This window comes from Peribacillus sp. FSL K6-5616 (assembly GCF_038008245.1).
Taxonomy (GTDB): domain Bacteria; phylum Bacillota; class Bacilli; order Bacillales; family DSM-1321; genus Peribacillus; species Peribacillus frigoritolerans.
The window spans coordinates 2,583,857-2,641,527 of record NZ_JBBOYT010000001.1 but is presented as its reverse complement, the minus strand read 5'-3'; the positions used below and the strand labels follow the sequence as shown (position 1 = coordinate 2,641,527).

The window sequence follows — 57,671 nt, the reverse complement described above, 5'->3', positions numbered from 1 at the left end:
GGGTTATACCCCAATAGCGGCAGCAGTAATGACCAAAAACGTGATGGAACCCATAATGAAAGGCTCGAAGTCAATTATAGGAGGTCATACTTTAAGTGCGAATCCATTATCGTGTGCGGTATCTTTGGCGGTTTTAGAATATGTCGAAAGGAATGAACTTGTCGAAAAATCAGCCGACAGGGGGAATTACCTGATTAGGGGTCTGAAAAAGTTGGCGGGGAAGTATTCCTTTATCGGTGATATACGCGGGAGAGGTTTATTGATTGGCATCGAATTTGTCCTGGATAAAGCAACGAAGGCCCCATTTCCGAAGGACGCAGATGTGACCAATCAAATCATTGAATTGGGAATGAGGAACGGAATTCTTCTTTATCCCGCAGCTGCAGGCCTTGACGGTGTAACCGGGGCAGCGCTCATCATCTCCCCGCCGCTAACGATATCGGAAGAGGAGTGTGCTGAATTGTTAATGAGGGTCGATATAACCTTTGGACAATTTAATGATTCGATAGGTAAACGATCATCACAACAAGGAAGTGAGTCATAGTGGTGGAAAATACATTCCAGAAGATTTGTCGTTTGGAAGATGTCCGCCATCACTTTAAAGATAAACAGTCCATCCTATTTGGGGGATTCGGTGGCATAGGGACGCCTCCGGGATTGATCAATATGATTTTGGAATCAGGTATTAAGGATTTAACCTTGATTGGGAACGATACAGGTTTCCCAGATATCGGAATCGGAAAACTGGTCACCCAGCGCCGAGCGAAAAAAGTCATCGTTTCCCATATCGGTTCCAATCCCAATGCAGGACTATTAATGAACAATGGTGAACTCGAAGTGGAGTTCTGTCCGCAAGGGACACTTGTCGAACGCATCCGGGCCGGAGGGATGGGACTCGGCGGAATATTGACCGATATTGGAATGGAAGCCGATATCGTCAGGGAAGGCAAGCAAACCGTAAAGCTAGGTAAGAAAAATTATCTGGTGGAATCGGCATTAACTGCAGATATCGCCATTGTTTACGCAGAAATGGCAGATCCTTATGGAAATCTTCTATTCGATAAAAGTGCCAGGAATACGAATCCAATCGTTGCTACGGCCGGACAGATCACTATAGTCGAAGTCAGGCAAATCGTTCCGCTGGGCACTTTGGATCCAGAGAACATCATTGTACCGGGTGCCTTTGTGGATTATATCATTCCATCAAAAGGAGTCGATTGGAAATGGGTTTGGGAACAGGGGATAGAAACAGAATAGCGAAACGGGCAGCAGCAGAAATAAGCGATGGGATGCTGGTCAATTTGGGAATTGGCATTCCATCACTTGTACCGAATCATCTTTGGGATGATCATAAAGTTATGTTTCATGCAGAAAATGGCCTTGTGGGAATGGGCAGTACTCCTGAAACGGGGAAGGAAGATGCGCATCTTTGCAATGCTGGGGGATTGCCGATCACCATTAGAGCCGGGGCTTCTTACTGCGACAGTACTGTTGCATTTGGAATGATACGTCGCGGCAGGGTGGATATCACGATTCTAGGCGCCCTTCAAGTAAGTCAAGCGGGGGATCTCGCTAATTGGATTGTTCCGGGAAAGCGGGTACCAGGCATGGGCGGTGCAATGGAACTGGCTGCAAAGGCAAAAAAGGTCATTGTCTTGATGGAACATAACGATAAAGCGGGCATGTCTAAATTAGTCAAAACATGTACGTTGCCGTTAACAGCCCCAAAATGCGTACATATGATCATCACCGAATTAGGCGTGTTTTCCGTAACTTCGGAGGGCCTCCTATTAACTGATGTATTTGATACGTCCAGCATTGAGGAAATCAGGAATCGGACCGAAGCCTCGTTTACCGTCTCTGAAAACATCCACAAATTAAAAGAATGAGAGAGGAGAATGGATATGTATGAGGAAAAAATAAGAACATGGCTGAATGATCATCGGATGAATGGGGTTCAGCTTTTGCAAAAACTGGTTCAGGAACCGAGCAAAAGGGGCCAAGAAGGAAGTGCACAAGCAATAGTGGTCGAGAAGTGCAGACAACTTGGTCTGGAAATAGACCTTTGGGAAATCGGGGATGAACAATTAAGAAAACATCCCCATTTTTATTGCGACCGCAGGGATTTTAAAGGAAATCCGAACCTTGTGGCCATTAAAAGAGGAACAGGCAAGGGAAAATCCCTTATTTTAAACGGACATATTGATGTAGTTCCTGAAGGAGATCATGCAGCTTGGCACGATGAACCCTATAGCGGCAAGTTGATGGACGGGAAAGTTTTCGGGCGGGGAACGACGGATATGAAAGGCGGCAATGTATCTTTATTGCTGGCCATTGAAGCGATCGTCGAATCTGGAATCCAGTTGAAGGGGGATTTGATATTTCAGAGTGTGATTGAAGAGGAAAGCGGTGGTGCCGGCACACTTGCGGCAGTCATACGCGGGTATAAAGCTGATGGTGCAATCATTCCGGAACCTACAAATATGAAACTATTCCCATTACAGCAAGGTTCGATGTGGTTTCGACTGAGAATAAAAGGCAAGTCTGCACATGGAGGCACTAGGTATGAAGGAGTCAGTGCAATTGATAAAGCGGTTGTTGTAATGAAAGAAATCAAGATGCTTGAACAAGAACGGAATGAATCACTCCGTCATTCACTCTATAAAAATGTCCCTATCCCCATTCCAATCAATATTGGTAGCATTCAAAGCGGGAATTGGCCTTCTTCCGTGCCGGATACAGCCGTCCTGGAAGGAAGATTCGGCATCGCCCCTACAGAAACCATGGAAGAGGCACAAAAATCGCTGAAGGAGCGAATAGATGCTTTAAACGAGAGTGATGGATGGTTCAAAGAAAGACCTATTGAATTAGAATGGTTTGGGGCCAGATGGCTGCCTGGCAATCTCGAAATCAATCACCCGCTCATGAAGACAATTGGCACATGCTATGAAAAAGTGGTCGGGGAAGAACCGCTTGTCGAAGCTTCCCCATGGGCGACGGATGGAGGGTTTCTTTCATCGGTTGGTTCTACCCCCGTCGTTGTGTTTGGACCAGGGGAAACGAAGATGGCCCATGATTCGAACGAATATATAGAGGTGGATAAAATGATGGAAGTTGCGGAAATCATCGCATTGACCATTATTGAATGGTGTGGGGTGGACCAGGAATAATCATTTTTCCCAAGGTCTGATCCCAGGAAGGGTCAGGCCTTTCGCAACAATTTTCGAAGATGTGAAAGGAGCGGGACAAATGGAGGCTGGAATCATCGAAAAAAGAATTCAAAAGCCAATGTGCACCATACATATTACGATCGATCATTTTAATAAGCGAATAAGGGTTGATGATTATCTAGGGCACTTCCAAGAATGCGTGGAGGAATCTTTGAAGGTGGCTAAAAGCATATCAGCAGAAAAAATCATCTTCAAGTCCCGCAAGGAAAACGTTATGGCATTGCTTGCTCAGGGCTTTCTATATGAAGGAAGCATCGATAAATTCTTTTTGGGAAGCGATTGTTTCTTCCTTGTTAAATATAACAGGAATGAAAGGCGCAACAGTGCTGAATGGGAAAGGGAAGATCAAATCCTTACCGATGTTCAGAGGCTGCCGATTAAATCCGGGCTGGATGAACCGCCGTCAGCCTATCAAGGACGTAAAGCTGAAGTGGCAGATGCACTTCAGCTGGCCCAACTGTATGGGAAGGTTTTCGAAGTGTATCCCACACCGATGAATGATCCGTTATATGTGAAAAAGTGCATGGAAATGGGAACGGTTTTTTATATTTATGTCCATGAAGAGAGGATCGTCAGTGCTGCTTCCGCAGAAATTAATTCCTTTTACCATAATGCAGAAATCACTGATTGTGCGACATTGCCGGAACATCGGCAGTACGGCTTGATGAAACACTTGATTTCCGCGCTTGAAGACTATCTTATTTCACACGGCATTTATTGTATCTATTCGATTGCCCGGTCGCTCTCGTTCGGCATGAATGCTGCATTGCATCAGCATGGATACTCGTACCGCGGACGTTTGGGCAATAATTGTTATATCTTTGATAAACTGGAAGATATGAATCTTTGGGTGAAAAACTTTAGTTAGATGCTCATTTTTAGGCGGTTCATGACAAGTTTTTGGCATTTCCCCATATACATCTAGCAAGAAGGTATTGAGGAGGGATAGCTTGCCTAGTGAATTTTTTAATACAAGTGAAGTGTTGGAAGCGATATTAGAAACCATTGATGAAGGCATTCATGTGATAGATCCAAAAGGACAGACCATCTTTTATAACGGAGTGGCCGCCAATCTTGATGGGATGAAAAGAAGTGAAGTGCTCGGGAAACCGTTGCTTGAAGCGTTCCCTTCTTTGAATCACAAATCATCGACGTTACTCCGGGTCATTAAATCTGAAAAACCAATCTATAACTATAGTCAATCGTATGTAAATGCTCATGGGCGTATCATTGAGACGCTAAATACTACTCTACCCATTTATGTAGATGGGTTTATGATAGGTGCAATAGAAATCGCAAAGGATTATTCAAGCTTGAAGCAATTATCGGAAAGGTTAGCTGATCTGGAAAGCTCGCTCAAGACAATCAAAAGTCCTCAAAGGAAAACGACTGGGAACGGCGGATTGTATTCTTTCACTGAAATCCTGACAAGTGATAAGGGGTTTAAAGGTTTGATATCCCAAGGTAAAAAGGCTGCCCGCTCCACCTCATCGGTATTGGTTTATGGGGAAAGCGGTGTAGGAAAAGAGCTTTTTGTTCAAAGCATCCACCAGGAATCGAGCCGCAGTAAAGAACCTTTCATCGCGCAAAATTGTGCGGCCCTACCAGAAAGTTTATTGGAATCGCTTCTATTCGGTACGGCAAAAGGAAGCTACACTGGTGCTGTGGAGCGACAGGGATTGTTTGAATTGGCCAACGGCGGTACCTTGTTTTTGGATGAATTGCAATCAATGCCGATTGACTTGCAGGCAAAGCTTCTGCGCGTGCTTGAAGATGGGTTCATCAGGAGGATTGGTGGCACAAAAAGTGTACAGGTGAATGTCAGGATCATGGCAGCGATGAATATTGATCCGAAAAAGGCCGTATCGGAAAACAGGCTAAGGCCGGATTTATTTTACCGATTGAACGTATTGAGCTACGAGCTGCCTCCGCTAAGGGAGCGGATTGATGATATAGAGCTTCTTTCTGAACATTTCATATCAATATTTAACAGTAAATTAGGACTGTCCATAAAAGGCATGGATGAGAAGACAAAGGATTTTTTTCGGAAATATCACTGGCCTGGAAATGTAAGGGAACTTAAACATACGATAGAATTCATGATGAACCATACGGAAAATGATGTTATGAATCTTGAAGATTTGCCCCAGTTTTTAAAGAAGCGCAACCCATCCGAAAAAATACTTCCGCTTCGTGAGGCCATGATTGAGATGGAAACAAAATTGATTACCGAGGCCCTTCTTCAAACGAACGGTAACGTTTTCCAAGCATCGAAGCTATTGCAAATTCCAAGACAGACCTTGCAATATAAAATAAAAAAACATATTTGATGGAAAAAATCCGGATGCAGCATGCAGTCCGGTTTTTTTTGGGGGCATTCGAATTTTAGGGTCATTTTGGCACCCTTCTTGCATTTAATACTACTATCATAACTCAGGAGGTATAACCATGTTATTTGACTTATATAAGCCAGATCGCAATTGGAAAGATATAGAGCTATGGAAAGATGTAACCGAAGAACAATGGAACAACTGGCTGTGGCAGCTTACAAATACGATCCGAACAGTTGATGATTTGAAAAAAGTGATAAACCTGACTCCGGATGAAGAGGAAGGTGTGAGGATTTCCACAAAAACCATTCCATTGAATATCACCCCATACTATGCTTCGTTAATGAATAAAGATGACCCAAGGTGTCCAATCAGGATGCAATCGGTCCCAATCTCGGAAGAAATGCATAAAACCAAATATGACATGGAAGACCCCCTGCATGAGGATGAGGACTCCCCTGTACCGGGATTGACCCATAGATATCCGGATCGCGTTCTTTTTTTGGTGACGAATCAATGTTCCATGTACTGCCGTTATTGTACGCGAAGACGTTTTTCAGGCCAAATTGGCATGGGCGTGCCCAAAAAACAATTGGACGCTGCAATCGGTTATATCCGTGACACACCGGCAGTTCGGGATGTCCTTATTTCCGGCGGGGACGGATTATTGATCAATGACACGATCCTTGAATATATCCTCAAAAACTTAAGGGAAATTCCTCATGTTGAAATAATCAGGATTGGTACACGGGCACCGGTTGTTTTTCCTCAAAGAATCACTGAAAATTTATGTGCCATTTTAAAAAAATATCACCCGGTTTGGCTGAATACTCATTTCAATACCTCGATAGAAATTACCGAAGAGTCAAAGAAAGCATGTGAGATGCTTGCCGATGCGGGTGTACCTGTAGGCAACCAGGCAGTTATTTTAGCAGGGATAAATGACAGTGTCGCAATCATGAAAAAGTTGATGCATGATCTTGTTAAGATCCGTGTCCGCCCTTACTATATCTATCAGTGCGACCTCTCGGAAGGGATCGGTCATTTCAGGGCACCCATTTCAAAAGGAATTGAAATCATCGAAGGGCTCCGGGGCCATACATCCGGGTATGCTGTACCTGCCTTCGTCGTCGATGCTCCAGGAGGGGGAGGGAAAATCACCCTGCAGCCGAATTATATCCTTTCACAATCTCCAACAAAAACGGTGCTGCGCAATTTTGAAGGTGTGATAACCACATATCCTGAACCTGAGCAATATACACCAGGACTTGCAGATGATTATTTCAAAGGGGTATATCCTGATATGGTAGAAAAACAGTCAGATATAGGTGTATCCGGTTTAATGAACGACAAGCAATTCAATTTAGTGCCTGAAGGGCTGAAGCGAATGAACCGACGGGAAAATTACGTGACCAACCCAGAGCATGCTTCATTGAAAAACAAACGTGAAAAGCGAGATTTGTTAAAAGAAAAGAAATTCCAGGCACAGCAAAAAAAGAGCAATCCTAAGGGGGATGAATAGCATGGAGTTGTGTCCATGGTGTGAGAAAGGGAAGCTTGCATCAGTAAAGGGGACTGTGTATTGGGAACTGCCGGATGGTACGAGGGCGGTTGAAATTACGGAAACCCCTTCATCTCATTGTGAAAGTTGTGATGCCTTTTTTCAAAGTGATGAAATAGTAAAGGAAATTGAAGATCAATTATTTTTAATTGATTCGAAAAAGCTTGAAAAACAAACGAAGTACAGTGAGCTAATGAACATGAAAAGGCTGTTGAAACGTAATTACTTTGACTTTTAGCGGCAGGTGTATTACTTTTCCATAAATGAATTAATCCCCTCATTTTAGACAGAACAGTGTAAACCACTATTTCTATCCTAGGTGAAGGGGATTTTCCATTTCAGAAAATGATGGCCAGCGTTTAAATTGGCTAATGAGTTTTTGAAGAAATTCCGCCAGCCTTCAAGCAGCATGTTAGGACATGCGCCACGTGTTTTATTATGGGAATGGGGTTTATTGGACGAAGAGTAGGATAAATAATATTGAAGCACTTCGCTTTCCTCGGATCATATAAAAAAATCTTAAAAGGATGTAATCAATATGGAATGAGTACGATATGTTAGTGTAGCTTCGTAATTTAACGTATGCATTTTGTGTTGAAAAATCGCGGTTTTCATAAAATGAGGAAGAAAAAACCAAATTGTTTTTTAAAAAAGTGGACGGAAGCGAAAGTTTCCGATATATTAAAGCAGAAATCATAGTTATTTTAGGGGGGGGCTCGACATCATGAGACCATTTTATTTATATTTAATGAAATTTCGACAACCAAAGGAAATTGATGCAATCACTAAATTTGCCAATTATGCCTATGAGGATCATGGCTTCCCAAAACAATCGACTGATTATAATGAACTGAGCAGTTATTTAGAATTGAATGCAGACTATCTCGAAAGTATGTCAGTATTCGATCAAGCGTGGGAACAGTATGTCCAAATAGAAGAAGGGCTCATATTGGGAGATCAGGAATAGGGAGGATCGGAAGGATGTTAAAAAGCCTTCAAACCCGAATTTTGCTTTATTCTTTACTTATTGCAAGTGTTCCTCTTCTGATTTTGGGAATCATATCCTATGGATCACAACGCTCCCTTCTGGAGAAGGAAGCAAAAAATGCCCTGAATGCAGGTTCACTGAATATTGTAAATGAAACATACAGCTATTTGAACGAACGGATCAGTGATGTGAAGTTAATGAGTGCAAATTCTGCAATCATCAATCCTGGCCACTCAAAAGAAGAGAAGTCAGATGAACTAAAAAAGTTTATCGATGCAAAAGGAAATTATTACGGAGTTTTGCATTTGGATATGGAAGGCAATGTCATTGCAGATACATCCAATAAAATGATCGGGGATAACCTCGCGAAGAGAATATGGTTCAAAGAGGCAATAGAAGGTCATGAATTCCTTTCAGACGTATATAAAACCCGGGCTTTCTCAGAACCGATTATAGCTCTGAGTGCTCCGGTATATGATAATTCAGGGGAAATGATCGGAGTCGTATCCACAGCTTTCCGATTGGAAGGGCTTTGGGAGATGATGGAGAAAAAGGCTAATGAAATTAGCGATAAATACCCAGTCAACTTTTACATGATCAACCAAGAAGGCATCATGATTTCGAAAAAAGACCCACATGGCATGATGCAGGATTCTGCCCTGAGAGAAATGGGATTAACGAAAGATAAGCTGATGGGAGCATCGTTAACGGATGAATTATACAGTGAAGAGAATGGGGAAAAAATATATTCCATCAAGCCTGTCCATACGGTAGCACAAACAGAGAATAAATGGTTTGTTGTTGTGGGTGCTGATAAGAAGCAGGTGTTTCAGCCTTTGAATGACCTATTGACACGGTACCTGACCATCTACAGCATCGTTTTTGTTTCTATCATTCTGGCTGTTTATTTACTAACAAAGACCCTCGTTCGGCCAGTTCAAGAACTTGTCGAAGCGACAGAGGATTTCATAGGAGGAAAGGAATTCATCATTTCCGATAAAAGAAGCTTCGAGGAAATGGAAAAATTGAACCTTGCCTTTCTAAGAATGATGGAAACGATAGAAGATCGTGAGAAGGAAATCGTCCGTACGGAAAAATTGAAATATGTAGGCCAGCTAGCTGCCGGTGTCGCCCATGAAATCAGGAACCCATTGACGACAATAAAGGGTTTTTTTCAACTATTGAAGAGCCAGGATCATGATAAATCATTGATAGAAAAATATAGCGATGTCATGCTTCATGAAGTGGATCGGGTCAATGTATTTGTGACACAACTTCTTGATTTGGCAAAACCGCATCAACTGGAATGGGAGAAAATCGATTTAAAGGATTTCCTTGATGAAATTATAGATACCTATACTTCCTCAATTCCGAGTTCTCATGTAAGAATAATTAATGGTATGACACAATCCGTCATTGTTTATTCAGACAGGAACCGGTTAAGGCAGGTTCTCTTGAATGTCTTGAATAATGCATGTGAAGCCATCGAAGCAAGGGGGCAGATTGAACTGCATCACAATTCCATCTCCCAATATATAAGATTAGTGATCAGCGATGATGGAAAAGGCATCAGTCCCGAGAATTTAAAAAATATCGGTATGCCCTTTTATACCACCAAACCGGATGGAAACGGATTAGGTGTGGCGACATGCATCCAGATAATGGAGGAATTAAAAGGGAAATTCCAAATTGAGAGCGTCCGCGACGAAGGAACGAAAGTGACGCTCACAATCCCCACTACGAACCGTCTCATTAAATGAGGCGGTTTTTGGTTGTAGTGCCCTTAAATAAATGGGCATGTTAATTAGCTAAATGAGCAAAATGCCCGCTTATTTCCATTAACCTCCATGTTTGTTTGTGCATATAATTTACTAATCAAACGATAAGGACCATATTGGGGGATGTCTCTTATGGGCAAAAAAAAACAGCCGAAATTTAAATTAGGCGATACAGTCGTAATAACAATGTATGGGACAGTCGGGAATATAACCGATGTGAAATTTCTCGATGGTGCTTATGTGTATGAAGTGAACTATAGTGAAGGTCTTTATATCGAAAAAACATTGCAATCGATAAATGAATATGAAGGAGAAATCCTTTATCCGAAAGAACAAATCGATATTGAATATAAATTTTTATTAGGTGACTTGGTCCAAGTGGATGGATATGAACAGGATTATTTCAAGATTATCGGCTATCGAACGGAAATTTGGCGCTATAAGGAAAATGCCTGGGAGGATGTAATCTATGAGTTATCAAGAATCTCTGATGGTGAATGGCTTGAAGCGCATGAAGAAGAACTGACTTTGATTGCCGATGCTAAACGTGCAGATGGAATCATTAAAAAGTTGGGTCTGCTCCTTCCTCAAAAGAAAAATGAGCTTGCTATCATTGCTAAACAAAACAACCCTGGTAAAGGTGAGCGAGAAATGACAATGACAAAAGATGAAAAAAAGGAAATGATTGATGGCCTGTTGGATTTATATAATGATTATTGTAAGCTCTACGAACATTTTGGCGATGATGAATATCGTCACATCATGAAGATCGCCCTCGCTAAAATAGAAAAGGCGGCAGAGGAAATTTATCCAGATCATAAAAAGAAGCAAACGAAGTGAAAGGCATCTATAAAGGGCAAATTCCAGATTCCCTATAGAAGTATCCATTCTAATTGAACACGAATGGAACTTGATAACGATAGACCCTTCATATGTTTTTCCATTAAGGGATGCCTTACTGGTATATTTGTCTCTACACATTCATAGACCTTTAAATAAGGGGGCGATGATTTGCGAGAAATTGAGGTTTTTATTGATACAGAAGAGATAGCGGAATTCTTTTTTCAAGAATTGATAAGACGGGGCTATCTTCCAACAGAAGCTGAAGTTGAAGATCTTGCTGACATCACATTCGAATATCTTCTTGAAAAATGCATAATTGATGAAGAAGTCGATGAGTAGCTGTCATAAGACGGTTAGCAGCTTCCTTTCCCTTAATTTTATTAACCATTAAAAAAAGACGGCGGACCTCCGCCGTTTTGTTTGCGATTTAGGAAGGGTGCCAAAAGTCGTTTCGTGATTTCCAGTTTTTCAAATTCCAGATAAGGTTCGATTTTCCTAACTTGTAGTTGATATGGTATAGTAGTTTTTGAATATCATTTCAACCACAAGTTAAGGAGGACATAGTCGTATGAGCGTACATATTGGTGCAAAAGAGAATGAAATTGCGGAAACGGTCTTACTTCCTGGGGACCCGTTGCGTGCAAAATATATTGCTGAAACATTTTTAGAGGATGCTAAACTTTATAACGAAGTTCGTAACATGTTTGGATATACAGGGACATATAAAGGAAAACGAATTTCTGTACAAGGTACAGGCATGGGTGTCCCATCCATTTCGATTTACGTGAATGAATTGATGAATAGCTATAATGTCCAGAAGTTGATTCGTGTGGGAACTGCAGGAGCGATTCAAAAAGATGTAAAAGTCAGGGATGTGATCCTTGCAATGAGCGCTTCCACCGATTCCCAAATGAACCGTATGACTTTCGGCGGGGTGGACTTTGCCCCGACCGCGGATTTCGAATTACTTAGAAAAGCTTATGACGCCGGCACGGCAAAGGGCTTGCAATTGAAGGTCGGTAATGTATTTACGGCCGATCAGTTTTATAACGATAATAGTGAATTGGAAAAATGGGCAAAATACCAAATACTTGCGATAGAAATGGAGTCAGCGGCCCTTTACACGCTTGCTGCTAAATTTGGACGCCAAGCTTTATCTGTATTGACCATTTCCGATCACATTTTAACTGGTGAGGAAACGTCGGCGGATGAGCGCCAGTCAACCTTTAACGAAATGGTTGAAGTGGCATTGGAAGCAGCTATCCAGGACTGATAATTGGATGTAAATGACAGGCGGGTGACCAGGAATAAGTGATGCTGTATAATGGCAGGTTGGATACAGGCTCATTTGTTCCAGGTATCCGCATTTTTGTAATATCAGGAGATGCCTGTTGTCCTTGGAGCATTCTCCATGATTTGAAGTTTATTAAAAAATACATATGGCTATAAGTTGTTATTTTTGATAACTATTATTTTTCGATTGGCATGAAAGCTGATAAAATAGGAATGAAATCGTTTATATCGTCATGAAGAATGAAAGTGGTGAGGCTTCAGTGGAAGAAGAAAATCAAAAACAGCCAAAAGAGGCAGGGAAATTCATTAAAATAAAGAAGTTTACGTTCATTATGGGGATTTTCTTAGTCATATTTCTAACTGCAGGGATTACTACAATAGCCTTGACCTTTGGAGATGAAAAAGTAGAGTCATTAGCACCGGATAAGCATGCGGAATTTGAAAAGCTGTATTCTACATACGATAAGATAAAAGATGACTATTATGAAGAGGTTGATGAAGAAAAACTTGTTGACGGCGCAATTAATGGAATGATCAAATCATTGGATGATCCCTATTCTGCTTATATGGATAAAAAGGAAGCATCGAGTTTCCATGAGAGCATCTCTTCATCTTTTGAAGGAATCGGTGCTGAGATTCAGGAGCAGGATGGACAAATCATGGTCGTCTCACCGATAAAAGGGTCCCCAGCAGAAAAAGCAGGGGTAAAACCGAATGATATCATATTAAGTGTGGACGGTAAAAGTGTTGAAGGACTCAGCTCTTCTGAAGCTGTCCTGAAAATCAGGGGCGAAAAGGGAACGAAAGTGGATCTTTCCATCTCAAGAGCTGGTGAGTCGGAACCGATTGAGCTCACCATTAAACGGGACACAATTCCGATTGAAACGGTATATGCGGAAATGCTTGATGATGGAGTTGCAAAAATTCAAGTGACCAGTTTTTCCGAACATACAGTTCAAGAGTTGAAAACGGCGCTTGAGGAAATGTCGAAGAAGGATATGAAGGGTCTCGTATTGGATTTGCGGGGAAACCCAGGAGGACTTCTTGATCAAGCAATAGAAATGGCAAGCCTGTTCATACCTAATGGGAAAGTGGTCCTTCAAGTTGAGGATCGCAGCGGGAAAAAAGATGTCTATAAATCGGAGAATGATGGAGAACTGAAAATCCCGGTAGTCGTGTTGATTGATGATGGAAGTGCCAGTGCTTCTGAAATCGTTGCAGCGGCTGTCAGTGAGTCTGCGGACATTCCATTGATCGGTGTCAAGTCATTTGGGAAAGGGACAGTTCAGACTGCCGAAGACTTTGAAGATGGATCTAACTTCAAATATACGGCAGCTAAATGGTTGACTCCTGAAGGCAATTGGATTCATAAAAAAGGGATCAAGCCGGATATTACTGTGAAGCTTCCTGATTATGCCAGCCTTCCGTACATTTCGCCTGACAAGGAATTGAAAGCATCCGATTCTTCGAGTGAAGTGAAAGCGGCTGAAGAGATGCTGAAGGAAGCAGGCCATGATCCGGGTAAGATAGATGGATTCTTTGATGAAGCAACCACGAATGCGGTAACAGCATTCCAAAGGGAACAAAAAATTAAAGAAACCGGCACCATTAAGGATGATACTACCGTGAAATTGATGCAGGTCATCCAGGAGAAAATCCTTAAGAACGACACACAAGTGAAAAAGGCAGTGGAAGTATTAAAGAAAGAAATCAATAAATGATTTTGACCGAAAAGCCTGTCAGCGAATATCGTTGGCAGGCTTTTTTGTCGTTTCATGCATAGGATTCCAAAATTAGGCAGAGAATAGGGGTAATTTTCCGATGAGGTGAGGTAATGAAAGAAAAGGTATGGTTCATATATCTATTGGTCTTGATTCTGGCAGGCTGCACCTATGCGCCTTTACCCAAACAAAATGGAAATGAAGGTACGGAAAAAAAACTAACCAATGAAGAGACTAAGGAAAGCGATAAAATATTTCTGTTAATTGGTGTTGACACAAGGGGAGAGCAAAAATCTCGATCAGATGCGATTATCCTGGCAAAATACTTTCCTGAGCAGGAAAAACTGAAGCTGGCTTCCATTATGCGTGATAGTTATGTGAAAATCCCCGGGAATAAATCAGGATATGACAAAATAAATGCTGCTTATTATTATGGTGGAAGGGAATTGCTCAAGAAAACCATACAGGAAAACTTCGATGTCAAGGTCGATCATGTAGCGGTAATCGACTTCCAAGGATTTGTGAAGATGGTGGATTTACTTGCCCCTGAGGGGGTGGCGGTGAATGTGGATCAGGAAATCATAGATGATATGAGCATCCAAGCAAGCGTCGGTAAAAATGTTTTACATGGTGAGGAAATATTGAAATATGTCCGTTTTAGACATGATGATGAAAGTGATTTTGGTAGGGTTGAGCGTCAACAAGAAGTAATGGTTCAATTAAAAACAGCGTTTATAAATCAAATCTCATCCTTCGAAGGGATGGCAGCCCTTCCTAGCATCATCGAACAAGGACTATCGTACTTGGATACGGATATTGGTCTGAAAACAATAATGGAAATGGGACCAAAAGCCGTTTTCCATACACCGGACACCGTCGAAACCCTAAGGGTTCCAGTGGAAGGAAGCTTTAAAGATGAAACATATCCCCAGTCCGGAGCCGTTTTGGAAATGGACTGTACAGAAAATAAAAAGGCACTTCAGGAGTTCTTTTCAAAATAATAAGAATGTCCAATTATCTTTTATTATCGAAGACATCCTTATACTGAAGATGTTCGAAATTTAATATTGTATTATAGACCTCGCAAGAATAATCTTAATTCGATCACCTTTAAAAAACGAGAGGGATAAGAAAACCTTCTCGTTTTTTATCACCAATAAAGGAACCTGGATCAATTAACAAAATGCGGAATGTTTTTGATGAAATCCGGTGTTATGATGCCATTTTCGGTAATGATGCTTGTAATTAGATGATTCGGTGTAACGTCAAAGGCTGGATTGAAAGTCTTCACGTTTTCCGGAGCGATCCTTACACCTTGAATGAAGGTGATTTCCGCTTCATTCCGTTCTTCGATCGGGATGGATGTGCCGGATTCGATGGACAGGTCGAATGTGCTTGATGGTGCGGCCACATAAAAGGGGATACCAAAGTGCTTGGCTAATATGGCCAATCCCAATGTCCCGATTTTATTGGCTGTATCTCCATTGGCCGCAATCCTGTCGGCCCCGACGATAATTCCATTTATCCGTTTCTGGTGAATCGTATGGGCAGCCATATTATCAGAAATTAAGGTGACATCAACTCCCGCTTGCATCAATTCCCAAGCCGTCAAACGCGCCCCTTGCAGGACAGGCCTTGTTTCACATGCGTAAACTTTTAGCGGAAAGTCCCTTTCTTTAGCGAGGTGGAAGGGAGCCAAGGCTGTGCCATACCGAGCTGTGGCAATTCCCCCAGCGTTACAATGTGTTAGAATGGAATCTCCTCTAGTGAAGAGGGATAAACCATGTTCCCCGATTTTCCTGCACATTTCTTCATCTTCAGCAAAGATGGCTTTAGCCTCCGATACAAGGGCTTCTTTGGCAGTTGAAATGCTTTGAGCAGCCTGCAAGGTGTTCTCCATCCTCTTTAACGCCCAAAAAAGGTTGACTGCAGTTGGCCGTGAAGATGCGAGTTTTTCAATGTGCCTCGTTACATTTTTCTTGAATTCCCCTAATTCAGAGGTTGTTTCCTGTTTGGCACCAAGTGCAACACCAAATGCTGCCGTCAGTCCAATTGCAGGGGCACCGCGAACCTTTAATGTCAAAATGCTGTCATATACATCATCAACAGAATGAAGTTCAATAAATTCAGTTATGGAAGGAAGGGCTTGTTGATTTAATAATGTAATATGGGTATCAGCCCATTGTACCGAATATGGTAAGGGTGCTAGTGTAGTCATGTGCAGGTCTCCTTTTAAATGGTTGAGTAAGATGGCAGTGTCCGTTGCTTCAACGCTTCAATGAGGGCTGGAACATCCAATTCCTCCCGTTTTTTAATTAAAAAAGTACCGATTTCCAATGTTGACGTTTTGGCTGCGATCCTTGATACTTTATCTTCAATGACGTTTAAATCGGCAACATGGGAAAGGCCAATGGTTCGCCGAATCAGTTCACAGCCTGCAAAACCGAATGCATCTTTTTTGAATTTTGTCAGCAAATAAGGCAGATACCCTTTTACATGGCGGAATGGGCTTTTATTTTGGGCTTCCCATAATTCGGTATAAGTTTCTTCAAAGGCATTCCAAAATTCATGAAGGTGTGAGAAAATCTCTTCCTTACCAGCGCCATTTCGTGTAATTGCCTGAAAAAGAAGGTTGGCGGTGTATTGACCAAGGTCAAAACCAACGGGCCCATAAAAAGCGAATTCCGGGTCGATAACCTTTGTTTCAGTTTCACTTGCAAATATACTTCCAGTATGTAAATCTCCATGAAGTAAGGCTTCCTGCTCGGTTTCAAAGCTTTGTTTCAGCTTAGCGACCTCAAGTATCACTTCTTGATCATTCCATATATTTTTGGCGGCATCAGTCAATTCCACCTCGAAATCTCCCGGGAGTTCCTCAAAAAATGGATCCGTGAAAATAAAGACCTCAGTTATTTTGCAGAGTTCGGGATTCGTGAAATGTCGGGCCACTTCCTTTTTCGCGGATGGTTCTAAATGATAATCGGATGTATAAAATGCAGTCTTCGCAACATATTCACCAATATGCTGTGAAAGCAATGGATATGAATCGCCATCAATCAATCCTGTTCTAACGATTTTCAAGTGCGATAAATCCTCCATGACTGTGATGGCAAGCTGTTCATCCGAATAGTAAACTTGCGGTACGAATTCGGGGCAATAACTTCTGAAATGAATCAGCGCATTCGCTTCAATGGCTGCCCTTTTCAATGTCAGCGGCCAGCTTTCACCAAGTACCTTGGCATAAGGGACCGCTTGTTTGATTATTATACCTTTGTTTGTGACCGTGTCTGTAATATGAAAAACATAATTTAAGTTTCCATCGCCGATTTCATTACATTTCAAATTTGCATCCGCATTGACCAACCCAAGTTTTTTTGCAAGAGTTATAGCTGTTTCGTTTGTCAATCTCTTAAAATTTGAATGGTTTTGAGTCATTCTTTTCCCCTCCAGATTCAAAATAAGAATAAAAAAGCCTCTTTCATATAGAAAGAGGCAGAAGTTTTGGCTTCGGACCTCTTATCTTCCAGAAAATGAATTCTGGTGGAATTAGCACCGTGCTCTGTGGATTTAATAATCCGGCGGAGAATCCGCCCCATTTCACAATGGTATTACAGTCGGTTGCTGGGCTTCATAGGGCCTTTATCCCTCAGCCTGCTCTTGATAAGAGTAAATGTTTTCTGAAATTTTAATCTTCGGGAAAATAATATCAACTTTTTAAATAGTTTGTCAATGGGTAAATTAATAAAAATCAGGACGGCGATCTTCGAATACAGGTATTTTGTTACGTGCTTCCGTAACTTTGTTGAAGTCCAAGGTGCCTGTCAATAGTTCGTTTCCTTCTCCGGCTTCACTTATGATATTCCCCCATGGATCAATAATCAAGGAATGACCCGCAAATATATTATTGACATCCGAGCCTGTACGATTAACGGCTACAACATAGGCTTGGTTCTCGATGGCACGGCTTATCAATAAAGCTCTCCAGTGATCGAGTCTCGGCTTTGGCCATTCAGCCGTAACGAACAGAACTTCCGCGCCTTGAACGGTATGGGCTCGCTGCCATTCAGGGAAACGAATGTCATAACAAATGAACCCGGCACATATTTTTTCATCAAGAGTAAATAAACCATCTTTTTCACCTGGCTGCAGGAAATGATGTTCATCCATTAATTGAAATAAGTGAAGCTTATCATATTCTTTAATGAGCTTTCCGTGTTTATCGATGATGATCATGGTGTTATAGATTCCCTTGCTTGTTTTTTTCGCAATGGAACCGCCGATGATGTGAATCTGGTGTTTCTGTGCCTGTGTTTTAAGAAATTCAATCGTTTTTTCTGCCTCTTGATCAGCAATCTCATTCAGCCTGGTCAAGTCGTATCCGGTTGTCCAAAGCTCTGGTAATATGACGATATCGGGTTCGGACCGAGCTGCTTTTTCCATCCATTGCTCTGCAACCTGAAAATTGATATCTGGTTGCCCGAAGGCTATATCCATTTGAATACAAGTTATTTTCCACTTCATCGTTAAAACCCCCACACGTAAAAAATGCTTTACAAGACTACGATAAACATATATCATTTGTGACTAGAATTTCAAGAAATTTCAGAGAAGGTGTATAAATGGTGCAATTCGAAAAATCCGGACTGCTTCAGGACCTGCCCAAGCAGTTTTTTGCTTCACTGGTCGCAAAAGTCAATGCAATCACGGAACAAGGACATGATGTCATTAATTTAGGCCAGGGAAACCCTGATCAGCCGACGCCGGAACATATCGTCAAAAGTTTGCAGTCTGCTGCTGAAAAAACGATTAATCATAAATATTCGCCATTCCGGGGACATCAATATTTAAAAGATGCTGCTGCCGTCTTTTATGAACGAGAATACGGTGTCAAGCTGGATCCGAATAGTGAAGTGGCGATTCTCTTCGGGGGCAAGGCAGGTCTTGTCGAACTTCCGCAGTGTTTATTGAATCCAGGTGATACGATCCTTGTTCCAGATCCCGGCTATCCGGATTATCTTTCCGGTGTTGTTTTAGCCCAGGCAAAGACCGAACTGATGCCCTTGACAGAAGAAAATGATTTTCTTCCGAAATACGATGACATACATAAAGAAGTTCTTGATAAAGCCAAAATGATGTTCTTGAATTATCCGAATAATCCCACAGGCGCTTCTGCAAATGAAAGTTTCTTTGATGAAACCGTCTCCTTTGCAAAAGAACATTCAATATGTGTGGTCCATGATTTTGCCTATGGGGCGATAGGATTCGACGGAAAAAAACCGATAAGTTTTCTGCAGGCGGAGGGAGCGAAGGATGTAGGAGTTGAAATATACACTCTATCGAAAACATACAATATGGCAGGGTGGAGAGTCGGCTTCGCAGTGGGCAATAAGAGTGTAATAGAAGCTCTTGAACTATTACAAGACCATCTTTATGTGAGTCTTTTCCCGGCGATACAAGAAGCTGCGGCAAGCGCTTTGCTTGACTCACAGACCTGTGTAGAGCAGTTAGTGCAGATGTACGAGGGGCGAAGGAATGTTTTCATTGAGGGATTGAGGGCCATCGGCTGGGATGTCAAAGCTCCAGCGGCATCGTTTTTTGCCTGGCTCAAAGTACCTGAAGGTTTTACGTCCGAGAGTTTTGCGGACTATTTATTAACGCATGCCCATGTAGCTGTTGCCGCAGGGAATGGGTTCGGTGAATTTGGCGAAGGTTATGTCAGGGTAGGGCTACTGACTTCGGAAGAACGGCTGCAAGAGGCTGTGGAACGAATACGTACATTAAACTTATTTTAATGCAATATGATTCACCTTTAAATAGTTAAAACTTATTGACAAAGTAGGAATTACCTGTCAGAATACAAAATAAATTCTTAATCTTTCGATACTTTGATGCAACTTATATATCAGCGTTTTCTTATTTTGAGCAGGTGGAGGGACTAGCCCGATGAAGCCCAGCAACCGACCGTAATTCCATTGTAAAATGGGGCGGAATCCTTCCGCCGGATTTTTTTGAAATCCACAAGGCACGGTGCTAATTCTTGCAGCCGAGGGCTGGGAGATAAGAAGATGGCTTTTTAAAGCCTCTTCTTTATGAAGGGGCTTTTGCCATTTTGAGACCATCTCAGGTTATTAATGACATCGAGAGTTTACTAACGTGTTATAGGAGTGATCAGATGAGCGAGATAGTCGCTACTTATTTAATTCATGACTTTAATGGAAATCATGAGAAAAAAGCAGAGAGCATTGCCTTGGGTCTGACTGTGGGGACATGGACGGACTTGCCACATTTGGTACAGAAACAACTGGAAAAACATAAGGGACGCGTCGTATCGGTGACACCCCTATCTGAAGATGAGAGGGCAAACAGCTACTTTAATCGGAAAGTATACCGTTCGCTGATTAAAATTGCCTATCCGGCAAGGAATTTCTCCAATGATTTACCCGCAATCCTTACGACGGTCTTCGGCAAACTTTCATTGGACGGTGAAATAAAACTTATTGACTTGGATTTTGTCGGTGATATTCAAAAAGCTTTTCCCGGGCCGCAATTTGGCATTGAAGGCATAAGGGAAAAGGTTGGCGTATTTAACCGGCCCTTGGTGATGAGCATCTTTAAAGGCGTATTGGGAAGAGACCTACCATTTCATAATGAGCAACTGAGGCAACAAGCATTGGGAGGTGTCGATCTAGTTAAGGATGATGAGATCCTCTTTGATCAGGAACTGACTCCATTTTTCGATAGAATAAAAACGGGAAAAAGAATATTGAATGAAGTCTATGAAACTACTGGCCACCGGACTTTATATGCTGTCAATCTATCAGGGAAAACATTTGAATTATTGGATAAGGCAGAGCAAGCGGCTGAAGCAGGGGCAGATGCTTTATTGTTCAACGTTCATACATATGGTTTGGATGTATTGCAGGCCTTGAGTGAACATGATCGTATCAAGTTGCCGATCATGGCGCACCCCGCATATAGCGGAGCATTGGCATCTTCATCATTTTATGGTATCGGCTATCCATTATTGCTTGGTAAATTAGTTAGATTATCAGGTGCGGATTTATCCTTGTTCCCTTCTCCTTATGGAAATGTCGCACTTGAAAAAACGGAGACCTTAGCGATTGCTGAAGCTCTGACAAAAGATGAACTTGCATGGAAAAAAGCCTTCCCTGTTCCTTCTGCAGGCATTCATCCGGGCATGGTTCCGGACCTGATCAAGGATTTCGGGCATGATAGTGTAATTAATGCCGGAGGCGGAATTCACGGGCACCCTGACGGAGCAGAGGGCGGTGCCAAGGCTTTCCGTTCTGCTGTGGAAGCCGTTCTGGCAGGAAAGGAACTTTCTGAAGCGGCGGCTGAGGAAGAAACCCTAAGAAAAGCTCTTGTGTTGTGGGGAGGCCTATAAGAAATAATGAAACCGATTATCTTTTGTGATTTTGACGGAACGATTACCAACACAGATAATATCATTTCAATTATGAAGAAATTTGCGCCTCCGGAATGGGAAGCGTTGAAAGATGGTGTCCTTCAGCAAAAAATCAGTATATCTTCAGGAGTTGGGGATATGTTTTCCCTCCTTGAAAGTGGCTTGAAGGATGACATCATCCAATATGTAAGAAAAACGGCCGGCATTCGTCCAGGGTTTTATGAATTTGTTGAATATACGAAACAAGCCAATATCCCTTTATATATTGTAAGCGGTGGCATGGATTTTTTCATTGCACCCCTTTTGAATGATATATTGCCAACAGAGTCCGTTTATTGCAACCATGCATTTTTTGATAAGGAAAAGATTTATATTGAGTGGCCACATGCTTGTGATGAGCAATGTAATAATGATTGCGGTTGCTGCAAGCCATCCATTATGAGGAAAATTACGGGTCCGGAAGATTTTAAACTCGTTATTGGAGATTCAGTGACGGATTTTGAAGCGGCAAAACAGGCCGATTTTGTCATAGCCCGTGACATACTGCTTGAAAAATGTGAAAGGGAAGGAATTCCACATCAAGGATTCGAAACATTTTTTGATGTAATTGACATTATAAAGCAGCAGGAGGTGGTTAAAGCGTGAACACTCATACTAAAGAATGGCAGGAGTTGGCAGATATTAAAGCTGAGCTGGCCGAAAGGGATTGGTTTATGGGAACTAGCGGGAATTTGTCCATCCGTGAGCCCAAAAGCCCTTTCTTTTATATTACCGCAAGCGGTAAGGATAAAAGGAAGCAATCGGATTCGGACTTTTTACTGGTGGATTTAAAAGGAAAACCAGTTGAAGATACGAACCTAAGACCATCGGCCGAAACTTTACTTCATACAGACATTTACCGAAAAACCAATGCGAACTGTGTACTCCATGTACATACAGTTGAAAATAATGTGATATCGGAATTGTACGGAGATGAAGGCCAAGTTTCCTTTCGTAATCATGAAATCATTAAAGCGACCGGTCGGTGGGATGAAGATTCGGAGCTTCGGATTCCAATCATATATAATCACGCTGACATTCCGCTGCTATCCGATAAGTTCAAGCCGCATGTTGAAGGAGACTCTGGCGCTGTGCTGATACGCAATCATGGCATTACGGTTTGGGGCAAAAGCGGACTCGAAGCAAAAAGAATACTTGAAGCTTGCGAATTTTTATTTCAATATCAACTGTTGCTTAATCAACAAAAGGCGTTTGCAGGTTCTATAAGATAAATACTCATAGAGGAGGAATGAATGATGGCGACGATCAGATTCCATGAAACAAACGAGGTTATTGAAAACGGTGAACAGGTAAAAGGTTTTTTAGAAACACAAGGGGTTATTTATGAACAATGGGACATTTCTAAATTACCTGCCCATCTTGTGGAAAAATACGATTTAACAGATGCTGACAAGGAGGAAATCCTTGTAACATTCCAATCAGAGATAGCGGAAATCTCTGAAAGAAGAGGCTATAAAGCCCATGATATCATCACATTATCCGATGCAAACCCGAACTTGGATCAAATGCTTGAAAACTTTAAGCAGGAACACCATCACGAAGATGATGAAGTGCGTTTCATAGCAGGCGGAACGAGTATCTTTGCCATTGAAGGCAATGATAAACAGTGGTTTGATGTACGGCTTAATCCAGGAGATCTTATTAGTGTACCAGAATCAACAAGACATTATTTCACGCTCGCGGAAGATAGGAAAACTGTTGCTGTCCGGATTTTCGTAACAGCTGCGGGATGGGTGCCGATTTACGAAAAAGACGAAGTTCAAGCATGAATCAATGTTGAAAAACCAGCTTACGGGCTGGTTTCTATTTGTAGAAAAAAGGGTTCGGAATGGTCTCATCTCGAACCATGATTTTAAAACAAGACCTGATTATGCTTAATGGTTTTTTCCTGTAATCCCCATTGGATTGAAGAAATTTACGACACTCCTGCCGAATAACTGGCTAGCCGAGACCCCACAGACGCTTGCGTCGAGGAGGCTCGGGAGACAGTCGGCGGAAAGGGAGCGGATTTCTGAAATCGACTGGACGTTTTTAAATAAAAAACCGCAGTCGAACTCGCTTTTCTTCGAATTTGCCTAGTCTGAAACCAGCTTACGGGCTGGTTTTTTTATGTGAATCCGGCAAGTGCTTTAGTAAGCTAATTATGATAAAATTTAACGGAATCGAATTTAACCGGATTTAGGAGCAGATAAGAATGAAAACGACCGAAGTGTACATATTGGGCGGCTTTCTCGGCAGCGGGAAAACGACGCTTCTTCGAAATATTTTAAAACAGGAAAGTGAAGCGGGCAGAAAAGTGGCAGTGCTTTTAAATGAGCTCGGCAGTGTATCGGTTGACAGCGGACTCATAGGTGATGGAGTGCCTCTGAAGGAGTTGTTTGACGGGTGCATCTGCTGCACGATTCAAGATAAACTGGAGGTTCAGCTTCATGAGTTACTAACTGAAAATGAACTGGATGCGGTTTATATTGAAACGACGGGTGCAGCTCATCCAGTTGAAGTATTGGATGGCATCATGTCTCCGATTTTCGCCAAAAGACTGGAATACAAAGGGATCATCACGGTCGTCGATTTATTAAGGTGGCGCGATCGGGAGCAACTGTCTCCGCAGCTTCGACAGTTGCTTGCAGAACAAATCCACCATGCCGATTTCATATTATTGAATAAAGCGGATATGGTAAGTGAGATGGAGGCCGCACAGCTCATATATACGATACAAGCACTGAATACGGATGCTGTATGTTTATTGACGGAGTATGCAGCCGTTTCCTTGGCATCATTGCAGCAAATGCAAAGAAAAAGGCATAATGGCCATCAAAAGCTTGATGTACATGACCATTTGCATTTAACTGCAATCGTTCATACATTTGAAGGTGCCGTGGCACAAACCGACTTTGAAGAGTGGCTTAGGGCCCTGCCGGAAACGGTCTATCGAATGAAAGGATATATTTCCTTTACACATTCACAATACCCCCATTTATTCCAATACTCCTACGGAATGCCGATGTATATGAATGAAATGATGAAAATGCCATTGAATATCGTCATGATCGGGGAAAAGTTGGATAAGGAAATGTTGATCGGTCAGTTGAAAGCTTTGGAAGCGAAAGCGGCCCGATAAACGTTTACCGCCCATTAAAGAAGGGAAACATGAAAAGAAGACTTTCTTATCAAGGAGGCGGTATTAGTGCCATGGAATAAGAACGATTACCCAAACTCGATGAAGAATCTAGATAAAGATGTAAGGGAAAAGGCTATAGAAATCGCGAATGCACTATTGGATGAAGGATATGAGGATGGAAAAGCCATTCCAATTGCCATAGACCGGGCCAAGATATCAGTGGGAAAAGATTGAAAAAATGGGGCTGTCCTAAAAGTCAGTAAAATGACCGAAGCAACCCTCCTTTTATAAAATTTATGCATAAAAATCGCAAGGTACATTTTAAGCTAATTACGAAGAACTAAAAGCGAAGGCAAAAGTGAACCTTTTGAATCAAATGTACAAATTTACGCTCGACGAAAAATCGAGGTAGAGAGTCTTTTTTGGTCATACAAGGGCAATCGGCGTTCCGTCGCTTTTCGCTTCGGGGTTTAACGAAAGTTCAAACGGTGGCATCGTAGCCATGGCCATATTATTCCGAAGGTAGCCGGCTTTTGCCAACTACCTTCAGGGAAAAATTATAAAAATAGAAAAACAGGTGAAGAAAAACGAATTGTTTTTCTTCACCTGTTTTATTTTAGGAACTTATAAGACAGCCTCATTTTTATTGTTGCATTCCAAAGGCGGCAAATGTCTTTTCGTCTTCTATCAATCCGCAAGCAGCACACTGAACCCGAACTTCAGGACCATTATATGCTAGATGGAATGGCAGAAGGGAGTCGTTCGAATATTGTTCAACAATCTCACCGGATTGGGGATCCTTTTTAATGGGGGTTGCTACTTGCTGAATGAGATTGAAGCGAGATTTATTTGTCCGGCAATTCGGACAGCGGTATACTTGAGACATTGTACTCACTCCTTTTTTGGATTTTAAAAAGCATGATATCTTATTATTAAGTTAGTCTTTACAAACTTGAATATTTATATGTATAAATTAGTAATGGAGGGAAGGGATACTATGAAAGAAAATGTCAGGCAAGAAGAATTACTGGTGGCTTATTTAAGCATATGGAACAATCGTAAGGTGAGTGATGGAGGTGGAAGGGAAGTGTTGCCGGAACTCATCCGACGAGAGCTTTTGGATGAAAATGCCCATCCCCGTGCCCGAAAACCAGTATTGGAGAAATTTTACCTATCTATTAAACGCGTGATGGAATCTTCGCTTTCGGAAGAAATGAAACATGCGATTGTCATGGCCTATATCACTGAATTGGAAAGATTATGATTTTTCGAGTGTGATACGGATGCTTGTTAGCAAATATTCTTTTATGCTTCATACTTTTTTCACAAATCATTGTTAAAATTTTTAAAAAATAGATATTTAATGAATAAGGAGCTTAAAATTATGAAGTGGGGCATTGGGCTTTTTCTTGCCATCGTACTGCTTACGGGGTGTAATAGCGGTAATGCATTTACTAAAATCAATAAAAGTCAACCTTTCCTGGCAACTGTCAATATCAAGGATACATCACTGACTTTCATAGACGAAAACTATCATGCTTTTGCAAAATGGGATATTTCAGAACCATTTACCGGAGCCCTGCTCCTGGCAGACAAAGATACTATCCTGCTTTATGGAAAAGAGATGGAGAAAGTCCAAGTGTACTCCTTATCTGCAGGAAAACTGATAAACAGTTGGGAAATTGGGAAAGGGATCGTCAATATGCAGTTGTTACGTGATGGTAAAAGCATCGTGGCGGTCAATCAATCGAATCACTCCATTTATTTTTTAAATGCTGATGGGGAGGAACAGGATATTGTCAAGGTTGGTAAAAGCCCCTTGACCGTTCTTCAAGGAGAGCAAGCGAATCGATTGTATGTTATTAATTTTGGTGATACCAAATGTTCAGTGATAAATCTTGAAACGAAAAAGGTCGATTTCGAATTTCCCGTACATAGTTCCAGCACAGGCACATTATTAAGGGAAGAAAAGGATGAAATATGGATCGGAGGACATGGTGATGGGGATCAAGTGGAAGAAGATCTATATATTTATTCGGCAAAAACGGGAGAGTTGAAGAAAAAGCTTAAGGCCCCAACCATGCCGATAAAGTTCCTGGAAAATGATGAAGGAATATTTGTCCTTAGTCATGGGACTAGCTCCTTATATAAATTGAATGATCAATATGAGGAAGTCAAAAGCAAAGTGGTCGGCGTCAACCCCTTTGAAATGGCGAACTTTAACGAAGATGTGGTCGTGGCAGGATATGATAGTGATGAAGTGTATGTAATGGATGCTGAAACAGTCGATGTTAAAAAAACGATCAAAGTCGGCGAAGGTCCATTCCAATTGATATTGAGGGAGTAGATGACATGCATGTTTACACCATTTTAGTCGTGGATGATGAAGAAGATATGCGAAATCTGGTTGAAATGTATTTGCTGAACTCAGGTTATCGATGCCTTCAAGCTGCGAATGGAAAAGAAGCTATAAGTATGGTTGAAACAGAGGAAGTGGATTTAATCCTATTGGATATCATGATGCCAGGTATGGACGGTTTCTCCGTTTGTGAAGAAATTCGTGAAAATTGGGAAATCCCTGTGATATTTGTCAGTGCGAAAGGTGAAGAATGGGATAAGGTGAAAGGGCTGAAGCTTGGCGGCGACGATTATATCGTCAAACCATTCAATCCAGGAGAATTGGTTGCAAGGGTCGAAGCGGTATTGCGAAGGACAGGGAAATTATCATTGAATGAAGAGAATCAAAACCATGTCCGATTCGGTAAAATCAGCTTGAACTTACAATCCAGAACGGTTTTAGTGGAAGGGAAGCCAATCAATTTAACCTTGAAAGAATTCGAATTGCTGTTATTCCTCATGCGTCATAAAAGCCAGGCACTCAGCCGTGAACAACTGCTTGAAAATGTATGGAGCGGTGAGTATGGAGGATCTTTACGTACTGTGGATACCCATATTAAAACGTTACGAATGAAATTAAGAGCGGCCGATTACATTCAAACCGTCTGGGGAATCGGTTATAAGATAGAGGAAAAGAAATGATCTATAAATGGCGAACCCTTTCTTTTAAATTATGGCTCACCATTATCTCCGCCATCATCCTATCCGTGCTGTTCGCTTACTCCCTTTCTCAATATTATTATAAAAATCTATATGTGGAGAAGCTTAAAACGGATTTAGTCAATGAAGCATCATTGCTAGGGGCGGATTATTCCGGCGGAGAAATCAGCGAAGACTTTAAGCAAAAAGTTGAATGGTTTAACAGTAAGAACGACAGCGAAGTCTTTGTCGTCAATAATCCCAGGGAATTGAGTGCCTGTCTGCCTTTTGAAATCAATTATGATACCCTTATTTCTGAAGAAGAACGGCAAATGCTCTTAGATGGGAAAGCCGTTGAAAAAGAGGGATATGAGAAAAGGTTTGAAAAGAACATCGTAGCGGCGATCATACCCCTGATTGACGAAAATCGCCTCGAAGGTATCATCTATACATATATTCCTGTAGATTCCATTACGGTCTTATTTAAGGAATTTGCTGCAAAATGGTTGGCGGCGGTTCTATTATTTTTGATTGTCGCGATTTTGTTTACTACTAAATGGTTGAAAAAGCTAGTCAGTCCGATTAAGGAAATCGAGACTGCGGCCCATCGTGTCTCAGAGGGGGATTATGACATACAGGTCGAGGTAAGGAGTCATGATGAGATAGGTAAACTGGCAATAGCCTTTAATGATATGGCCAATTCCATCCATTTGGAAGAAGAAAGAAAAAAAGAATTTCTGGAAAATGTTGCACATGAGCTCAGAACCCCGCTTAGTTACGTAAAGGGATATACGCAGGCCATATTGGATGGTGTCGTGAAAAGTGATGAAGAGCAACGGAAATACCTTCAACTCATTTCAAGGGAGGCTCTTAGGCTGCAGCGGCTTGTGGGAGATCTTATGGACTTATCAAAAATGGATAGTGCTCCGTTTTTATTAGATAAAAGCCCGATTGCCTATGCGCAATTCATTGAAGACGTACTTGTGAAATATGAACCGATAATAAAGGAAAAACAATTGGGCTTGAAGCTAGACCTGGATCCAGACCCGATTATTTTTGGGGATGTAGGAAGGATGGAACAGATTCTACATAACATTTTTGATAATGCCATTCAGTATACGGATCCCGGAGGGGCGATTCATATTACCCTAATTCAGCATAAAGAAGATTGCGAACTGCTGGTTACTGACACGGGTAACGGGATTCCGGAAGCGGATCTGCCGTATATCATGAATCGTTTTTACCGTGTGAACAAAGCACGCAGCCGTTTTGATGGCGGTTCAGGGCTTGGACTGTCCATTGTCAAAAAATTGGTGGAATTACAAAATGGTAAAATCGAAATAGAAAGCAAGGTAAAAAGGGGAACAACGGTCAGGGTTATCCTGCCGATTATAAAAGAAGAATGGAATTCATAAAAAGGGGGTACGTTCAAAAATGAAAAAAATCATGTTATTTTGCATGGCGTTAATTTTTTTGGCTGGATGCGGAAAGAAAGAGGAAATTCCAAAAATGTTAAATGTCGATTTAGCTGTCGATCCAATTCAGGGTAAAGTGAATGAGCCAGTGAAATTTCAGGCAAAAGTAACATATGGGGACGAAGTCGTGACAGATGCGGATGATGTCAGTTTTGAAATTTGGCTTGCGAATAGCGATGACCATGACAAGATAGCAGTAAAACATAAAGGGAACGGTATATATGAACTGGAAAAGACTTTTGATGAAGAAGGAACCTATTATGTATATGCCCACGTAACGGCAAGGGACATGCACAACATGCCAAAGAAAGAATTCGTCATTGGTAAACCAAGCACTCCCGAACAAAATGGCGGAAAAAAAGAAATGGATGAGATGAATGATGAAGAAATGAAATGATGAATGTACCATCAAAATCAAAACAATTCGGGCCTAAATCCGGATTGTTTTTTTATTTGGAAAAATGTTCAAGACGATAGGGGGAAAATGACGAAATGTCGAAGTGAAACCGAAAAATTTGTAACATAAAAGTAAAGAAAGTCATAATAATTCGGTTAGTAACGATATGTCAACTAAAAGTTATTAGTATTCCATGGAAATGGTTCTATGTAACTACCATTGACAAATAATTACTGGAAAAATATGAGTATTTATACTGATGGCAGAAACATAGATAGTTAAAGCATTTATGCTTGTTTTCTCTGAAACTTGGATCATAAATATATTTTCATTCGCATCCTGTGAATTTGATGGAAATTGATGGTGCCTTTATTACAAAAAGTGCATGTTATGATAATTCCAGAAGCAAAGCACAACAAAAAATGAACATCACAGGAGGAAATACGAATGAAAAAGAAAATGATTATGTCAGCAGCAGCGGCTGCAGCTATTATATTCACAGGAGTAGGAGCTAACCAAGCTGAAGCAGCCAACTGTGATACAGTGAAACAAGTAACTTATAAAACTACGAATAAAGAGGATATGCAAAAAGTCCTTAACCAATACCTAGCTAAATACAATATCACTATACCTGCTGCGCAGGCACAACAAAAACCAGTTCAAAAACCAGTTCAAAAACCAGCTCAAAAACCAGCTCAACAAGAAGCTGGAACAACGAACCAATCAAAACCAGCAGCAAAACCTGCAGCACCAGAAGTAACACCTGATAAATCAACTGATAAAAAACCAGAGACAAGCTCTGAATTAAGTGCTTTTGAACAAGAAGTTGTTAAATTAACGAATGCAGAACGTGAAAAACAAGGTTTGGCAGCTCTTAAAATCGACACTGAGTTGAGCAAAGTTGCACGTATCAAGTCTCAAGACATGAAAGATAAAAACTACTTTGACCACAATAGCCCGACTTACGGCTCACCTTTCGATATGATGAAACAATTCGGAATCAGCTATAAAACAGCTGGCGAAAACATCGCACAAGGTCAACAAACACCTGAAGAAGTGGTACAAGCTTGGATGAATAGCCAAGGACACCGTGAAAACATCATGAATTCTAGCTTTACTCATATTGGAGTAGGTTACGTAGAATCTGGTAACTACTGGACTCAACAATTCATCGGAAAATAATAGATTAATAGAATAGTGCATCCCATTAAATTGGGGTGCGCTTTTTTTTTGCGAGAATGGATCATTCCATTCCATGAAAAAAATCAATTGTGACATCGATTGGTTCTCTATAATGTACCCAAATCTAAAAAAAATTGAACCAAGAAATAACTGGAACCGCACCTTAACATCAGTGAGGTCCCGGTGAAGCCACTTAAATTTCCGATACATCGATTTCTGAATACTGTGTATTGAAACTTTTTTGAAGCCGTATTTCCAATGTTGATTCTTTATATTGGGCTGATGCCCCTTTTTTCTTTACAGGTGCGGGGAGTGTTATGACATGCCGATCTGACTCTTCAGGAATCCCCTCGATGATGGATTGGTTAGATGTATGGTAAAGTTTCATTTTCTTTAGCCAAGATTCATCTTGTATTGGAATTCTTACGAAGACATATAAGTGGGTTTCAAATACTTCGGCATGTAAAGGATGTTCAGATCTGGCATTTACTTTTTGTGAGCCGCCATCATTTTGGTTCATCATACCTTGCATATTGTCAGGGATCACTTGTGAAAATACCTTTTCAATGAACGATTGAACATCACTTTGCTGCATATTTTTCATGAATTCCTTTTGGTTCGGGTTATTCTTAAAAGAAAAAAGTGAATTCCAGGGAAACATATTGAATTCCTCTCTCCTGCTTATGGTCTGACAGGTTTATTTGTTATATTTTATGCAGCTAAAGCCCAGAGGTTCTTTTTTATAATTACTAAATTATAGAAAATGGAATAAACTTATGTATAATTAAGTAAAATCCATTAGATAAAGAGGGTAAGCCTGTGGATGAAAAAGTAGCTTTTATTACTGGTGGAGTAACGGGTATCGGCAAAAGGATGGCATTTTCACTCGCGGATAATGGAATGTCCATCATCATTACTTATCGAAAAAGTGAAAAGGCAGCTTTAGCATTAGTGGATGAATTACAGGAAATGTACCATGTTAAGGCAATTGCGATTCAAGGTGACTCGTCAAGTGAGGAAGATTGCCGGAATATATTGCAAAAGATTTCGGAGACATTTGGCCATGTTGATATCTTCATTCATAACGCAGGGCCATATATGCATGATCGTAAACCGATGACTGATTATGGCAGCGATGAATGGAAGTACATCATGGACGGGAATTTAAATGGTTTTTTCTATTTTGCGAAGGAACTTATTCCACAAATGCGCAGCAGAAACTGGGGCAGAGTCATTACCTTAGGGTTTGAACGGTGTGAAACTGCACCAGGTTGGATTTATCGTTCTGCTTTTGCCGCTGCAAAGAGCGGCTTGACCTCCTTGACAAGAACTTTGGCTGCGGAAGAAGCTACTCATGGAATCACCGTGAATATGGTTTGTCCTGGTGATATCATTGGGGATTGGAAAGAGAAGGAAATAAGGGTCGCGAGAGCAGAAAAGGATGATACGGTTCCAGTCGGCAGACCGGGTACGGGGGAAGATATAGCGAGGGTGATCACGTTCCTTTGTGATGAAAAATCAGATTTCATTACCGGGAGCATCATACCGGTAACAGGCGGTAAGGATGTTCTTGGGAAAATATATAAAGCCTAGTGATTTAGAATTTGAATTCGGTATGAAAAAAGTGAGGCCGGTGTAATCCAGCCCCACTTTTTTTATGCCATTTTTTTATATTTTACTTGCTGAATGTACCGTAAGCGAGTAGCCAAGCCTATAGCCCCAAGAGCCAAACCGGAAATTAAACCGATCCAATACCCAAAGGCTCCCATATCCGTAAACTTTGCAAAGAAATAGCCAATTGGAAGCCCGAGAATCCAGTAGGAGACCAGTGACATGGCAAATGTGACATTTACATCCTTATATCCACGCAAAATGCCCTGAATAGGTGCCTGCAGGGCGTCCGATATCTGAAAGAAGATGGCATATATTAAAAAATGTGATGTCAGCATCATTACTTCGTGATCTTTAGTGTATAAAGAGGCCACAGGTTCACGGAAGAGGAAGAGGATGGTCGACAAAACGAGTGACATCGTCAAGGCCATCGAAATGCCAATCCAGCTATACTCTTTGGCATCTTTATAACGGGCTGCCCCAATTTCAAATCCAATGACGATCGTCAATGCCATGGATATACTTAGCGGTATCATATAAAGCAGTGACGCAAAATTCATGGCAATCTGATGTGACGCAATCGTCACGGTATCATACTTACTCATCAAAAGGGTGACAGCCGAAAAAATGCTTGTTTCAAAGAAAATAGCAAGACCGATGGGTACACCAATCAATAATAAGGCCTTCCACTCTTTCCAGGAAACCCGGAAAAATTCAGTGAAAACCTGATATGTCGAAAATGGGTTTATTTTTATCACGACCAGTATGGCCACAAGGGCAATTAACCAATAGGTAATGGCAGTGGCGTACCCGGAACCGACACCGCCAAGTTCAGGGAATCCAAACTTCCCGTATATTAACAGGTAATTAAAAAGGACGTTTACCGGGAGCGCACATAAGGTGATGATCATGGAAATCCTAGTTTGCCCCAGAGCATCGATGAAAGCCCTCAACGCATTATAAATGAATAAAGGAATGATACCGAGTGAAAGGGCGATCAAATAATCATGAGCCACCATGTGGACACTATCTTCAAGATCCATGGCATTCAATACGGGGTTCAGAGAAAAAGCTCCAATGATTAAAATGAACAAGGCTAAAGCCACAGCTAAATAAATGGCCTGCATCACGGAATAGGAAACGGATTTGGACTGCCTGGAACCCACCAGCTGTGAAACCACCGGTGTTAAGGCAATCAATATCCCGCTTAGCCCCGTATACACGGGTGTCCATAGCGAACTGCCGATGGAGACGCCAGCAACGTCCTGAGTGCTGTATTGCCCCGACATCATCACATCAAAAAAAGTCATGGCATACATGCTGATTTGGGTGATCAGGATAGGTATCAATATATAAAATAACAGGCGGATCTTTTGTGATTTAGTATAAGTCTGATTCATCAAAGTACCTCAATATCAATATTTGGAATTTTCAACACAATGAAAGAATTATATCACATAACCATGTGATGTTTTAAGAGTTTTTATTTTAAGCAAAAAAGACTTGCCGTTTAGGGCAAGTCTTTTTTGTCAGTCGCGCATGGATTCAAAATCATTCATGGCTTCCATATCTGAGTCTTTTTGAAGAATGAATGCCTGTGAAGGAATGGCAATTTGTACACCTTCCTGTTCCAATATCTCCATTATTTTAAAGTTCACATCTTCTTTGATTGATAAATATCCTCCAAAGTCCGTGGCTTTCGTGAAGAAATATAGGTAAAGGTTGAAACCGGAATGACTGAACTCATCAAATTTAACCAAAATCGTTTCCGGATGTACTTCAGGATGATCAATAAGCATTCTTTCAATGTCTTTAATGACATTTTCCAATTTTTCTTTTGGTGTCGTGACATTAACACCCAAATGGAAGGCAATCTGTCTTTTACCCATCTTGGACCAGTTGATGATCGGTTCATTCGAAAGGGTTGCATTCGGGACTGTAACTAAAGCTTGGGCAAAAGTCCGAACTTTAGTGCTTCGGAATGTGATGTCTTCAATGGTTCCCTCCACACTTGGAGTTTTGACCCAATCTCCTATGGTAAAAGGTTTTTCGGTAACGATGACGATACCCCCGAAGAAATTGCTGACGGTATCTTTAGCGGCAAGTGCGAAAGCCAATCCACCCAAACCAAGCCCTGCAACAAATCCATCGACATTAAATCCCCATTCTTCCGCAATGATGGAAGCCCCAAAAGCAATGATGATTATGTTTATGATTTTCGTAAAGAACGGCATGACGATTTGATCGACTTCTAGTCCGAATTTACTTACCAATTTCGGAAATAAAATGGTTAAGATCGAACTGATATTAAAAATCGTCCAAAAGAATAAGAAGACAAAAAACGATCTGTATATTTTCGATCTGAGTTCAGCCGAAGGTGAGTCGATCGGAAAGTAGTGCAGTGAAATGATAACCCCAATCAAAACGATAAGCCATCTTACTGGCTGTTCTATTGCGAGCATTAAGTTGGCGGCAAATTCAACTTTACGTTTTTCTGCAATCCGTAGAAAGAACTTGAATATATATGTAGTAAATACTTTCCGAAGCAAAAGGAAGATTAGAAAAATGCCTATGGAAATTCCTAATTTGGTCCAGGCTTCGATTCCATCAAATTGATTGAGTGATTCAGAAACTTCTTGCAATGTATTACTCCTCCATTGTATCTTGTAGTATTGTAGAATACTAAGATTATAATATATTCACGCTGAAAAAGGAAAAATAATCGATAATTACATACATATAATGGGGGATTTCGGTTCACTGAATACTTTTTCAAGTTATTAATGGCAAGGATATATGGTAATATGTATGCAAAGTGATTTTTTAAGTTTGGAAGGTGGAAATATTGACTAAGAAAATAGTATTTACCGGAGGCGGTTCTGCCGGTCATGTATCTGTTAATGCAGCAATCATCCCGGAATTTTTAAAGAATGATTGGGATGTTACTTATATTGGTTCAAAAAAAGGCATTGAAAAAAATATCATCGAAACGGAATTTCCCGAGGTCCGTTATGAAACGATTTCCGTTGGGAAATTCCGACGTTACCTTTCTGTTGAAAATATGAAAGACCCTTTCCGGGTCATAAAAGGGATTTTTGATGCACGAAAAATATTAAAAAAGACCAAGCCTGATTTCATTTTTTCTAAGGGTGGTTTCGTTTCGGTTCCGGTCGTTTTGGCAGGCAGGATGCTGAGGATTCCGATTGCGATACATGAATCGGATTATACGCCTGGTCTGGCTAATAAGATCGCGATGCCGCTTGCATCGAAAATTTTCACAACCTTCCAAGAAACGGAAAAGGACCTTCCGAAAGAGAAGGCCATGTATCTTGGCGCTGTATTGCGCGATGGAATTTTTACGGGGAACGCTTCTGCTGGTAAAGCATTTTGTGGATTCACGAATAACAAACCGGTGCTACTCGTTATGGGCGGAAGCCTTGGGGCCGTTAAAATCAATAATTTAATTACAGATAATCTTGATGCCTTATTAAAGGATTATCAGATTATTCACATTTGCGGGAAGGGAAATGTGAAAAGCGAATTGAAACAAAGGGGATATGCTCCTTTTGAATTCGTGCACGAAGAATTATTCGATCTTTTGGCGGCTGCAGATGTCGTTGTTTCAAGGGCTGGTTCAAATTCTATCTTTGAATTCCTTGGTTTGCAAAAGCCGATGCTGCTTATCCCTCTAAGTGCCAATGCATCCCGTGGAGATCAAATCCTGAATGCGTCAAGTTTTGAAAAACAGGGTTTTTGTAAAGTAATCCAGGAAGAAGAGCTGAATGATCGGATTTTTAATGCTACATTAGCGGATTTATTGAAAAAATCGGATGAATATCAAGAGAAAATGCGTCAAAAACGCCCATTCAAAACGGCAGCTGAAATGTATGAATTACTGCTTAAAGTAATGGCTGCAAAAAAATAAGTATCATTCCCCTCTATTCAGCATATCTTTTTCGAAAAGAGGAGGGGGTAGAATGGCTTATGAATATTCCAAGGGATGGTTCATTCAGCAGCTAAAAGCCGCAGGGATTAGCTACCATCCAATTGAAAAAAGAAAGCTGGAGCTGTATAAAACTTATATCCTAAGGCGTTTATACGAGGATCTGCAAAAAAGATAATCATAAAAATAACCGCAACGTCGTTGACGTTGCGGTTATTTTTATAGGAATTTACTTATAAAAGGAAAGAAACAGGATATAAGGATACCTGCGATAGCCATTGCCGCACCTGCGACAGCCCCGGTAAACTCACTTTCCTGGGCAGCTTGAGCCGTTCCGAGACCATGAGCGATCGTACCATAGGCGATACCACGTGCGAAGGGCATCGTAATGTTTAGTTTATCCATCATTTTTGGAGCAATCATCGTACCCAGCACCCCTGTCAAAACGACGAAGGCAGCTGATATATTGGAATTTCCGCCATAAAGTTCCGTGATTTCAACCGCGATGGGCACTGTAATGGATTTAACTGCCAATCCTTGGAATATGAATGGCGGAAGTGAAAATGCTTTAGCGATGGCGAAGGCAATGATCAATGTGGCAAGGAGACCAAAAATCATGCCGCTAATTGCCGGCATTGCATATTTAACGATTATTTTTCTATTTTTATAAAGTGGGACGGCCAAAGCAACGGTAGCTGGTCCCAGGAAATAGGTGATGATGTCTTTTCCTGGTGAATAATCCTTGAAGTCCAAACCGCTGATCAGCAGTACGAGAATAATTGTAACCGTACTGAAAAATACGGGCGTCGTAAAAGGTGATGGATGTTTAGCATAGATTTTCCTTCCAATGAAATAGGCAAGGATGGTTATCAAGATGCTATATATTGTGATGAGCGCTGTCATGCTGTTTAATCTCTCCTCTATGGGATAGCTTCTGAACGGTCCATGCTGAAACGATGAATCCAAATATCAGGCTGACTCCCAATGTAAATGCCAAAGGCAAACCGAATTCAATGAAAAGCCATCCCATGGTCATTAAACTGATTGAAATGGGAATGAAGAAAAAGGCTAGGTGCTTTACCAAAAATCCTGAAGTAAGTTCAATCCATTCGACTTTTATGACCTTCGTCTGTAATAAACCGAATAACAGAATCATGCCGATGACGTTGCCTGGTATAGGTAAGTGAAGTAAATTGGCTAAATAATAGCCAAGCCTGCAAATGATGAGCAGGAAGATAAGCTGCACGATAAAAGCAAATGTTTTTTTCATGATTAAGTCCTTTCAATGACGCTTTGAATATATTGTTGAATTGGTCAATTGTATTCATTATAAAAAAATATCCCTAAAAAGAATAGGGATTTGCAGCAATCTATGTTTAACATCCTGTGAAACTGGAAAAAAGAGCTTTCCAGGTATGGAAGCTCCGGCCATTTTATGAAAGGATAAACAAAGCCATATTGAAATGTTCTTCGCACTATGCTTCAAGTAACTGCTGTTCGTCATCATCATGCTGTCTAAGGATATGAAAGTTGTATAAATCTTTAGGGATTTCATACAAATCGTAGATATCAGCTTCATGATTGATCTGATCATAAAGGGATTTTCTTGTTTCGTTGGCATTGACGGCATAGGGAAGCTTTTCTGCGGCTTTTATGGAGCGGATATTTTTTTTGCGAATTCGCATGAAGACCGTTTCCAAACCGAGCTCGAAAAAAAGCTCTTTGAAGAAAGCGTCTTTTGCGATGGCATTATACCCTTTTCCATGATAAGGCTTGCCAAGCCATGTGCCTAAGAAACCTGCACCATTTTCAATATCGTATAAAGAAATACAACCGATGGGATTTTCCCATTCATCCAAGATTGTTCGTGAAATGAGTTGCCCAGCATCTTCGGCTTCGATCGTTTGCTTAGTAATGAAAACATATTCTTCATATGAATCTACCTTATGGCGCACGAAAGGGAAGACATCTGGATGCGTCATTTGTTCATAAAGAGAAAAACAATCTGTGAAATCTCTCTTTTTTAACATTTCCGTCCCTCCGTTTGAGGGCAGTTCTTATGCGTAGTCGCTGCCCACCCTCGAAATTTTTTAAGTCGTTCATCAAAAAATTTCGGGGTGGGAATCGAACCCACTAGAACCGGAAACCGGTGGCGCACCATTTGCCTTCCCTATTTTTATTGTCAGAAAGTATGCAAATCTAAAGAACCTTACGAAGGTATAATACTAAAAAAAAAACGGTTTGGGAATAGGTTTTTTGCCTTTTTTTTTCGTCAAATTTCAACTTTTTCTCGAAGGGTGAAATCTTTAGGCAACCGTCTGCATTGTTCCATGAAAAACTGCTTTTTTCGCCCGCTTTTTTCTTTAAAATTTACCTGTGAATTGCATGAATAAAATGATTGCGCCAAGGGCCCATACATATATGGAGAATATTTTGAGTGAACGCTTTTTTAAGAAATCGATCATCCATACCACGGCTATATATCCAAAGATTGCTGCTGACAGGGTTCCGACGAAAAGCGCAGTGAGTGGAAGCCGTTCAACTTCTCCTGTAAAAATCGGTTTCATCTGAAATACGATGCCACCCGTAATGGCAGGAATGGAAAGCAAAAAGGAAAAATAGGCTGCAGTGGCCCTATCCAGTCTGCAGAAGAGGCCAGCGGCTATCGTTAAGCCGGAGCGCGAAAGAGCTGGCATGATGGCAGCAGCTTGGAAAGTACCGATGATCAGCGCATCTTTAATCGAAATTTCATGAAGGGATTTGCCGCCTTTCCTTACTCCGTCGGCTACCCATAAAATCAGTCCGGTCGCTAAAAATTCCCAGCCTATGGTCACGCCTGTTTTTGAAAGGCCATCAAACCAATCACCGAGTAAAATGCCGGCTATCACGGCAGGAATCGTCCCAGCAATGAGAAGCAGAGTCATTTTGGAGAAAGGATTTTTCAAAATGGCAATTATGTCATTCTTATAGACGACCAATAACGCCAGCAAGGTTCCGATGTGGAGCATGGTATCCAGAAAAATGCCGGCCTCGTCAAGGTGGAAAATATGCCGTCCTAAATATAAATGTCCAGTGCTTGAAATAGGTAAAAACTCAGTCAAGCCTTGAATGATCCCAAGGATGAAGGCTTGAAATTCATTCAGCAAAAAAACATCACTCCATTCTAGAAGGTATAGGACAATCCATTATTTAAACTGTATGCACAAGACGGATGAACATGTCCGGATTTTATTGGTGATATCAAGAAAAGGCAGTCCAGATTTACCTTCTTTCGAATATAATGAGAGGAAAAATGAAACTATTTTTCATTTGATTCGTAATTATTTATATGGGAAAGGAGGAGAAGACACTATGCCTACTAAAGATGAAAAAGTGTTTGCTGCCCTTATTTATGTGATCAGCTTTTTTACAGCATTTATCGGTCCTTTGGTGATTTGGTTATTGAAGAAGGACTCGTCACAATTTGTGGATTATCACGGAAGGGAATACTTGAATTTTTTCATTTCCTACACCGTATATTCAATAGTTGCAGGGATACTCACAATAGTATTGGTTGGATTCTTACTATTGCCGGTAATCGGGATAGCATTAGTCGTATTCACCATCATTGCTGCTGTTAGGGCTTATGAAGGAACGGATTATCGATTCCCGTTGATTTTCAGGATATTATAGAATGATGTAAAAGGATTCCGTTCATTCGGAGTCCTTTCAGACTGCAGTCAAACTTGAGGATAAGCGAGTTTGACTGCAGTTTTTTATTTGAAAAACGTTCCAGTGGATTTCAGAAATCCGCTCCCTTTCCGCCGACTGCCTGCCAAGCCTCCTCGCCTAGCGGCTGCGGTGTCTCGGCTAGCAAGTAATTCGGCAGGAGATTCGCAAATTTCTTCCATCAAATAAGGAATACAGTGAAAAATGTTAAGAATAAACTATTGTTTTAAAATTAGGTAGACCCCCATTTTGTAGATTCCGTTCGATGCGGAGTCCTTTTTTATTTGGACCGTGTTGGGAATTGCCCTTCTTTAAAAAGGGAATAGATCACATTAAAGCGAATAAAGTATTATGATAACTACTTCCCTGCACATTTAGGAAGCGGATCCGGGCGGATTGTGGTACTGCTAATCAATGGCCGCCCTAAAGGCGGTAATCTTTCTTGTAAGGAGTGAGGAGCAAAGCGGGATATGAATATACGTGAATATTATCAGAAAACGAGCAATTCAAATTTTCATGCATCTTGGGTATCTCTTCTTTTGGCCATTGTCTTTTTCATTTGCCATATTTTTGCGATGATTCCGGGCAATATATTATTGATAACTTCTCCTTTTATTTTCTTTAGCATTGCTCAATTTGTCAGTCATCGTATATATGAAAATAGAATGAAGGAATTGCCTGAAGAACATATCGGGACGAATGCCGGGTTATTAAAAAATGAACATGTTTTATTGACTTTTATGCCAGCACCGACTTTGCGACTGCTTCTCTTTGCGCCGGATGGGTCACTAATGGGCGAGGTACGTGATTTGAATATGAAGTGGTTCATGTGGATGATTCCCAATTTTTTGTCGATGCTAATGGCCAAGCGATATGAACTGGTGGACCATGAGGGGCGTTTGCTGGCTAAGTACCATATCAAAAAGGGGCTTTTCAATAAAATGACGATCCTGGATGATCAGGGCGGCATTATTGGATCGTATCAAGAAAATCGGTCATTCGTGAAGGTAAATGGAATGATCTATAAGGAAGATGGTACGGAATGGATGCCAATTGAAACGCCGGGAAGTGTAAATTCTTTCGAGATTGCCACAAAAGACGGGGAAAAGATCGCTTCATACCAAGAAGGCTGGATGCCTTTGGAGTGGGGGAAACGATTCAAGACTAATACACCCATACTTTCTTTTTCATCGAATGTTGCTGAAATTCCTAAAATCATTGTCTTTGGGTTCTGTGCAGCCACGCTGAATCATCGTTCAAATTGACTACGGTTCCCCTTTAGCAAATCTTTTAAATACCTGATATAATAATAGGAGATACATAGATTAAATACATAATAAAAGGTGGTAAATATGAGTTTACTTAATGAGATTCTGGATTATAATGAACAGTTTGTAGAAAAAGGTGAATATGTTAAGTATAGGACGGATAAGTTTCCTGAGAAACGTATGGTCATCATAAGCTGTATGGACACTCGGCTTGTTGAACTATTGCCAAAATCCTTGAATGTCAAAAATGGTGATGTCAAAATCCTGAAGACTGCCGGGGCAATCGTCTCACACCCATTCGGAAGTGTCATGCGGAGTATCCTTGTTGCTATTTATGAGCTAAAGGCAGATGAAGTATTGGTCATACCTCACCATGACTGCGGGATGGCATCAGTCGATGCCGATGCTGTAATGGACAAGATGATCGAACGTGATATACCAAAGAGCACCATCGATACACTGGGAGCTGCAGGAATCGATATCCGCAGTTGGCTTCGCGGATTTGATGATGTTTATGAAAGTTGTAAGAACAGCGTCGAAGTGATTAAAGGACATCCATTGATTCCTAAAAATATTCCTGTGCATGGTCTAATCATTTCGCCTGATACAGGGAAGCTGGAATTGGTAGTGGATGGGTATTCGCAAGAACAAAAATAATATATTCATCGAGGCTGTCGGGAGTATTTCCGACAGTTTTTTTCAAATTTTTATCCTTGCTATTTATTTTTATCCTTTTTTTTGTTAAAATCGCCAAGTGTAGTTTGTCACTAATACAAACGGGTGGGCGAGGGATAAATTTGATAAGGATACAACATGAAGAAATTAAACTTGGAAACGTTTTTTCATTTTTCCGACTATGGTACGAATGGAAAACGTGAAATCCTTGCTGGAGTGGTCGGCTATTTTACGATAGTCTATATTCTCATCGTGAATTCCCTGATTTTATCGGAAGCGGGCATACCGATTAATGGTGCAGTGATTGCCACGATTCTTTTATCTGCTTTAAGCTGTGTCATGATAGGACTTTGGGCAAATGTCCCAATCCTTCTCGTTCCAGGAATGGGCGTCAATGCCCTATTTGCTTATACCATGGTTCAAGGAATGGGTCTATCATGGCAATCGGCTCTTGGTGCTGTGTTTATCTCGGGGGTAATTTTTGTAATCATCGCTTTTACAAAATACTCCAAGATCATCAGTGATTCGATTCCAAGTTCGATAAAAGAAGCCATATCTGTTGGTCTTGGCTTATTCTTGATGCTGATCGGTCTTGAAAAGGGCGGGATAATCACAGGAGGTTCATCATCAATCGTCGCACTCGGAGATTTAAGCGATCCAGCGGTGTGTGCAACGGTGTTGACCTTTTTACTGGCGATCACGCTGTTCATCAAGAATGTCCCCGGTAATTTCATGATTACCATCCTGGCAGGCAGCCTCATTGCCTATTGGTTCGGGACGGTTCAACTATCGGAAATCCATCTTTCAGGCATTAACACAGCTTCCTACGGCGATCTTTTCTTTTCATTATCGTTTCTGGAAGCGAACCGGATTGAATTCTGGATAAGTGTATTTGCGATGACGATGGTTCTTGTTTTTGAAAATATTGGTCTTGTACACGGGCATGTAGACAGTATCAACCGCCAGGATGCCTATAAAAAGTCGCTGCAGGCGACAAGTGTGTCCGTTCTATTATCAGGCTTATTCGGTTCGAGTCCTACCGTTGCAACAGTTGAAACGGCAGCAGGAATCGCTTCAGGAGGCAGGACTGGTCTTACTTCAGTGGTGACGGGCGTGCTATTCATTCTATCACTGTTATTTATACCGGTGATTAAAGTAATCCCTGATAGTGCCATTGCCCCCATCTTAATTATCATTGGCATTTTGATGCTCGGAAACATAAAAAAGCTGAATTTCAGTGATTTAACCGAGAGCATACCTGCAATCATGATCATTACGATCATTCCTTTCACATACAGTATTGCCGATGGAATGGCATTCGGTTTCATCCTGTACCCATTCTTGAAGCTTGTAACCGGAAAAGCGAGAGAAGTGTCAGCCCCGATGTATGTGAGTGCCGGAATGTTCATCGTCTATTTCATTATTGGTATGATCGGTTAAAATTCAAAAGAGCGGTTGGAATGAGTTAATTCTTAGTCCAACCGCTTTCCTTATTGGTTTTTTCGTCGAAAAAATGGATTTAATATGATTTACGCGATGACACATCCAGCTCGAAAATGCTATGATATAGAATATTAAAAAATGATAAATGATAAGCAGCATATTAGAGGATGTGACAGGATGATTATTGAAGGTTTAAAAAGCCATGGTTCAGGAAATGATTTCTTGATCATTGATGAATTGACTACAACCCTGACGTTTACTGAAGAAGAGCGGAAAAATTTCGCGAAGGCCCTATGCAATAGGGAGAAGCTTGGAGCGGATGGTATTTTGTTCGTAATGAAAAGTGAACATGCTGATTGCCGGATGCGTGTCTTTAATGCAGATGGATCGGAAGCCTCAATGTGCGGTAATGGACTTCGCTGTGTGGCACGTTACGCGTATGACGTTCTTGGGCTCGATAAAATGATCGTGGAAACCATGAAGGCTAATTTACTCGTCGAAAAAACGGAAGATATTTATGAGGGGATTCCGACTTTCAAGGTGGAAATTTCCCCGGTAAGTTTTAATGTGAGAGATCTACCTCTTGTATTGGATAAAGAACAGCTGCAAAACGAAACATTGCCGGAACTGCATGATACCCTTTTATTTTCGGCATTAGCGGTTCCTAATCCACATTTGATCTCACTTGTCGATAGTGATGTTTTACAAAGTGATTTGCAGGAAAAACTTTCAACAAAGGTCAATCAACCGAATGAGCTTTTCCCTGATGGTGTCAATGTCAGCTTTGTGAAAGATTTGGAACCAGGGAGCATTTATGTGCGGACATTCGAACGTGGAGTTGGCTTCACGAATGCATGTGGAACGGCGATGTCGGCTTCTAGCCTAGTAACATGCTCTGTTGGGTTAAACGCGTTGGAAAGTGAAATATCTGTCTACAATAACGGTGGAAAAGTTAAATGCGTGGTCCACCATGATGAAGAAAGCCAAACGTATTCAATTGATTTAATCGGGAATGCAACCTATGAATTCAAGGTATCGATTGAAATAGACTTAGATCAGCCTGAAAAATTTGAAATGCTTGGAAAAGAGGATTTTGAATTGGAAACAAGCTTATATGCCAAGCTGCAGGATGAAGTGCAAAGTTATTTGAAAACAAAATTATAATGAAATTTTCAAACTGCAGGCGAACTCGAAAAAAGCGAGTTTTCCTGCAGTTTTCTTATTTAAAGTTGCAGTTGATTTCAGAGATCCGCTCGCTTTCCGCCGACTGTCTGCCAAGCCTCCTCGGCTCAAGAGCCTGTTGGGTCTCGGCTAGCCAGTTATTCGGCAGGAGTGTCGCAAATTTCTTCCATCCATTAAGGATTACATAAAAAAACTGAAGGATAAACTAGTCTTAAATAGGATTCGGAATAAGACGAGCCAGCAGTTTTTCTTTTAATACACAAAGTTGATTGGAACGGAAGGCGCGAGACTCCTGCGGGAAAAGCGAGTCCAAAGGAGACCCCACAGGCGCAAGAGCGCCGAGGACGGACCGCCCGCGGAAAGCTAGTGCCTGGAGTGGAAATCAACGTTCCCATTTTACAAACCCACAAAAAAACTTTCGGCAAATAATTACTATCTGGTTTGTGAACAAAAGGGTTCTATCCAAAGCTGATTGGAACAGAACAGAAGGTACGAGGCTCCTGCGGGAAAAGCGTGGCCAAGGGAAACCCCGCAGGCCAGCGCCGAGGGCGGACCGCCCGCGGAAAGCGAGTGCCTGGATTGGAAATCAACGATCAGAATTACTAACCTTCAAAAAAACGTTCGAGTTATTTTCAGAAGTCCGCTCCCTAACCGCTCGACTGTCTGCAAAGCTGCATCAAAGCAAAAACCGCCCGCGGAAAGCGATTTTCTAGAGCAACTTTCCATCATACCAATTAGTTAAGGGTCTTTTTTTGTTTTAGGAACGACAATACTTCCAAAAAGGCTGGTCCATTATCTACCAGTCGGTAATCCATAAACGCACACCCGTCTCTTTTTATTCTGTTTGGTAGGGTTTCAATCGTAAAGTCCTGTAACTGGAGACTTTCGTTCACTTCCTCCCAAAACAAAGGTGTAGCCACACCAGCGAAAGAATTTCCCCGTGGGGAATAAGGAAGAATGATGGTTTTTCCTTCACTATGCTGCACAAAGTCCAAGTAAAGTCGATTATGCCGATTTATTTTCATTCTTTCCGTTGTAAAATCATTCGGGTGGGAACTTGTTAAATAATCACCGAGAAAGTCAGTGAATATGCGTGTCTCCTGATAAGTAAATCTGTCTTCAGGCAGAGGGATGTGAATTTGCAGTCCTTTGTTACCTGAGGTTTTTACAAAAGCTTTAATCCTTAATGATTCCATCACCTTTTTTATTTCCTGTGCAGCCTTTACCGCAAAGGAGAAATATTCGATGGAAGGAGGATCCAAGTCCAGGACGATTTCGTCGGGTCTTGTTTTACCGGCTTTCTGAAATGGGGCATGAAATTCCAATGCAAGTTGATTACCAAACCAAAGGAGAGTTTCAATGTCGTTACACAGCATATATTCGATATCCTCATCCATGAACGTTTTAATAAAGTCCGGCGCATAATCAGGTTTGTTTTTTTGGAAAAATCTTTCTTTATCCAAAGTTCCATGAGGATAGCGGATCGTTGTAAGAAGCTTATCCTTCAAGAAGGGTAAGAAGAAAGCTGAAACCTCCCGTAAATAATGAAGGTATTCTACTTTTACCACCTGTTTACCTTCTGTTTTCCAAAGCGGTTTATCCCTGGAAGTTATTTGTACAGTATCTGGAAATGTATATTGCCCTAGCACGAATTTCTCCCAGGTACATTCGTCGGGAGAAGTTTGTAAAAGCCACTGCGAAAACTGAGGTTCACGCAATTCATTTTCCTCATATACGTGCAAGAATTGAACTTCAATGCAAATGGATGGATGGATATAAAAAAATTGTGCGTCTTCATTTGATGCATTTTGCTTGATCAATTGATGCAATATACTTTTATCTCGAGCACTCAGTCCATTTTTGACACTCCCGATTTTCGTTACGGCACCTTCTTTGAAAACTGCAAGGGACACGTAGCCATTTTCTTTGTGCAATGCTGTGATGAAACAAGAAGCGGTCTTCCAATTTTTCACCTTAATCCAAGATGTTGTACGTCTTCCTTCTTGCCAAGCACCCCGAGTTTCCTTGGCGACAATCCCTTCACCATCTAACAAGGTGACCTTATTCAAGGCAATATCCAAAACGTCAAAACTCTCTATTAATTGTATCAAAGCCTTATCGGTGGGATCAGGAGGCATAGGAAGACCGAGTTTTCCCCCCATATTCAACATCAATTCCCTTCGTTCCACCATAGGTTTATCTGCTACGTCTTTTCCGCTGATGCGAAGCAGGTCAAACGCTATAAACCGACATGGGGAAAAACGGGCATTTTCTGAAATTAAGGATTGTTTCCCAAGGCGTCCTCGCCACTGTATTTGAAAAAAGTCCGCCTTCGCCTGATTCGTAAGCCAGACCAATTCTCCATCTAATTGAAGCGGGAGATAACCTTCCAGGTCCAGGTCTTTGATGAAAGCAATGATTTCTGGGAATTGAGGTGATAATTCCTTTTCATTTCGACTCGAAATGCTTATGGTATCGGAGTCTATCGTTAAAATAGCCCTAAAGCCGTCATATTTGACTTCATAACGCCAATCCTTGGATTTGGGGGCTTCAGGGTAATAGGTAGGCAGCATCGGTTTCATTTTTGTATTTACCTCCGCAAATAATTGATAACATTATTTTGCCAAAAAAACGAAGTGTTAGAGTTGGCAATTGTTTTTTCGGTTTTTTTTGAACAAAGGGGAATAATAAAATTGTTCTTCTCATCAAAAATAAGTTATGAGGTGACGAATATGCATACGATGTGGAAGGGGAGCATATCATTCGGTTTGGTGAACATTCCGATCAAACTTCATGCTGCAACGGAGGATAAGGATATATCTTTAAGGACGTTGCATAAGGAATGTCATACACCGATTAAATACGAAAAGGTTTGTCCAGTATGCGAGAAAGAAGTGGGGAAGGATGATATAGTCCGCGCTTTTGAGTATACAAAGGGAAAGTTTGTTGTATTGGAAGACAATGAACTAGAACAACTAAAAAAACAAAACGAAGAAAAAGCCGTGGAAATCGTGGATTTCGTTAAAATTGAAGAAATAGATCCCATTTATTTTAACCGGAGTTATTACATGTCCCCAAATGACGGGGGGATAAAAGCTTATTCCCTTTTGAGGCAGGCCCTCAAGGAATCGAATAAGGTTGGTTTGGCAAAAATCATCATTCGCTCCAAAGAACAAATGGCGGTAATCCGAGTCGTTGATAATACCTTGGTTATGGAAACAATTCATTATCCGGATGAAGTCCGCTCCACAGCGGATGTTCCGAATATCCCTGCCAATGATACCATAGTAAAAAAAGAAATCGATACTGCCGTATTATTGATAGATCAATTAACGACTACTTTCGATCCGACAAAATACACCGATGACTATCGAACCGCGTTACTAGAATTGATTGAATCGAAGAAAACGGGACAGACGACGATTACAGCGAAAACAAAAGAACCAGTTTCCAACAATGTAACCGATTTAATGGAGGCATTACAGGCATCCATAGACCGAACAAAACATGATGAACCGGAAAAGAAAAAGACGACCCGAAAGAAAGCGGCACCGAAAAAAAAGAAACAAGCGTAAACAGGAAGCTGAGCGGAAGACGGATGATGTCGCTCGGCTTTCTGCTTGTTTTTGCAAGGAATCAGGCTTCTAATAAGGAAATGAAAGGGACTTGATAAGGAGGGAAGGAAAGTACAAATAGGTGAGTCGATCAAGATGCAAGAAACTGAATGGAATTACAGGGAATTAGTGGATATTAATGAAAGCAAAAAAAATTCGCTCCCTAAAGAGCGACAATGAGGAATTCAATCGTGAAAATCAACATATAGGCGAACGGTTGTAGTTTTCGACTATATATTGTGTTCATATTCTACCATATTTAATTCTGAAATAGCAACTAAATTACTGAAACTAACCTATGAATTTTTCTGGAAATCAATGATATTTCGCCCATTAACTGCTCATATGGCTTTTTCATTTCATATACATATAAAAAGGTACTGAATAAAATGGATTTTTAGTATAATTTATACATATAGGATGATATAAATTTAATATGAATGGAAGATGCAAAATGGAATATGGAAAAATCAAATCACTACATGCGGGGAAGCCGAAACATGAAATTTTTTCGAATATCGATATCTTTTCAGCCATGGATAAACAAGCACAGGATAATTTGACAGTGACTAAAGCTGGCATAATCGGCGATGGTGTCGGTAATGTAAAGTTCCATGGAGGTCCTGATCGGGCTTTGTGCTTTTACCCATTTGAGCATTATTCATTATGGAATGAAAAATTCTCCAAAAAGCTGGATATCCCTGCATTCGGTGAAAATTTAACTATAGCGGGGATGAGGGAAGAAACAACGTATATCGGCGATATTTATCAAATAGGCGATGTGATTGTTCAAATTAACCAAGGGAGGATACCTTGTTCGACCATTTCCTTCTTCAATCAAGAACCTAAGTTTTTGGAACTCGTGCTGAAAACGAGTTTCACTGGTTATTTTGCAAGAGTACTTCAAGAAGGAACGATAAATAAACAAAACGAGATTGTGCTAATAGATCGTCTACAAGAAAAAATTTCTGTCCATTACGCAGCAGAGGTCATCCTTCATAAACGAGATGGGCTGGAAGGTGCTAAGGCTTTACTTACACTAGAATCGTTAGCGGAAGACTGGAAACAAAGGATCTTGAAGAGGGTTCAAGCAGCAAAAAATTGAATGATTTTTGCAAAAGTGAAAAAAATGTCGATCAGGTATTGAAATTGACAGATTATTAATGTAAATTAAATATAATCAAATTTTGAAATCTTATGAAAATTATATAAATGGATCTTATCGAGAGAGGTGGAGGGACTGGCCCGAAGAAACCTCAGCAACCAGCTTAGGCAAAGGTGCTAAATCCAGCAAGCAGAGCTTGATAGATGAGGAGAATGTTTCAAAAACCTTCTTCTTTGAGAAGGTTTTTTTTCCTTTTCTCTCATACTCATAGAATACGACAAAAACAGGATTGTTTTTGAGAGAGGGTGTAATGATGAATTTTCGTAAAGAATTAAAAGAAAGAATGCTGATTGGAGAAGGGGCAATGGGAACCTTGCTTTACTCTAATGGCATTGATCAATGTTATGAGGAATTAAACTGTACGAACCCAGATCAAATAGAGTCCATCCATCGAGCCTATCTGGAAGCTGGTGCAGATATCCTTCAATCGAATACATACGGAGCCAATTTCAATAAATTGAAGCGGTATGGACTTGAAGATGAAGTGAGCAGAATCAATCGCCAGGGAGTCATTCTTGCTAAAAAAGCGGCAAAAGGAAAAGCATACGTCTTCGGTACCATAGGGGCTCAGCGGAGTATCAGGAAATCGGATTTAAGCATGGAAGAGATAAAACGGGGTTTTCGTGAACAGCTATACAGTCTGTTGATGGAAAATCCTGATGGGATTCTCCTGGAAACATTTTATGACCTGGAAGAACTGGAAACCGTCCTGCAAATCGTTAAAAATGAAACGGGACTGCCGATTATCGCAAATGTCTCGATGCATGAACTGGGTAATCTTCAAAGTGGAATCCATTTAAATGAAGCCTTTCAAAAACTCGAGCAATTGGGTGCCGATGTGGTTGGTGTGAATTGCCGCCTCGGACCACATCATATGATTCGGGCCTTGGAAGAAGTGAGTTTGCCAAAGCAAGCATCGATTGCCATTTACCCTAACGCCAGCCTGCCGGATTATGTCGATGGGAGGCTCGTTTATAAAGCTGTGCCGGAATATTTCGGTTCTAGTGCCCTGGAACTTCGTGAGCAAGGCGCCGCGATCATAGGAGGGTGCTGTGGAACGACTCCACTGCATATTCAAGCTGTAAAGCATGCAATTGGAAGTTTGGCTCCCGTGAAAGAGAAATTTACGAAATCCCGTGAAATAGAAGTAATTGAAGTGAACGATAGGGAATTGGAACTTCCCCTTTACGAAAAAGCCAAAACGGAACGGACGATTCTTGTTGAGCTTGATCCACCGAAAAAGCTAGGGATAGAGAGCTTCATGACTGGTGCTGAGGTTTTGAAAAAAGCAGGGGTCGATTCCATTACATTAGCGGACAATTCACTTGCCTCACCAAGGATATCGAATGATGCACTGGCTAATTTACTGAAGAACCAATTGAATATAAATCCGATGGTGCATATAACATGCCGTGATCGAAATTTGATTGGCCTGCAGTCACATTTAATGGGTCTGCAGACGGTAGGGCTGAACGAAATATTGATCATCACCGGAGACCCTTCAAAAATTGGCGACTTCCCGGGTGCCACTTCGGTTTATGATTTATCTTCCTTTGACCTGATAAGCATGGTCAAACAATTTAATGAAGGTCTTTCCTATTCCGGTCAAAGTTTGGGGCAACGGGCAAATTTTAAAATTGCGGCAGCTTTTAATCCCAATGTGAAATATCTGGATAAAGCCGTACAGAGAATGGAAAAGAAGATTGCCTGCGGTGCTCAATCCTTTTTGACACAGCCAATTTATTCCTTGGAGCAAATCGAAGAAGTATATGAAGCGACAAAACATCTAGAAACCCCGATTTTCATCGGTATCATGCCCTTAACAAGCACCCGGAACGCCGAATTCATCCATAATGAGATCCCAGGCATCAAATTGCCTGATAATGTTAGAAGGGCCATGGCTCTAGCGGGGGATGACCCTGTAAAGTCAAGGATTGAAGGGGTGAATATTGCGCGGGAACTGGTGGACTCGGCTAGGGAAAAATTCAAGGGCATATATTTAATCACTCCATTCCTTCGCTATGAAATGACGGCGGAACTTACGAAATATATTAGAAAAGTCGATAGTAAACAGACATCAGAGGTGGCAGTACATGAATAAAAAAACGATTCAAGATCAGTTAAATTCTAAAATTCTCCTACTTGATGGGGCGATGGGAACGATGCTTCAAGCGGAGAATTTGACAGCAGACGATTTTGGCGGAGAACAATTCGAGGGCTGCAATGAATATTTATCACTGACGCAACCGGAAATCATCCAATCCATTCATGAAAAATATTTAGCAGCGGGCGCAGATATCATAGAAACAAATACCTTTGGAGCGACCAGCATCGTCCTTGAGGAATACCAAATAAGTACGATTGCCTACAAGCTAAATAAAATTTCAGCTGAGCTTGCCGTTAAAGCTTGTGAAAAGTATTCCAATGATGAATGGCCAAGATATGTAGCTGGCTCGATGGGCCCCACTACAAAAACGCTTTCCGTAACGGGCGGCACTACTTTTGATGTTTTAACAGATTCTTATGAAGAGCAGGCACTGGGACTCTTGGATGGCGGGGTAGACTTGCTGTTGGTGGAAACCTGTCAGGATATGCTTAATGTCAAGGCTGCCTTTTCTGGAATCAAAGCAGCATTCGCTAAAACGGGAAAAGATGTGCCTGTCATCATATCAGGAACTATCGAACCGATGGGCACGACACTTGCAGGACAGTCCATAGAAGCTTTTTATTTATCGGTTGAACATATGAAGCCCGTAGCTGTCGGCCTTAATTGTGCAACAGGGCCGGAATTCATGATAGACCATATCAGGACACTTGCAGATATATCAAATAGCGCCATCAGCTGTTATCCGAATGCCGGGCTCCCTGATGAAGAAGGCCACTATCATGAATCACCTACTTCCCTGGCAGAGAAAATGAAGCAATTTGCCGAAAAGGGATGGGTCAATATCATTGGCGGATGTTGTGGTACGACACCAGAGCATATTAAAGAACTTACCAGGGTACTCGAAGGCATGAAGCCCCGTACAATTACGGATACTGCCCATGGTCATGCCGTATCAGGGATAGAGCCGCTAATTTATGATGATTCAATGCGTCCTTTATTCGTAGGGGAGAGGACGAATGTTATCGGTTCCCGAAAATTCAAGGAGCTGATACGTGGAAAGCATTACGAGCCAGCTGCCGAGATTGCACGTAACCAGGTAAAGAAAGGCGCCCATGTCATTGATATCTGTCTTGCTGATCCTGATGGGGATGAGCTTGGCGACATGAAGGAATTTGTAGAAGAGGTCGTCAAAAAAGTGAAAGTCCCATTGGTCATAGACACTACGGATGAAGTCGTACTTGAACAAGCATTAAAACATTCACAAGGAAAATCGATCATTAATTCCATAAACCTTGAAGATGGTGAGGAGCGCTTTGAAAAAATAGTACCCTTAGTCCATCAATATGGTGCTGCCGTTGTCGTAGGAACCATTGATGAAATTGGGATGGCCGTTGATGCTGAACGGAAATTGGAAGTGGCTACACGGTCTGTGGATTTGCTCGTCAATAAGTACGGTCTAAACAAAAATGACATCATTTTTGATCCGCTGGTATTTCCTGTAGGCACAGGGGATGAACAATATATTGGATCTGCATTGGAGACGGTGAATGGAATAAAGGCAATTAAAGAAAAGTTTCCGGAATGCTTAACGATACTTGGCATTTCCAACGTTTCATTCGGTCTGCCAGCGAGGGGAAGGGAAATATTAAATGCCGTTTTCCTTTACCATTGTACAAAAGCGGGTCTCGATTATGCTATCGTGAATACAGAAAAACTTGAACGTTTCGCTTTGATACCGGAAGAGGAAGTGAAATTGGCTGAGGCACTCCTGTTTGAGACTTCAACTGAAACTTTAGCGATTTTTACTGAATTTTATCGTGGGAAAAAAGCGGAGAAGAAGGATGATGGTGTGATCCTGCCATTGGACGAACGTCTTGGTAACTATATTATCGAAGGAACGAAAGAAGGATTGATTGATGATTTAAATGAAGCGATAGAGCGCGGTGATACCCCGTTGGAAATCATCAATGGACCATTGATGGATGGGATGAGTGAAGTGGGGCGGCTGTTCAATGACAACCAACTTATTGTCGCAGAGGTGCTTCAGAGTGCTGAAGCGATGAAGGCGGCTGTAGCTCACCTTGAACCACTTATGGAAAACGCTGAAGATAGTGCTAAGAAAGGGAAAATCCTGTTGGCGACCGTCAAGGGAGATGTGCATGATATCGGGAAAAACCTAGTGGATATCATTCTATCCAATAACGGCTATGAAGTCATTGATTTGGGAATAAAGGTCGCACCGCAACAAATCATCGAAGAGGTTCGAAAACATGAGCCAACCATCATTGGCCTATCTGGGTTACTTGTAAAATCTGCACAGCAAATGGTTTTAACCGCGCAGGATTTAAGGCAAGCGGGGATAGATACCCCCATTTTAGTTGGAGGGGCAGCATTATCCCGTAAATTCACGGATTTTAAAATTTCACCTGAATATGAAGGGCCGGTTTTATATTCCAAAGATGCGATGGATGGTTTGGCGGTAACGAATATTTTACATGACGCCGACAAAAAAGTGGTGTACCTGGAAGAGTTGGTCGAGAAACGAGAAAGATCGAAAGCGAATGCCGCCATTGCTGCCACGTTGGAAAAACCTGTTCGTAAGCAGTCCACAGCGGCTCCTTTAAGCGATGTTCCTGTTCAAACACCGCGTGACATCAAACGTCACGTCCTGAAAAACTATCCATTGGATGTCGTCCAGCCATATATAAATAGGCAAATGCTGATTGGTCATCATTTGGGGTTAAAAGGCAAAGTTATCGAATTGCTTAAGCAAGGGAATGAAAAAGCAGTGCAGCTCAATGATCTCGTTGACGAATTGATCGAATTCCTAAAGACGGAACCGGATTATGGTTTGCATGCAGTTTATCAATTTTTCCCTGCTCAAAGCGAAGGAGATAAGCTATTTATATACAATCCGGACAATCATCAGGAGGTTTTGGAAACTTTCGACTTCCCCCGGCAAGATACGAATCCGCATCTTTGTTTAGCGGACTTCGCAAAATCGATTTCCTCCGGGCAAATGGATTATGTTGGTTTCTTCCTGGTCACTGCCGGAAAAGGAATCAGGAAATGGGCAGAAAAACTGAAGCTTGAAGGTGATTTCTTGAAAAATCACGCCCTTCAATCACTTGCTCTCGAAACAGCTGAAGGGTTCGCGGAAAGAATTCATCAATTAATGCGGGATGATTTAGGTATAAGCGACCCGATTGATATGTCCATGAAAGAGCGATTTGCAGCTAAGTACACCGGGCAAAGGTTTTCATTTGGTTATCCTGCTTGTCCTAATCTGGAAGACCAGGAGAAGCTATTCCGCCTGTTGCAACCTCAAGATATTGGCGTGGAATTGACTGAAGGATGCATGATGGAACCAGAGGCTTCCGTTTCAGCCATTGTTTTTGCACATCCTGAAGCTCGTTACTTTAATGTCGATCGATAACTTCATTTAATAAAGGCAGCGGTATTTTTTACCGCTGCCTTATTGCGCATGAAACCCCTTAACTGGTACACCTTAATGGTCAAAAGGAAGGGGATGCAGCACCTATGAAGAAGATGCTAAAATTAATTCTTGTCATCGCGAGTTCTTTCATTATTATTTTGTTTGATGTGGATGTGCAAAACATTCAAGTGCATGCAGTGGTTCCTGAAGAGATGACACCGCTGCTAAAAAGTAAGGCGAATCAGAAAATCGCTTATTTGACCTTCGATGACGGACCATCCTTGAATACCATGGAGATATTGAATATTTTGGACCGCTATCATGTTAAGGCCACATTTTTCGTTAAAGGTAACGAAGAACCATACGCAAAGAGATGTTATCAGGAAATGATATCCCGCGGTCATTCGATCGCCCTTCATTCTTATACACATGATTATTCCATCGTTTATCGGTCGACTGAGAGTTTCTTTCAAGATTTGAATAGGCTTGAAACCATGCTGCAAGAGGAGTATGGGATAAAAAGCCGTATTGTGCGCCTTCCTGGCGGCTCGAATAATCGTCTGCGGCATCAGGCGTCAACGAAACCAATCATCAATGGAATCCTTCAGCAACTAAAGGAAAAAGGGTATATTTATTTTGATTGGTCCATTGACTCGACAGATGGCTTCAGTCCGTCAATAAGTGAACAACAAATCATTACTGCTGTGCAAAAAGGGACGAAAAATCAAAAGCATGTTAATATCTTATTGCATGATATCAATAGTATGAAAAACACTGTGAAAGCGTTGCCTGATATAATTGAATTCCTTAAAAAAGAAGGATATTCCTTTGATACCATTGATGAGACTACGCCGAAAATGCAATTTAATTGATGAACACATTGTTTAACTATAGTAAATTAAGGTATAGGATATTGAGATTACAATGCGAAAGGATTTATCGTCTCTATGATGCCATCATTGTTTTTATCACATGGAACACCGCTATTAGCTTTGGAAAAGAATAGCTATACTCTTTTTTTGAAGGAGTATATGCAAACAATGAAGAAACCTGCTGCCATCGTTATTTTGTCAGCACATTGGGAAAATGAAGATCAAATGATTTCTGCAGTGGGGAAGCATGAAGTCATTTACGATTTTGCTGGATTTCCTGAAGAAATATTTCAGATAACATATCCTGCGAGGGGATGCCTGGAGCTGTCAGATCGAATTTTAACCTTATTGTCCAGGATAGATGTTTTGGGGGAACTTGATGAAAGGCGCCCCCTTGATCATGGAGCATGGGGGCTTTTGCATCTCATGTACCCCGAAGCTGATATCCCGACCGTATCTATGTCCATTAGTCCTTCACTGCCATTCTACAAGCAGTATGAAATTGGGAAAGCATTGAGGGAATTAAAGGAAAATAATGTCCTGATCATAGGAAGCGGTGGAATTGTCCATAATTTCACACATATTCAGAAAGATATGCATGTCGCAGAGGGATGGGCAATCGAGTTTGAGAACTGGGTCGAAGAAAAAATCATGAAATGGGATTTGCAATCTTTGTTCAATTATGAAAATATCGCCCCTTACAGTACAGAGGCTGTGCCTTCCAAAGAGCATTTCATTCCATTGGTCATCGCAATGGGCACAGGGGATGACCATAAAAAAGCGGCTCTTCTGCACAGAAGCTTTCAATATGGCAATCTAAGTTTAACAGCTTGGAAGTTTGAGTGAGGTGAAAGGGCTTTCAAACTAGTTAAATTTACCTGAAAAATAATCATTATACAAAAATACAAAAATCTTTTTTTAGCGAAAAAAAGACTTAAATGAGCAAAAAAGACAGTTAAAAGCGATTTTTGACGAATTAAGCAGAAATATAGTTGAAAAAAGGTTGTATAAAGTGGTTTAACCTTTGGATATTTCGACAAAAACATGTTAATATAACATCTGAAAACGTTTTATCCTTTAAAATTTTATTATTCAATAACCAAAGTTATTTATTATATATCTTATATATATCATATATTTGGGGAAAATTTAGAAGAAAGAAATTTGGGAATGGATAAAACGTAATGAAAAAAATTATGAGAAAAATTTGGGGGTTTACAAAATGACCATCAATGATTCTAAGGTATTAGACCACTGGAAAGCTTTTTCGGGTCCAAACCTTGGGTATGTCATGGAGCAATACGATTTATTTCTAGCCAACCCGGAAGAAGTGGATCCGGAACTGAAAAACTTTTTTGAAGTAGCAGGTCCTCCTTCATTCGATGTATCGGCAGAAACAACGACTGTAAGTGCATCAACTGTACAAACTGGAGAAGTTCTTCCAATGAAGAAAATTATGTCTGCAGTTAATTTAGCTGAAAATATCCGTGCATACGGGCATCTTGCTGCAAATATTTATCCTTTAAAAGAAGAAGCTCTGGACACTGAACAAATTCACTTTGAAAAATATGGCTTGACTGCAGATGATTTAAGGAAAATACCGGCGGACTTAATTTGTCCGGAATCACCTGAAGACGTTAAAGACGGATACGAAGCCGTGCAATACCTAAAACAACTCTATACAAAAACGATAGCCTTTGAATTTCATCATGTTAATGACTTGGATGAAAAGCAATGGCTTACTGATATGGTCGAATCTGGAAACATGTTCCCGGAAGTGGGAAAAGAGAAAAGAGAACTATTACTTAAACGATTGAATGAAGTAGAAGGTTTCGAGAAATTCCTTCACCGCACATATGTAGGGCAAAAACGTTTCTCTATTGAAGGACTGGATGCTTTGGTTCCGATTTTAGATGAAATGATTTCACAAACTGTCCAAAACGGAACGGGTAATGTGAATATTGCCATGGCTCACCGTGGACGTTTGAATGTGCTTGCACATGTATTAGGAAAGCCTTATGAGGTCATTTTCTCTGAATTCCAACATTCACCGAATAAAGATTTGGTTCCTTCCGAAGGTTCGACAGGCATTAACAATGGATGGACAGGTGATGTTAAATATCATTTAGGTCTGGATAAACAGATTACTAAAGCTAATATACAAAAAGCAAGGATTACACTTGCCAATAACCCAAGTCACTTGGAA

The 57,671-nt window shown here is 41.1% G+C and carries 54 protein-coding genes, 1 pseudogene and 3 riboswitches (2 of these 58 running past the window's edge); of the genes and pseudogenes, 43 read left to right on the top strand and 12 right to left on the bottom strand.

All coding sequences use genetic code 11. The features are described 5' to 3' along the window. From MHB45_RS12585 to MHB45_RS12515, 15 genes are all read left to right on the top strand, one after another. Nucleotides 1–544 carry the 3' end of an aspartate aminotransferase family protein gene (locus MHB45_RS12585; RefSeq protein ID WP_340907897.1) on the top strand. The gene continues 821 nt to the left of window position 1, outside the view, so the window shows 544 of its 1,365 coding nt (coding positions 822–1,365); the start codon falls outside the window, past its left edge; its stop codon occupies nucleotides 542–544. A 2-nt stretch (nucleotides 545–546) separates the two neighbouring features. Continuing rightward, nucleotides 547–1,257 carry a CoA transferase subunit A gene (locus MHB45_RS12580; RefSeq protein WP_340908156.1) on the top strand — a complete coding sequence of 237 codons (711 nt, stop codon included), beginning with the start codon at nucleotides 547–549 and terminating at the stop codon, nucleotides 1,255–1,257. After that, the gene (locus MHB45_RS12575; protein WP_072273168.1) at nucleotides 1,224–1,889 is read left to right on the top strand and encodes a 3-oxoacid CoA-transferase subunit B; all 666 of its coding nucleotides are present in this window, start codon (nucleotides 1,224–1,226) and stop codon (nucleotides 1,887–1,889) included. The genes MHB45_RS12580 and MHB45_RS12575 overlap by 34 nt, the downstream gene beginning before the upstream one ends. Before the next feature lie 9 nt (nucleotides 1,890–1,898). Beyond that, nucleotides 1,899–3,170, top strand: a complete 1,272-nt coding sequence (locus tag MHB45_RS12570) for a peptidase (RefSeq protein ID WP_340907896.1) — start codon at nucleotides 1,899–1,901, stop codon at nucleotides 3,168–3,170. A 79-nt stretch (nucleotides 3,171–3,249) separates the two neighbouring features. Beyond that, the gene (gene ablB, locus MHB45_RS12565) at nucleotides 3,250–4,098 is read left to right on the top strand and encodes a putative beta-lysine N-acetyltransferase (RefSeq protein WP_161922441.1); all 849 of its coding nucleotides are present in this window, start codon (nucleotides 3,250–3,252) and stop codon (nucleotides 4,096–4,098) included. Between the two features lie 82 nt (nucleotides 4,099–4,180). Further along, the gene (locus tag MHB45_RS12560; RefSeq protein ID WP_161922442.1) at nucleotides 4,181–5,560 is read left to right on the top strand and encodes a sigma-54 interaction domain-containing protein; all 1,380 of its coding nucleotides are present in this window, start codon (nucleotides 4,181–4,183) and stop codon (nucleotides 5,558–5,560) included. A gap of 118 nt (nucleotides 5,561–5,678) precedes the next feature. After that, nucleotides 5,679–7,082 (top strand): lysine 2,3-aminomutase, encoded by a 1,404-nt coding sequence (ablA, locus tag MHB45_RS12555; RefSeq protein WP_338565732.1) that lies wholly within the window; start codon nucleotides 5,679–5,681, stop codon nucleotides 7,080–7,082. A 1-nt stretch (nucleotide 7,083) separates the two neighbouring features. Then, complete coding sequence (locus MHB45_RS12550; RefSeq protein ID WP_048686734.1) at nucleotides 7,084–7,359, top strand: YokU family protein; 276 nt, start codon at nucleotides 7,084–7,086, stop codon at nucleotides 7,357–7,359. 486 nt (nucleotides 7,360–7,845) lie between these two features. Next, nucleotides 7,846–8,088, top strand: coding sequence for a YozE family protein (locus MHB45_RS12545; RefSeq protein WP_034307512.1), 243 nt, complete (start codon nucleotides 7,846–7,848; stop codon nucleotides 8,086–8,088). A gap of 14 nt (nucleotides 8,089–8,102) precedes the next feature. After that, a complete protein-coding gene (locus MHB45_RS12540; RefSeq protein ID WP_161922443.1) occupies nucleotides 8,103–9,869 on the top strand; it encodes an ATP-binding protein in 1,767 nt (588 codons plus the stop codon). 150 nt (nucleotides 9,870–10,019) lie between these two features. After that, on the top strand, nucleotides 10,020–10,727 hold the full coding sequence (locus MHB45_RS12535) for a hypothetical protein (RefSeq protein WP_034307510.1): 708 nt from the start codon (nucleotides 10,020–10,022) through the stop codon (nucleotides 10,725–10,727). A gap of 171 nt (nucleotides 10,728–10,898) precedes the next feature. Further along, a complete protein-coding gene (locus tag MHB45_RS12530) occupies nucleotides 10,899–11,069 on the top strand; it encodes a YozD family protein (RefSeq protein WP_064505166.1) in 171 nt (56 codons plus the stop codon). 229 nt (nucleotides 11,070–11,298) lie between these two features. Next, nucleotides 11,299–12,003: a purine-nucleoside phosphorylase gene (deoD, locus tag MHB45_RS12525; RefSeq protein ID WP_034307509.1), complete on the top strand. Its 705-nt coding sequence runs from the start codon at nucleotides 11,299–11,301 to the stop codon at nucleotides 12,001–12,003. A 253-nt stretch (nucleotides 12,004–12,256) separates the two neighbouring features. Further along, nucleotides 12,257–13,744 carry a lmo1851 family serine protease gene (locus MHB45_RS12520; RefSeq protein WP_048686729.1) on the top strand — a complete coding sequence of 496 codons (1,488 nt, stop codon included), beginning with the start codon at nucleotides 12,257–12,259 and terminating at the stop codon, nucleotides 13,742–13,744. A 113-nt stretch (nucleotides 13,745–13,857) separates the two neighbouring features. Continuing rightward, complete coding sequence (locus MHB45_RS12515) at nucleotides 13,858–14,745, top strand: LCP family protein (protein ID WP_048686727.1); 888 nt, start codon at nucleotides 13,858–13,860, stop codon at nucleotides 14,743–14,745. A gap of 170 nt (nucleotides 14,746–14,915) precedes the next feature. Here the strand turns inward: MHB45_RS12515 and mtnA are convergent, their stop codons facing one another. The 3 genes from mtnA to MHB45_RS12500 all read right to left on the bottom strand — a co-directional run bounded on the left by mtnA (nucleotide 14,916) and on the right by MHB45_RS12500 (nucleotide 18,265). Continuing rightward, complete coding sequence (gene mtnA / locus MHB45_RS12510; protein ID WP_072273165.1) at nucleotides 14,916–15,962, bottom strand: S-methyl-5-thioribose-1-phosphate isomerase; 1,047 nt, start codon at nucleotides 15,960–15,962, stop codon at nucleotides 14,916–14,918. A 14-nt stretch (nucleotides 15,963–15,976) separates the two neighbouring features. Beyond that, entirely contained in the window at nucleotides 15,977–17,179 is a 1,203-nt protein-coding gene (gene mtnK / locus MHB45_RS12505; protein ID WP_161922444.1) for an S-methyl-5-thioribose kinase, read from the bottom strand. Nucleotides 17,180–17,257: 78 nt separating this feature from the next. Beyond that, nucleotides 17,258–17,411, bottom strand: a riboswitch (SAM riboswitch). A gap of 71 nt (nucleotides 17,412–17,482) precedes the next feature. Beyond that, nucleotides 17,483–18,265: a carbon-nitrogen family hydrolase gene (locus tag MHB45_RS12500; protein WP_253349540.1), complete on the bottom strand. Its 783-nt coding sequence runs from the start codon at nucleotides 18,263–18,265 to the stop codon at nucleotides 17,483–17,485. Between the two features lie 98 nt (nucleotides 18,266–18,363). Between MHB45_RS12500 and MHB45_RS12495 the strand changes: the two genes are divergently transcribed. The 7 genes and pseudogenes from MHB45_RS12495 to MHB45_RS12465 form a co-directional block, all read left to right on the top strand. After that, on the top strand, nucleotides 18,364–19,536 hold the full coding sequence (locus tag MHB45_RS12495; protein WP_072273162.1) for a pyridoxal phosphate-dependent aminotransferase: 1,173 nt from the start codon (nucleotides 18,364–18,366) through the stop codon (nucleotides 19,534–19,536). Nucleotides 19,537–19,654: 118 nt separating this feature from the next. After that, nucleotides 19,655–19,808, top strand: a riboswitch (SAM riboswitch). Nucleotides 19,809–19,916: 108 nt separating this feature from the next. After that, a complete protein-coding gene (gene mtnW / locus MHB45_RS12490) occupies nucleotides 19,917–21,149 on the top strand; it encodes a 2,3-diketo-5-methylthiopentyl-1-phosphate enolase (protein ID WP_072273161.1) in 1,233 nt (410 codons plus the stop codon). 6 nt (nucleotides 21,150–21,155) lie between these two features. Next, nucleotides 21,156–21,815 (top strand): 2-hydroxy-3-keto-5-methylthiopentenyl-1-phosphate phosphatase, encoded by a 660-nt coding sequence (locus tag MHB45_RS12485; protein WP_072273160.1) that lies wholly within the window; start codon nucleotides 21,156–21,158, stop codon nucleotides 21,813–21,815. Then, complete coding sequence (locus MHB45_RS12480) at nucleotides 21,812–22,441, top strand: methylthioribulose 1-phosphate dehydratase (RefSeq protein WP_072273159.1); 630 nt, start codon at nucleotides 21,812–21,814, stop codon at nucleotides 22,439–22,441. The genes MHB45_RS12485 and MHB45_RS12480 overlap by 4 nt, the downstream gene beginning before the upstream one ends. A 24-nt stretch (nucleotides 22,442–22,465) precedes the next feature. Continuing rightward, a complete protein-coding gene (locus tag MHB45_RS12475; protein ID WP_048686713.1) occupies nucleotides 22,466–22,999 on the top strand; it encodes a cupin domain-containing protein in 534 nt (177 codons plus the stop codon). A 425-nt stretch (nucleotides 23,000–23,424) separates the two neighbouring features. Further along, a complete protein-coding gene (locus MHB45_RS12470) occupies nucleotides 23,425–24,351 on the top strand; it encodes a CobW family GTP-binding protein (protein ID WP_072273158.1) in 927 nt (308 codons plus the stop codon). Nucleotides 24,352–24,417: 66 nt separating this feature from the next. Then, a pseudogene (locus MHB45_RS12465) lies at nucleotides 24,418–24,564 on the top strand (DUF2188 domain-containing protein); the annotation flags it as partial. A gap of 430 nt (nucleotides 24,565–24,994) precedes the next feature. Here MHB45_RS12465 and MHB45_RS12460 read toward each other — a convergent pair. Then, nucleotides 24,995–25,237, bottom strand: coding sequence for a hypothetical protein (locus MHB45_RS12460; RefSeq protein WP_034307479.1), 243 nt, complete (start codon nucleotides 25,235–25,237; stop codon nucleotides 24,995–24,997). 111 nt (nucleotides 25,238–25,348) lie between these two features. Between MHB45_RS12460 and MHB45_RS12455 the strand changes: the two genes are divergently transcribed. From MHB45_RS12455 to MHB45_RS12430, 6 genes are all read left to right on the top strand, one after another. Further along, nucleotides 25,349–25,615: a hypothetical protein gene (locus MHB45_RS12455; RefSeq protein WP_072273157.1), complete on the top strand. Its 267-nt coding sequence runs from the start codon at nucleotides 25,349–25,351 to the stop codon at nucleotides 25,613–25,615. Between the two features lie 120 nt (nucleotides 25,616–25,735). Beyond that, nucleotides 25,736–26,698: a YncE family protein gene (locus tag MHB45_RS12450; RefSeq protein ID WP_072273156.1), complete on the top strand. Its 963-nt coding sequence runs from the start codon at nucleotides 25,736–25,738 to the stop codon at nucleotides 26,696–26,698. Between the two features lie 5 nt (nucleotides 26,699–26,703). Continuing rightward, a complete protein-coding gene (locus MHB45_RS12445; protein ID WP_048688663.1) occupies nucleotides 26,704–27,390 on the top strand; it encodes a response regulator transcription factor in 687 nt (228 codons plus the stop codon). Continuing rightward, nucleotides 27,387–28,802, top strand: coding sequence for a sensor histidine kinase (locus MHB45_RS12440; RefSeq protein WP_072273155.1), 1,416 nt, complete (start codon nucleotides 27,387–27,389; stop codon nucleotides 28,800–28,802). Before MHB45_RS12445 ends, MHB45_RS12440 begins: the two co-directional genes overlap by 4 nt. Before the next feature lie 19 nt (nucleotides 28,803–28,821). After that, on the top strand, nucleotides 28,822–29,259 hold the full coding sequence (locus tag MHB45_RS12435) for a FixH family protein (protein WP_048688658.1): 438 nt from the start codon (nucleotides 28,822–28,824) through the stop codon (nucleotides 29,257–29,259). 447 nt (nucleotides 29,260–29,706) lie between these two features. Further along, nucleotides 29,707–30,441, top strand: coding sequence for a CAP domain-containing protein (locus MHB45_RS12430; protein ID WP_340907894.1), 735 nt, complete (start codon nucleotides 29,707–29,709; stop codon nucleotides 30,439–30,441). 193 nt (nucleotides 30,442–30,634) lie between these two features. Here MHB45_RS12430 and MHB45_RS12425 read toward each other — a convergent pair whose 3' ends face one another. Further along, nucleotides 30,635–31,102, bottom strand: a complete 468-nt coding sequence (locus MHB45_RS12425; RefSeq protein WP_034307462.1) for a hypothetical protein — start codon at nucleotides 31,100–31,102, stop codon at nucleotides 30,635–30,637. A 158-nt stretch (nucleotides 31,103–31,260) separates the two neighbouring features. Here MHB45_RS12425 and MHB45_RS12420 point away from each other — a divergent pair, with 158 nt between their 5' ends. Further along, nucleotides 31,261–32,034: an SDR family oxidoreductase gene (locus MHB45_RS12420; protein WP_161922446.1), complete on the top strand. Its 774-nt coding sequence runs from the start codon at nucleotides 31,261–31,263 to the stop codon at nucleotides 32,032–32,034. Between the two features lie 62 nt (nucleotides 32,035–32,096). On the opposite strand, the gene MHB45_RS12415 is transcribed toward MHB45_RS12420, so the two are convergent. Continuing rightward, a complete protein-coding gene (locus tag MHB45_RS12415) occupies nucleotides 32,097–33,452 on the bottom strand; it encodes an MATE family efflux transporter (RefSeq protein WP_072273152.1) in 1,356 nt (451 codons plus the stop codon). Between the two features lie 129 nt (nucleotides 33,453–33,581). Further along, on the bottom strand, nucleotides 33,582–34,694 hold the full coding sequence (locus tag MHB45_RS12410) for a mechanosensitive ion channel family protein (protein WP_207118092.1): 1,113 nt from the start codon (nucleotides 34,692–34,694) through the stop codon (nucleotides 33,582–33,584). A 194-nt stretch (nucleotides 34,695–34,888) separates the two neighbouring features. On the opposite strand from MHB45_RS12410, the gene MHB45_RS12405 reads away from it, so the two are divergent. Both MHB45_RS12405 and MHB45_RS12400 read left to right on the top strand, forming a co-directional pair. After that, nucleotides 34,889–35,977 (top strand): undecaprenyldiphospho-muramoylpentapeptide beta-N-acetylglucosaminyltransferase, encoded by a 1,089-nt coding sequence (locus tag MHB45_RS12405; protein ID WP_260088876.1) that lies wholly within the window; start codon nucleotides 34,889–34,891, stop codon nucleotides 35,975–35,977. 52 nt (nucleotides 35,978–36,029) lie between these two features. After that, complete coding sequence (locus MHB45_RS12400) at nucleotides 36,030–36,173, top strand: DUF2639 domain-containing protein (RefSeq protein WP_072273150.1); 144 nt, start codon at nucleotides 36,030–36,032, stop codon at nucleotides 36,171–36,173. A 41-nt stretch (nucleotides 36,174–36,214) separates the two neighbouring features. Here MHB45_RS12400 and MHB45_RS12395 read toward each other — a convergent pair whose 3' ends face one another. From MHB45_RS12395 to MHB45_RS12380, 4 genes are all read right to left on the bottom strand, one after another. After that, nucleotides 36,215–36,898 carry an LrgB family protein gene (locus MHB45_RS12395; RefSeq protein WP_063593858.1) on the bottom strand — a complete coding sequence of 228 codons (684 nt, stop codon included), beginning with the start codon at nucleotides 36,896–36,898 and terminating at the stop codon, nucleotides 36,215–36,217. Further along, nucleotides 36,873–37,265, bottom strand: coding sequence for a CidA/LrgA family protein (locus MHB45_RS12390; RefSeq protein WP_053087462.1), 393 nt, complete (start codon nucleotides 37,263–37,265; stop codon nucleotides 36,873–36,875). Before MHB45_RS12390 ends, MHB45_RS12395 begins: the two co-directional genes overlap by 26 nt. Nucleotides 37,266–37,470: 205 nt before the next feature. After that, the gene (locus tag MHB45_RS12385; RefSeq protein WP_048688640.1) at nucleotides 37,471–38,025 is read right to left on the bottom strand and encodes a GNAT family N-acetyltransferase; all 555 of its coding nucleotides are present in this window, start codon (nucleotides 38,023–38,025) and stop codon (nucleotides 37,471–37,473) included. A 333-nt stretch (nucleotides 38,026–38,358) separates the two neighbouring features. Next, complete coding sequence (locus MHB45_RS12380; protein WP_048688674.1) at nucleotides 38,359–39,138, bottom strand: undecaprenyl-diphosphate phosphatase; 780 nt, start codon at nucleotides 39,136–39,138, stop codon at nucleotides 38,359–38,361. Between the two features lie 208 nt (nucleotides 39,139–39,346). Between MHB45_RS12380 and MHB45_RS12375 the strand changes: the two genes are divergently transcribed. The 5 genes from MHB45_RS12375 to dapF all read left to right on the top strand — a co-directional run bounded on the left by MHB45_RS12375 (nucleotide 39,347) and on the right by dapF (nucleotide 44,253). Beyond that, entirely contained in the window at nucleotides 39,347–39,667 is a 321-nt protein-coding gene (locus tag MHB45_RS12375; protein ID WP_048688671.1) for a DUF4870 domain-containing protein, read from the top strand. Between the two features lie 506 nt (nucleotides 39,668–40,173). After that, nucleotides 40,174–40,968 (top strand): hypothetical protein, encoded by a 795-nt coding sequence (locus MHB45_RS12370; protein WP_340907893.1) that lies wholly within the window; start codon nucleotides 40,174–40,176, stop codon nucleotides 40,966–40,968. A gap of 87 nt (nucleotides 40,969–41,055) precedes the next feature. Continuing rightward, entirely contained in the window at nucleotides 41,056–41,628 is a 573-nt protein-coding gene (locus MHB45_RS12365; protein ID WP_048688633.1) for a beta-class carbonic anhydrase, read from the top strand. 156 nt (nucleotides 41,629–41,784) lie between these two features. Continuing rightward, complete coding sequence (locus MHB45_RS12360; RefSeq protein ID WP_048688630.1) at nucleotides 41,785–43,086, top strand: NCS2 family permease; 1,302 nt, start codon at nucleotides 41,785–41,787, stop codon at nucleotides 43,084–43,086. Between the two features lie 180 nt (nucleotides 43,087–43,266). Then, nucleotides 43,267–44,253 carry a diaminopimelate epimerase gene (gene dapF, locus MHB45_RS12355; RefSeq protein WP_048688626.1) on the top strand — a complete coding sequence of 329 codons (987 nt, stop codon included), beginning with the start codon at nucleotides 43,267–43,269 and terminating at the stop codon, nucleotides 44,251–44,253. 752 nt (nucleotides 44,254–45,005) lie between these two features. Here the strand turns inward: dapF and ligD are convergent. Continuing rightward, complete coding sequence (gene ligD, locus MHB45_RS12350; protein ID WP_048687772.1) at nucleotides 45,006–46,853, bottom strand: DNA ligase D; 1,848 nt, start codon at nucleotides 46,851–46,853, stop codon at nucleotides 45,006–45,008. Nucleotides 46,854–47,003: 150 nt separating this feature from the next. On the opposite strand from ligD, the gene ku reads away from it, so the two are divergent. From ku to MHB45_RS12315, 7 genes are all read left to right on the top strand, one after another. After that, entirely contained in the window at nucleotides 47,004–47,846 is an 843-nt protein-coding gene (ku, locus tag MHB45_RS12345; RefSeq protein ID WP_048687774.1) for a non-homologous end joining protein Ku, read from the top strand. 493 nt (nucleotides 47,847–48,339) lie between these two features. Next, entirely contained in the window at nucleotides 48,340–48,990 is a 651-nt protein-coding gene (locus MHB45_RS12340) for an MOSC domain-containing protein (RefSeq protein ID WP_072273149.1), read from the top strand. A 111-nt stretch (nucleotides 48,991–49,101) separates the two neighbouring features. Then, nucleotides 49,102–49,200, top strand: a riboswitch (SAM riboswitch). 103 nt (nucleotides 49,201–49,303) lie between these two features. Further along, nucleotides 49,304–51,151 carry a bifunctional homocysteine S-methyltransferase/methylenetetrahydrofolate reductase gene (locus tag MHB45_RS12335; RefSeq protein ID WP_072273148.1) on the top strand — a complete coding sequence of 616 codons (1,848 nt, stop codon included), beginning with the start codon at nucleotides 49,304–49,306 and terminating at the stop codon, nucleotides 51,149–51,151. Beyond that, nucleotides 51,144–54,593: a methionine synthase gene (metH, locus tag MHB45_RS12330; protein ID WP_048687778.1), complete on the top strand. Its 3,450-nt coding sequence runs from the start codon at nucleotides 51,144–51,146 to the stop codon at nucleotides 54,591–54,593. Before MHB45_RS12335 ends, metH begins: the two co-directional genes overlap by 8 nt. A 104-nt stretch (nucleotides 54,594–54,697) precedes the next feature. Beyond that, entirely contained in the window at nucleotides 54,698–55,465 is a 768-nt protein-coding gene (locus tag MHB45_RS12325) for a polysaccharide deacetylase family protein (protein WP_048687781.1), read from the top strand. Nucleotides 55,466–55,540: 75 nt separating this feature from the next. Continuing rightward, nucleotides 55,541–56,311 carry a dioxygenase family protein gene (locus MHB45_RS12320; protein WP_048687783.1) on the top strand — a complete coding sequence of 257 codons (771 nt, stop codon included), beginning with the start codon at nucleotides 55,541–55,543 and terminating at the stop codon, nucleotides 56,309–56,311. 376 nt (nucleotides 56,312–56,687) lie between these two features. Continuing rightward, nucleotides 56,688–57,671 carry the start of a 2-oxoglutarate dehydrogenase E1 component gene (locus MHB45_RS12315; protein WP_048680007.1) on the top strand. Its footprint extends 1,869 nt past the window's final position, so only the first 984 of its 2,853 coding nucleotides appear in the window; it begins with the start codon at nucleotides 56,688–56,690; its stop codon lies off the right edge, out of view.

Coding starts and splice junctions, on each gene's coding strand:
- deoD (WP_034307509.1), top strand. CDS start 11,299: ATGAGCGTACATATTGGTGCAAAAGAGAATGAAATTGCGGAAACGGTC.
- MHB45_RS12500 (WP_253349540.1), bottom strand. CDS start 18,265: ATGAAGTGGAAAATAACTTGTATTCAAATGGATATAGCCTTCGGGCAA.
- MHB45_RS12445 (WP_048688663.1), top strand. CDS start 26,704: ATGCATGTTTACACCATTTTAGTCGTGGATGATGAAGAAGATATGCGA.
- MHB45_RS12485 (WP_072273160.1), top strand. CDS start 21,156: ATGAAACCGATTATCTTTTGTGATTTTGACGGAACGATTACCAACACA.
- MHB45_RS12390 (WP_053087462.1), bottom strand. CDS start 37,265: ATGAAAAAAACATTTGCTTTTATCGTGCAGCTTATCTTCCTGCTCATC.
- ligD (WP_048687772.1), bottom strand. CDS start 46,853: ATGAAACCGATGCTGCCTACCTATTACCCTGAAGCCCCCAAATCCAAG.
- MHB45_RS12470 (WP_072273158.1), top strand. CDS start 23,425: ATGAAAACGACCGAAGTGTACATATTGGGCGGCTTTCTCGGCAGCGGG.
- mtnW (WP_072273161.1), top strand. CDS start 19,917: ATGAGCGAGATAGTCGCTACTTATTTAATTCATGACTTTAATGGAAAT.
- MHB45_RS12450 (WP_072273156.1), top strand. CDS start 25,736: ATGAAGTGGGGCATTGGGCTTTTTCTTGCCATCGTACTGCTTACGGGG.
- metH (WP_048687778.1), top strand. CDS start 51,144: ATGAATAAAAAAACGATTCAAGATCAGTTAAATTCTAAAATTCTCCTA.
- MHB45_RS12475 (WP_048686713.1), top strand. CDS start 22,466: ATGGCGACGATCAGATTCCATGAAACAAACGAGGTTATTGAAAACGGT.
- MHB45_RS12395 (WP_063593858.1), bottom strand. CDS start 36,898: ATGACAGCGCTCATCACAATATATAGCATCTTGATAACCATCCTTGCC.
- MHB45_RS12460 (WP_034307479.1), bottom strand. CDS start 25,237: ATGTCTCAAGTATACCGCTGTCCGAATTGCCGGACAAATAAATCTCGC.
- MHB45_RS12365 (WP_048688633.1), top strand. CDS start 41,056: ATGAGTTTACTTAATGAGATTCTGGATTATAATGAACAGTTTGTAGAA.
- MHB45_RS12520 (WP_048686729.1), top strand. CDS start 12,257: ATGAAGAATGAAAGTGGTGAGGCTTCAGTGGAAGAAGAAAATCAAAAA.
- mtnA (WP_072273165.1), bottom strand. CDS start 15,962: ATGACTACACTAGCACCCTTACCATATTCGGTACAATGGGCTGATACC.
- dapF (WP_048688626.1), top strand. CDS start 43,267: ATGATTATTGAAGGTTTAAAAAGCCATGGTTCAGGAAATGATTTCTTG.
- MHB45_RS12415 (WP_072273152.1), bottom strand. CDS start 33,452: ATGAATCAGACTTATACTAAATCACAAAAGATCCGCCTGTTATTTTAT.
- MHB45_RS12535 (WP_034307510.1), top strand. CDS start 10,020: ATGGGCAAAAAAAAACAGCCGAAATTTAAATTAGGCGATACAGTCGTA.
- MHB45_RS12550 (WP_048686734.1), top strand. CDS start 7,084: ATGGAGTTGTGTCCATGGTGTGAGAAAGGGAAGCTTGCATCAGTAAAG.
- MHB45_RS12440 (WP_072273155.1), top strand. CDS start 27,387: ATGATCTATAAATGGCGAACCCTTTCTTTTAAATTATGGCTCACCATT.
- MHB45_RS12320 (WP_048687783.1), top strand. CDS start 55,541: ATGATGCCATCATTGTTTTTATCACATGGAACACCGCTATTAGCTTTG.
- MHB45_RS12495 (WP_072273162.1), top strand. CDS start 18,364: ATGGTGCAATTCGAAAAATCCGGACTGCTTCAGGACCTGCCCAAGCAG.
- MHB45_RS12425 (WP_034307462.1), bottom strand. CDS start 31,102: ATGTTTCCCTGGAATTCACTTTTTTCTTTTAAGAATAACCCGAACCAA.
- MHB45_RS12335 (WP_072273148.1), top strand. CDS start 49,304: ATGAATTTTCGTAAAGAATTAAAAGAAAGAATGCTGATTGGAGAAGGG.
- ku (WP_048687774.1), top strand. CDS start 47,004: ATGCATACGATGTGGAAGGGGAGCATATCATTCGGTTTGGTGAACATT.
- MHB45_RS12340 (WP_072273149.1), top strand. CDS start 48,340: ATGGAATATGGAAAAATCAAATCACTACATGCGGGGAAGCCGAAACAT.
- MHB45_RS12430 (WP_340907894.1), top strand. CDS start 29,707: ATGAAAAAGAAAATGATTATGTCAGCAGCAGCGGCTGCAGCTATTATA.
- MHB45_RS12575 (WP_072273168.1), top strand. CDS start 1,224: ATGGGTTTGGGAACAGGGGATAGAAACAGAATAGCGAAACGGGCAGCA.
- MHB45_RS12540 (WP_161922443.1), top strand. CDS start 8,103: ATGTTAAAAAGCCTTCAAACCCGAATTTTGCTTTATTCTTTACTTATT.
- mtnK (WP_161922444.1), bottom strand. CDS start 17,179: ATGACTCAAAACCATTCAAATTTTAAGAGATTGACAAACGAAACAGCT.
- ablB (WP_161922441.1), top strand. CDS start 3,250: ATGGAGGCTGGAATCATCGAAAAAAGAATTCAAAAGCCAATGTGCACC.
- MHB45_RS12375 (WP_048688671.1), top strand. CDS start 39,347: ATGCCTACTAAAGATGAAAAAGTGTTTGCTGCCCTTATTTATGTGATC.
- MHB45_RS12400 (WP_072273150.1), top strand. CDS start 36,030: ATGGCTTATGAATATTCCAAGGGATGGTTCATTCAGCAGCTAAAAGCC.
- ablA (WP_338565732.1), top strand. CDS start 5,679: ATGTTATTTGACTTATATAAGCCAGATCGCAATTGGAAAGATATAGAG.
- MHB45_RS12370 (WP_340907893.1), top strand. CDS start 40,174: ATGAATATACGTGAATATTATCAGAAAACGAGCAATTCAAATTTTCAT.
- MHB45_RS12435 (WP_048688658.1), top strand. CDS start 28,822: ATGAAAAAAATCATGTTATTTTGCATGGCGTTAATTTTTTTGGCTGGA.
- MHB45_RS12455 (WP_072273157.1), top strand. CDS start 25,349: ATGAAAGAAAATGTCAGGCAAGAAGAATTACTGGTGGCTTATTTAAGC.
- MHB45_RS12360 (WP_048688630.1), top strand. CDS start 41,785: ATGAAGAAATTAAACTTGGAAACGTTTTTTCATTTTTCCGACTATGGT.
- MHB45_RS12385 (WP_048688640.1), bottom strand. CDS start 38,025: ATGTTAAAAAAGAGAGATTTCACAGATTGTTTTTCTCTTTATGAACAA.
- MHB45_RS12545 (WP_034307512.1), top strand. CDS start 7,846: ATGAGACCATTTTATTTATATTTAATGAAATTTCGACAACCAAAGGAA.
- MHB45_RS12570 (WP_340907896.1), top strand. CDS start 1,899: ATGGATATGTATGAGGAAAAAATAAGAACATGGCTGAATGATCATCGG.
- MHB45_RS12515 (WP_048686727.1), top strand. CDS start 13,858: ATGAAAGAAAAGGTATGGTTCATATATCTATTGGTCTTGATTCTGGCA.
- MHB45_RS12325 (WP_048687781.1), top strand. CDS start 54,698: ATGAAGAAGATGCTAAAATTAATTCTTGTCATCGCGAGTTCTTTCATT.